Source organism: Elizabethkingia sp. YR214 (genome assembly GCF_003058195.1).
Taxonomy (GTDB): Bacteria; Bacteroidota; Bacteroidia; order Flavobacteriales; family Weeksellaceae; genus Elizabethkingia.
The window spans coordinates 57,672-115,342 of the sequence record NZ_QBUH01000003.1; the positions used below are offsets into that span (position 1 = coordinate 57,672).

The 57,671-nt window shown below is 36.0% G+C and carries 57 protein-coding genes and 1 tRNA gene (1 of these 58 only partly in view); 36 read left to right on the top strand and 22 right to left on the bottom strand.

From position 1 onward, the window contains the following. The 14 genes from leuS to C8J95_RS06365 all read left to right on the top strand — a co-directional run. Window positions 1–2,348, top strand: partial view of a leucine--tRNA ligase gene (gene leuS / locus C8J95_RS06300; protein ID WP_107807639.1) — the 3' portion only. 472 nt of this gene lie to the left of the window's left edge; 2,348 of the gene's 2,820 nt are visible here — the last part of the coding sequence; the start codon falls outside the window, past its left edge; its stop codon occupies window positions 2,346–2,348. A 320-nt stretch (window positions 2,349–2,668) separates the two neighbouring features. Next, complete coding sequence (locus tag C8J95_RS06305) at window positions 2,669–3,541, top strand: MotA/TolQ/ExbB proton channel family protein (protein ID WP_009085523.1); 873 nt, start codon at window positions 2,669–2,671, stop codon at window positions 3,539–3,541. Window positions 3,542–3,597: 56 nt separating this feature from the next. After that, the gene (locus C8J95_RS06310; protein ID WP_059325992.1) at window positions 3,598–4,194 is read left to right on the top strand and encodes a biopolymer transporter ExbD; all 597 of its coding nucleotides are present in this window, start codon (window positions 3,598–3,600) and stop codon (window positions 4,192–4,194) included. Between the two features lie 12 nt (window positions 4,195–4,206). Further along, window positions 4,207–4,749 carry a biopolymer transporter ExbD gene (locus tag C8J95_RS06315; protein ID WP_107807640.1) on the top strand — a complete coding sequence of 181 codons (543 nt, stop codon included), beginning with the start codon at window positions 4,207–4,209 and terminating at the stop codon, window positions 4,747–4,749. Between the two features lie 29 nt (window positions 4,750–4,778). Next, window positions 4,779–5,615: an energy transducer TonB gene (locus tag C8J95_RS06320; RefSeq protein WP_107807641.1), complete on the top strand. Its 837-nt coding sequence runs from the start codon at window positions 4,779–4,781 to the stop codon at window positions 5,613–5,615. Window positions 5,616–5,745: 130 nt separating this feature from the next. Then, complete coding sequence (locus C8J95_RS06325; RefSeq protein WP_255412735.1) at window positions 5,746–5,874, top strand: hypothetical protein; 129 nt, start codon at window positions 5,746–5,748, stop codon at window positions 5,872–5,874. Beyond that, window positions 5,864–6,724: a PstS family phosphate ABC transporter substrate-binding protein gene (locus C8J95_RS06330; protein WP_107807642.1), complete on the top strand. Its 861-nt coding sequence runs from the start codon at window positions 5,864–5,866 to the stop codon at window positions 6,722–6,724. Before C8J95_RS06325 ends, C8J95_RS06330 begins: the two co-directional genes overlap by 11 nt. Window positions 6,725–6,816: 92 nt before the next feature. Continuing rightward, the gene (locus C8J95_RS06335) at window positions 6,817–8,466 is read left to right on the top strand and encodes a hypothetical protein (RefSeq protein WP_107807643.1); all 1,650 of its coding nucleotides are present in this window, start codon (window positions 6,817–6,819) and stop codon (window positions 8,464–8,466) included. A gap of 73 nt (window positions 8,467–8,539) precedes the next feature. Then, entirely contained in the window at window positions 8,540–9,268 is a 729-nt protein-coding gene (gene bshB1 / locus C8J95_RS06340) for a bacillithiol biosynthesis deacetylase BshB1 (RefSeq protein ID WP_107807644.1), read from the top strand. A 39-nt stretch (window positions 9,269–9,307) separates the two neighbouring features. Beyond that, a tRNA-His gene (locus tag C8J95_RS06345) sits at window positions 9,308–9,381 on the top strand. A 138-nt stretch (window positions 9,382–9,519) separates the two neighbouring features. Further along, window positions 9,520–10,194 (top strand): response regulator transcription factor, encoded by a 675-nt coding sequence (locus C8J95_RS06350; protein WP_107807645.1) that lies wholly within the window; start codon window positions 9,520–9,522, stop codon window positions 10,192–10,194. 1 nt (window position 10,195) lies between these two features. Next, window positions 10,196–11,551 (top strand): HAMP domain-containing sensor histidine kinase, encoded by a 1,356-nt coding sequence (locus tag C8J95_RS06355; RefSeq protein ID WP_107807646.1) that lies wholly within the window; start codon window positions 10,196–10,198, stop codon window positions 11,549–11,551. Window positions 11,552–11,660: 109 nt separating this feature from the next. Next, entirely contained in the window at window positions 11,661–14,708 is a 3,048-nt protein-coding gene (locus C8J95_RS06360) for a SusC/RagA family TonB-linked outer membrane protein (RefSeq protein ID WP_107807647.1), read from the top strand. Window positions 14,709–14,718: 10 nt separating this feature from the next. Further along, a complete protein-coding gene (locus tag C8J95_RS06365) occupies window positions 14,719–16,083 on the top strand; it encodes a RagB/SusD family nutrient uptake outer membrane protein (RefSeq protein WP_255412736.1) in 1,365 nt (454 codons plus the stop codon). 84 nt (window positions 16,084–16,167) lie between these two features. On the opposite strand, the gene C8J95_RS06370 is transcribed toward C8J95_RS06365, so the two are convergent. Together C8J95_RS06370 and C8J95_RS06375 are read right to left on the bottom strand one after the other, a co-directional pair. Next, complete coding sequence (locus C8J95_RS06370) at window positions 16,168–16,509, bottom strand: DUF3276 family protein (RefSeq protein ID WP_009085547.1); 342 nt, start codon at window positions 16,507–16,509, stop codon at window positions 16,168–16,170. A gap of 108 nt (window positions 16,510–16,617) precedes the next feature. Continuing rightward, the gene (locus tag C8J95_RS06375) at window positions 16,618–18,306 is read right to left on the bottom strand and encodes an ABC transporter ATP-binding protein (protein ID WP_078403344.1); all 1,689 of its coding nucleotides are present in this window, start codon (window positions 18,304–18,306) and stop codon (window positions 16,618–16,620) included. A gap of 108 nt (window positions 18,307–18,414) precedes the next feature. On the opposite strand from C8J95_RS06375, the gene C8J95_RS06380 reads away from it, so the two are divergent. From C8J95_RS06380 to yajC, 3 genes are read left to right on the top strand one after another with little or no spacing between them, the layout of a single operon-like run. After that, window positions 18,415–19,320 carry a transcription antitermination factor NusB gene (locus C8J95_RS06380; protein WP_059343495.1) on the top strand — a complete coding sequence of 302 codons (906 nt, stop codon included), beginning with the start codon at window positions 18,415–18,417 and terminating at the stop codon, window positions 19,318–19,320. 20 nt (window positions 19,321–19,340) lie between these two features. Further along, window positions 19,341–19,838, top strand: a complete 498-nt coding sequence (locus tag C8J95_RS06385) for a DUF1573 domain-containing protein (RefSeq protein WP_107807648.1) — start codon at window positions 19,341–19,343, stop codon at window positions 19,836–19,838. A 28-nt stretch (window positions 19,839–19,866) separates the two neighbouring features. Next, window positions 19,867–20,277: a preprotein translocase subunit YajC gene (yajC, locus tag C8J95_RS06390; protein WP_059156720.1), complete on the top strand. Its 411-nt coding sequence runs from the start codon at window positions 19,867–19,869 to the stop codon at window positions 20,275–20,277. A gap of 61 nt (window positions 20,278–20,338) precedes the next feature. Here the strand turns inward: yajC and C8J95_RS06395 are convergent, their stop codons facing one another. The 7 genes from C8J95_RS06395 to C8J95_RS06425 form a co-directional block, all read right to left on the bottom strand. After that, window positions 20,339–21,274 carry a dihydroorotate oxidase gene (locus C8J95_RS06395; RefSeq protein ID WP_107807649.1) on the bottom strand — a complete coding sequence of 312 codons (936 nt, stop codon included), beginning with the start codon at window positions 21,272–21,274 and terminating at the stop codon, window positions 20,339–20,341. A gap of 66 nt (window positions 21,275–21,340) precedes the next feature. Then, complete coding sequence (locus C8J95_RS06400; RefSeq protein ID WP_107807650.1) at window positions 21,341–22,435, bottom strand: DUF6438 domain-containing protein; 1,095 nt, start codon at window positions 22,433–22,435, stop codon at window positions 21,341–21,343. Between the two features lie 35 nt (window positions 22,436–22,470). Continuing rightward, complete coding sequence (aspS, locus tag C8J95_RS06405) at window positions 22,471–24,225, bottom strand: aspartate--tRNA ligase (RefSeq protein WP_107807651.1); 1,755 nt, start codon at window positions 24,223–24,225, stop codon at window positions 22,471–22,473. A 129-nt stretch (window positions 24,226–24,354) separates the two neighbouring features. Next, window positions 24,355–24,540, bottom strand: a complete 186-nt coding sequence (locus C8J95_RS06410; RefSeq protein ID WP_107807652.1) for a hypothetical protein — start codon at window positions 24,538–24,540, stop codon at window positions 24,355–24,357. Further along, window positions 24,537–24,890, bottom strand: coding sequence for an ankyrin repeat domain-containing protein (locus tag C8J95_RS06415; protein ID WP_107807653.1), 354 nt, complete (start codon window positions 24,888–24,890; stop codon window positions 24,537–24,539). The genes C8J95_RS06410 and C8J95_RS06415 overlap by 4 nt, the downstream gene beginning before the upstream one ends. An 86-nt stretch (window positions 24,891–24,976) precedes the next feature. Further along, window positions 24,977–25,180 carry a helix-turn-helix transcriptional regulator gene (locus tag C8J95_RS06420; protein WP_107807654.1) on the bottom strand — a complete coding sequence of 68 codons (204 nt, stop codon included), beginning with the start codon at window positions 25,178–25,180 and terminating at the stop codon, window positions 24,977–24,979. 3 nt (window positions 25,181–25,183) lie between these two features. Beyond that, window positions 25,184–25,729, bottom strand: coding sequence for a DUF2975 domain-containing protein (locus C8J95_RS06425; protein WP_107807655.1), 546 nt, complete (start codon window positions 25,727–25,729; stop codon window positions 25,184–25,186). 274 nt (window positions 25,730–26,003) lie between these two features. Between C8J95_RS06425 and C8J95_RS06430 the strand changes: the two genes are divergently transcribed. The 5 genes from C8J95_RS06430 (at window position 26,004) to C8J95_RS06455 (ending at window position 30,734) form a co-directional block, all read left to right on the top strand. Beyond that, entirely contained in the window at window positions 26,004–26,753 is a 750-nt protein-coding gene (locus C8J95_RS06430; protein ID WP_107807656.1) for a LytTR family DNA-binding domain-containing protein, read from the top strand. An 11-nt stretch (window positions 26,754–26,764) separates the two neighbouring features. Continuing rightward, window positions 26,765–27,760 (top strand): sensor histidine kinase, encoded by a 996-nt coding sequence (locus C8J95_RS06435; protein ID WP_107807657.1) that lies wholly within the window; start codon window positions 26,765–26,767, stop codon window positions 27,758–27,760. Window positions 27,761–27,947: 187 nt separating this feature from the next. Further along, window positions 27,948–28,562: a porin family protein gene (locus C8J95_RS06445; RefSeq protein ID WP_107807659.1), complete on the top strand. Its 615-nt coding sequence runs from the start codon at window positions 27,948–27,950 to the stop codon at window positions 28,560–28,562. A 31-nt stretch (window positions 28,563–28,593) separates the two neighbouring features. Next, entirely contained in the window at window positions 28,594–29,703 is a 1,110-nt protein-coding gene (locus tag C8J95_RS06450; protein WP_107807660.1) for a S9 family peptidase, read from the top strand. Window positions 29,704–29,747: 44 nt separating this feature from the next. Then, entirely contained in the window at window positions 29,748–30,734 is a 987-nt protein-coding gene (locus C8J95_RS06455; protein ID WP_107807968.1) for a D-cysteine desulfhydrase family protein, read from the top strand. Between the two features lie 82 nt (window positions 30,735–30,816). Here the strand turns inward: C8J95_RS06455 and C8J95_RS06460 are convergent, their stop codons facing one another. The 3 genes from C8J95_RS06460 to C8J95_RS06470 all read right to left on the bottom strand — a co-directional run bounded on the left by C8J95_RS06460 (window position 30,817) and on the right by C8J95_RS06470 (window position 32,563). Beyond that, window positions 30,817–31,272, bottom strand: coding sequence for a GNAT family N-acetyltransferase (locus C8J95_RS06460; protein WP_107807661.1), 456 nt, complete (start codon window positions 31,270–31,272; stop codon window positions 30,817–30,819). A 125-nt stretch (window positions 31,273–31,397) separates the two neighbouring features. Further along, window positions 31,398–32,018 (bottom strand): DUF937 domain-containing protein, encoded by a 621-nt coding sequence (locus C8J95_RS06465; RefSeq protein WP_255412737.1) that lies wholly within the window; start codon window positions 32,016–32,018, stop codon window positions 31,398–31,400. A 32-nt stretch (window positions 32,019–32,050) separates the two neighbouring features. Next, window positions 32,051–32,563, bottom strand: coding sequence for a DUF2480 family protein (locus tag C8J95_RS06470; RefSeq protein ID WP_078403350.1), 513 nt, complete (start codon window positions 32,561–32,563; stop codon window positions 32,051–32,053). Between the two features lie 140 nt (window positions 32,564–32,703). Here C8J95_RS06470 and lpxB point away from each other — a divergent pair, with 140 nt between their 5' ends. The 10 genes from lpxB (at window position 32,704) to C8J95_RS06520 (ending at window position 43,960) form a co-directional block, all read left to right on the top strand. Continuing rightward, on the top strand, window positions 32,704–33,804 hold the full coding sequence (gene lpxB / locus C8J95_RS06475) for a lipid-A-disaccharide synthase (protein WP_107807663.1): 1,101 nt from the start codon (window positions 32,704–32,706) through the stop codon (window positions 33,802–33,804). A 97-nt stretch (window positions 33,805–33,901) separates the two neighbouring features. Continuing rightward, complete coding sequence (locus tag C8J95_RS06480; RefSeq protein WP_107807664.1) at window positions 33,902–35,677, top strand: ComEC/Rec2 family competence protein; 1,776 nt, start codon at window positions 33,902–33,904, stop codon at window positions 35,675–35,677. Window positions 35,678–35,786: 109 nt separating this feature from the next. Continuing rightward, window positions 35,787–36,449: a succinate dehydrogenase cytochrome b subunit gene (locus C8J95_RS06485; RefSeq protein WP_034867904.1), complete on the top strand. Its 663-nt coding sequence runs from the start codon at window positions 35,787–35,789 to the stop codon at window positions 36,447–36,449. A 15-nt stretch (window positions 36,450–36,464) separates the two neighbouring features. After that, window positions 36,465–38,474, top strand: coding sequence for a fumarate reductase/succinate dehydrogenase flavoprotein subunit (locus tag C8J95_RS06490; protein WP_045182284.1), 2,010 nt, complete (start codon window positions 36,465–36,467; stop codon window positions 38,472–38,474). 23 nt (window positions 38,475–38,497) lie between these two features. After that, window positions 38,498–39,271 (top strand): succinate dehydrogenase/fumarate reductase iron-sulfur subunit, encoded by a 774-nt coding sequence (locus tag C8J95_RS06495; protein WP_034867900.1) that lies wholly within the window; start codon window positions 38,498–38,500, stop codon window positions 39,269–39,271. A 133-nt stretch (window positions 39,272–39,404) separates the two neighbouring features. Next, window positions 39,405–39,587: a hypothetical protein gene (locus C8J95_RS06500; protein WP_107807665.1), complete on the top strand. Its 183-nt coding sequence runs from the start codon at window positions 39,405–39,407 to the stop codon at window positions 39,585–39,587. A 317-nt stretch (window positions 39,588–39,904) separates the two neighbouring features. Continuing rightward, entirely contained in the window at window positions 39,905–41,416 is a 1,512-nt protein-coding gene (locus C8J95_RS06505; protein WP_107807666.1) for a TlpA disulfide reductase family protein, read from the top strand. A gap of 6 nt (window positions 41,417–41,422) precedes the next feature. Further along, entirely contained in the window at window positions 41,423–42,835 is a 1,413-nt protein-coding gene (gene rlmD, locus C8J95_RS06510) for a 23S rRNA (uracil(1939)-C(5))-methyltransferase RlmD (RefSeq protein ID WP_107807667.1), read from the top strand. Further along, window positions 42,832–43,320, top strand: a complete 489-nt coding sequence (locus tag C8J95_RS06515) for a DUF6452 family protein (protein ID WP_107807668.1) — start codon at window positions 42,832–42,834, stop codon at window positions 43,318–43,320. Before rlmD ends, C8J95_RS06515 begins: the two co-directional genes overlap by 4 nt. Continuing rightward, window positions 43,286–43,960 (top strand): DUF6048 family protein, encoded by a 675-nt coding sequence (locus C8J95_RS06520; protein WP_107807669.1) that lies wholly within the window; start codon window positions 43,286–43,288, stop codon window positions 43,958–43,960. Before C8J95_RS06515 ends, C8J95_RS06520 begins: the two co-directional genes overlap by 35 nt. 199 nt (window positions 43,961–44,159) lie before the next feature. Here C8J95_RS06520 and coaE read toward each other — a convergent pair whose 3' ends face one another. The 4 genes from coaE to ruvB form a co-directional block, all read right to left on the bottom strand. Further along, window positions 44,160–44,762, bottom strand: a complete 603-nt coding sequence (gene coaE / locus C8J95_RS06525; protein ID WP_107807670.1) for a dephospho-CoA kinase — start codon at window positions 44,760–44,762, stop codon at window positions 44,160–44,162. 5 nt (window positions 44,763–44,767) lie between these two features. Continuing rightward, the gene (locus tag C8J95_RS06530; protein ID WP_107807671.1) at window positions 44,768–45,634 is read right to left on the bottom strand and encodes an MBL fold metallo-hydrolase; all 867 of its coding nucleotides are present in this window, start codon (window positions 45,632–45,634) and stop codon (window positions 44,768–44,770) included. 61 nt (window positions 45,635–45,695) lie between these two features. Beyond that, window positions 45,696–46,325: an FMN-binding negative transcriptional regulator gene (locus tag C8J95_RS06535; protein ID WP_107807672.1), complete on the bottom strand. Its 630-nt coding sequence runs from the start codon at window positions 46,323–46,325 to the stop codon at window positions 45,696–45,698. Between the two features lie 91 nt (window positions 46,326–46,416). Further along, window positions 46,417–47,439: a Holliday junction branch migration DNA helicase RuvB gene (gene ruvB / locus C8J95_RS06540; RefSeq protein WP_059343509.1), complete on the bottom strand. Its 1,023-nt coding sequence runs from the start codon at window positions 47,437–47,439 to the stop codon at window positions 46,417–46,419. 77 nt (window positions 47,440–47,516) lie between these two features. Between ruvB and hutI the strand changes: the two genes are divergently transcribed. Genes hutI through C8J95_RS06555 form a run of 3 tightly spaced genes read left to right on the top strand, consistent with a single transcriptional unit; the run spans window position 47,517 to window position 50,981 of the window. Beyond that, a complete protein-coding gene (gene hutI / locus C8J95_RS06545; protein ID WP_107807673.1) occupies window positions 47,517–48,740 on the top strand; it encodes an imidazolonepropionase in 1,224 nt (407 codons plus the stop codon). Window position 48,741: 1 nt separating this feature from the next. Next, on the top strand, window positions 48,742–49,659 hold the full coding sequence (gene hutG, locus C8J95_RS06550; protein ID WP_107807674.1) for a formimidoylglutamase: 918 nt from the start codon (window positions 48,742–48,744) through the stop codon (window positions 49,657–49,659). Between the two features lie 20 nt (window positions 49,660–49,679). Then, entirely contained in the window at window positions 49,680–50,981 is a 1,302-nt protein-coding gene (locus tag C8J95_RS06555; RefSeq protein ID WP_107807675.1) for an aldehyde dehydrogenase family protein, read from the top strand. Window positions 50,982–51,039: 58 nt separating this feature from the next. Here C8J95_RS06555 and C8J95_RS06560 read toward each other — a convergent pair whose 3' ends face one another. From C8J95_RS06560 to C8J95_RS06585, 6 genes are all read right to left on the bottom strand, one after another. Further along, entirely contained in the window at window positions 51,040–52,497 is a 1,458-nt protein-coding gene (locus tag C8J95_RS06560) for a sodium:alanine symporter family protein (protein WP_107807676.1), read from the bottom strand. A 98-nt stretch (window positions 52,498–52,595) separates the two neighbouring features. Continuing rightward, window positions 52,596–54,041 carry a pyruvate kinase gene (gene pyk / locus C8J95_RS06565; RefSeq protein ID WP_034867875.1) on the bottom strand — a complete coding sequence of 482 codons (1,446 nt, stop codon included), beginning with the start codon at window positions 54,039–54,041 and terminating at the stop codon, window positions 52,596–52,598. Beyond that, a complete protein-coding gene (locus C8J95_RS06570; RefSeq protein ID WP_009085607.1) occupies window positions 54,034–54,504 on the bottom strand; it encodes an IPExxxVDY family protein in 471 nt (156 codons plus the stop codon). The genes pyk and C8J95_RS06570 overlap by 8 nt, the downstream gene beginning before the upstream one ends. After that, window positions 54,476–55,246, bottom strand: a complete 771-nt coding sequence (locus tag C8J95_RS06575; protein WP_034867872.1) for a ribonuclease III family protein — start codon at window positions 55,244–55,246, stop codon at window positions 54,476–54,478. The genes C8J95_RS06570 and C8J95_RS06575 overlap by 29 nt, the downstream gene beginning before the upstream one ends. Next, window positions 55,246–56,493, bottom strand: a complete 1,248-nt coding sequence (fabF, locus tag C8J95_RS06580; RefSeq protein WP_107807677.1) for a beta-ketoacyl-ACP synthase II — start codon at window positions 56,491–56,493, stop codon at window positions 55,246–55,248. The genes C8J95_RS06575 and fabF overlap by 1 nt, the downstream gene beginning before the upstream one ends. Window positions 56,494–56,519: 26 nt before the next feature. Further along, window positions 56,520–56,759: an acyl carrier protein gene (locus C8J95_RS06585; RefSeq protein WP_002976354.1), complete on the bottom strand. Its 240-nt coding sequence runs from the start codon at window positions 56,757–56,759 to the stop codon at window positions 56,520–56,522. A 193-nt stretch (window positions 56,760–56,952) separates the two neighbouring features. Between C8J95_RS06585 and folE the strand changes: the two genes are divergently transcribed. After that, window positions 56,953–57,618: a GTP cyclohydrolase I FolE gene (gene folE / locus C8J95_RS06590; protein WP_059326025.1), complete on the top strand. Its 666-nt coding sequence runs from the start codon at window positions 56,953–56,955 to the stop codon at window positions 57,616–57,618. Window positions 57,619–57,671: the final 53 nt, after the last annotated feature.

Genomic DNA, 57,671 nt, shown 5'->3' on the forward strand with positions numbered 1-57,671 from the left:
ATACGTTAATAAAACACCTTTCTGAAAAAGGAACGGAAGGCTTAAATGCAGTTCAGACTGAGAAAATAGAATTTACAGCAGCTGAATGGAATACAAAATCTGAGAAAGAACAACAAGAGATTTTATTAAACTATCGTTTGGCTTTCCGTGCAGAGACTACCGTGAACTGGTGTCCGGGGCTAGGAACTGTATTGGCAAATGATGAGGTTATTAATGGTAAATCAGAGCGTGGAGGTTTTCCTGTGTATCAGAAAAAAATGATGCAGTGGAGTATGAGAATTACAGCTTACTCTGAGAGACTATTACAAGGATTAAAAACATTAGACTGGCCACAGCCGTTGAAAGACGCGCAGGAATACTGGATTGGTAAATCTCAGGGAGCAGAAGTTAACTTTGGTCTTGAAAATTCTGATGTACAGATAAAAGTGTTTACAACACGACCTGACACTATCTTTGGTTCTACTTTTATGGTGTTGGCGCCAGAAAGTCCATTGGTACAGGAGATTGTAACGGCTGAGCAGAAAGAAGAAGTTCAGAATTATATAGAGCAGACTTCTTTGAAATCAGAAAGAGACCGTATGGCAGACGTAAAGACTGTTTCAGGTGCTTTTACTGGAGCGTATACGGTTAATCCGTTTACCGGGAAAAAAATGCCGGTGTATATTTCCGATTATGTACTAATGGGTTATGGAACAGGAGCTGTAATGGCTGTTCCTGCACATGACGAGAGAGATCACCGTTTTGCAAAGAAATTCGGATTAGAAATTACCGAAGTGGTTGAAGGAGGTGAGGATGTTCAGGAAGAACCATTCATTGCTAAAGATGGTATTTGTATCAATTCAGATTTTCTGAATGGTCTGAAATATGAAGATGCAAAAGCAAAAATTATTACGGAAATTGTTGGCCGTGGTTTAGGAAATGCTACAACCAATTATCGTCAGAGAGATGCTATCTTCTCTCGCCAAAGATATTGGGGCGAACCAGTACCTGTATATTATAAGGATGATGTTCCTTATACTTTACCTGTTTCCGCATTGCCATTGGAATTACCAGAAGTAGAAAAATACCTTCCGACTGAAGATGGAGATCCACCATTAGGTAACGCTAAAGATTACGGATGGGACGAAGCTAATCAGAAAATTGTAGCGACTGACCTTATTGATAATAAAATGATCTTCCCGTTAGAGCTGAGCACAATGCCTGGTTGGGCTGGTAGTTCATGGTATTTCCTGCGTTATATGGATGCTCATAATGATTCCTACTTTGCAGATAAAGAAATGACAGATTACTGGGGACAGGTAGACTTATATATAGGTGGTAGCGAACATGCTACTGGCCATTTATTGTATTCCCGTTTCTGGAATAAGTTTTTAAAGGATCGTAATTATATAGAACAGGAAGAACCTTTCCAGAAGTTGATCAATCAGGGAATGATCCTGGGAATGAGCGCTTTTGTGTTTAGGATTGATGGAACAAATCAGTTTGTTTCAAAAAATCTGGCTAAAGATTATGCTACCCAGAAAATCCATGTTGATGTATCCTTATTAAAAGGAGCGACAGATGAACTGGATACTGAAGCTTTCAAAAACTGGAGACCAGAATTTAAAGATGCAACATTTATTTTAGAAGACGGAGATAAATACGTTACCGAGCGTGAAGTCGAAAAAATGTCCAAGTCCAAATTTAATGTTGTAAATCCTGATGATATTTGTGATGAATACGGTGCAGACTGTCTTCGTTTATATGAAATGTTCTTAGGCCCGTTAGAGCAATCCAAGCCATGGAATACACAAGGACTTAGTGGTGTTTACGGTTTCTTAAAGCGTTTATGGAATTTATACTTCAATGCAAATGATGAGTTTGAAGTTACAGATGAAGAGCCAACAAAAGAAGAATACAGAGTTCTGCATACTCTGATCCAGAAAGTTCTTTTTGATATCGAGAATTTCTCGTTCAACACGTCTGTAAGTTCCTTTATGATTGCGGTGAATGAGTTGACTAAATTAAAGACTAACAAAAGACAAATACTAGAGCCTTTGGCTGTTATTATTTCTCCTTATGCTCCACATATTACAGAAGAGATATGGTCTCTTTTAGGGAATAAAGAAAGTATAGAATATGCTCCTTTCCCGGTGTTTAATTCACAGTATTTAGAGTTGGATGAAATAGAATATCCGGTAAGCTTTAATGGTAAAATGCGTTTTAAGGCATCATTATCGGCAAATCTTACACCGAAAGAAGTGGAAGAAGCGGTGCTAAAACTTGACAAAACAATTGAAATCTTAAACGGGGCTATACCTAAGAAAATCATCGTTGTGCCTAAAAAAATTGTTAATTTCGTTATTTAGTTCATTAAATTTTGGTATATTTATCTTTTATACGATAAAATATGTTGTATAAAAAATAACACAAAAGTGAATAAAAATTAACATTGGCTAATTGATAAAAAATAAGGAGGTTTGTTTTTGATTTTTAAACGATTCTTTGTTATTTAACAAATTTAGTCTCGATTTTGGATCGATGGATTATCTGAGAAAAACAAAAATAGTTTCCGAAAAATGACAAAAATCATCAATATTAGAATTGCATCTTGCATTTTTCAATAAAATGACTTTAATTTACAACCTCAAAAATTTGAAGAAATAAACAATAAATAATTTAGATTAATATGGAAATGAATGTTTCAAACACAGAGCACGAAGTTGTTGCTAAAAAGAAGGGAGGTTTAAATCCTGCGATTGTAATCCCTATTTTATTTGTAATTGGTATTGCAATTTATTTATTTGTATTCGGTAACCCGAGTAACTTTAAGAAAAACCCTGCTTTAGATGGAGTAGCGTCTGTAGCCCTTGCGGATATTAAGTCCACAGAACTTCACCCGGCTGAAGGAAAGCCAATGGGTATCGTTTACATGGGTGGTCCAATCGTACCTATTCTTCTTACTTTCATGATTACAGTAGTTGTTTTCTCTTTCGAAAGATATTTCGTTCTTAAGAAAGCTTCTGGTAGCGGTAACTTAGATAACTTTGTTAACACAGTTAGAGGATACCTTAACAGAAACGAAATCAACGCTGCATTAGAAGAGTGCGACAGACAACAAGGTTCTGTAGGTAACGTTGTAAAAGAAGGTCTTACAACTTACAAAGCTCTTGAGCATGATAATACAATGAACAAAGAGCAAAAGTTAGTAGCTTTAGGAAAATCTCTAGAAGAAGCTACAACTCTTGAAATGCCAATGCTTGAAAAGAACATGATGATTCTTTCTACATTAGGTACAGTTGCAACGTTAGTAGCACTTTTAGGTACGGTAATCGGGATGATTAAAGCGTTCTCTGCTTTAGGTTCTGGTGGTGGTACTCCTGACTCTGCTGCATTATCAGTAGGTATCTCTGAAGCACTTATCAATACGGCTTTAGGTATTGGTACTTCTGCTGTTGCAATTATTCTTTATAATTTCTTTACTTCTAAGATCGATGGATTAACTTATAAGATTGACGAAATCGGAATGAGCATCCAACAATCTTTTGCTGAGCATAACTAATCAGGACAGAATATAATATTCTGTTTAACAATAAATAAATTATAAAGAATTAAGAAATGGCGAGAGTTAAACCAAAACGACATGGTGTAGTTACCGATATGACGGCAATGACGGATGTTGCTTTCCTACTTCTTACGTTCTTCATTCTGACAGCGCAGTTCAAGAAGCCAGATGCTGAGGCTATTACAACGCCTTCATCTATCTCTACAACTACGTTAGATGATACTAATTTAATGACGATTAGTATTACTCCGGATGGGAGGTATTTCTTTACACCTATTGATAATAATTCTGAGAAATCTCAGATATTAGATAAAATGGCAGGGCAGTACAGAGTTGGATTCTCTGCTGCTGAGAAAAATGCATTTCTTAAGTTGCCAATGGTAGGTGCCTCTATGGCTCAGATGAAAAGTTATCTTAACTTACCGGATGATCAGAGAGCGAATGTAAAAGGTGCTACAATCCCAATGGATAGTGTGAATAAAGAACTAGTAGATTGGGTAAAATATAGTTTGGAAGTAAATCCAGATGCAAGACTTGCAATTAAAGGTGATGCGAATGCGCAGTACCCTAAATTCAAGGCTCTGTTTGAAGGATTGAAAGATATTAAGTTTTATAAATTCGTTCTGATTACTTCTTCTGAAAATCAGTAAAAAATATTCAACATGGCAGAAGTACAAGTACAGGATAAAGGAGGCAAGGACGGCAAAGTCCGCTCCAAGAAAGTAAATGTAAGGGTCGATATGACCCCGATGGTAGACTTAGGTTTTCTTCTGATTACATTCTTCATGTTAGCAACTACTTTAAGTAAGCCTAACACGATGGATATGAAGTTGCCTGCGAAGCCAGAGAAAGATCAACCGATAGATATTCCTGAGATTGACCTAACAAACTCAATCACATTCTTATTAGGAAAAGATAATAAAGTATATTATCACCAGTTAGACCAAACAGGTTTAACAGATCCAGGTAAGCTTCAGGAAACTACTTTTGATAAGAATGGTATTGAAAAGGTGATTGATGATGCTAAAAGAAGAGCTCGTAAACCAGATATTTTTACTGTAATTATTAAGCCTACAGATGACTCTAACTACAAAAATTTTGTAGACTTGTTAGATGAAATGGCAATTACTAAGAGTGAAAGATACGGTATCGGTGAAGTGAAGCCTTGGGAGCAGAAAATCTATGATCAGAAAATAGGTAAGTAATTACCTTTTTTAACAAAAATAATTTAATTATGTCAGTAGATAATATTAATGCTTCTTACGATAAACCAATTGAATTGGATGAAATCGTATTTGAGCATAGAAATAAAGAGTACGGGGCGTATGATCTGAGAAAAAGTTACAGACCTATACTGACAAGATCTTTACTAGTAGGTTCAGCATTATTTCTTTTTGCTGTACTTGCACCCTTAGTTTATTTAAAGATAAAAGACGGGCAACAAAAAGAAGAGACAAAAGTGTCAGTGGACTTAACAGATATTAAAGATATCCCACCACCGGTAGAAGAAAAAGAACTTCCACCACCGCCACCACCGCCACCAGTTGAGCCTCCTAAGCAAGAGATTGTAAGGGATATGATTCCGGAGCCGAAACCAAATCCTAAAGTGGAAGAGCCACCTAAGAAAATTGAAGAGGTAAAGGAAACTACAATTGGTACAAGAGATCAGGAAGGTGAAAAAATTGCTAAATACACTCCACCACCACCACCAGCTAATACAGGTGCAGGTAAGAATGTTGAAGCTCCTAAGCCAGTAGGTAACGAAATCGTTGACCGAGTTGACCAGGAAGCAGCATTTGCAGGAGGTATTGAGAAATTTAGAAATTTATTTACAAGTAATTTCGATAACTCTTCTGTAGAAGGTGAAGGTACATTGAAAACTACAGTTACTTTCGTTGTAGAAAGAGATGGTTCTCTTTCTGACGTTAAAGCTTCAGGACCTAATTCTGACTTTAACAGAGAGGCTGAAAGAACAATTAGATCAATCAAAGGGAAATGGAGCCCAGGTAAGCTTAACGGTGATCCGGTAAGATCCAGATTCAGATTCCCGGTTACAATGAACTTCGAATAAGTTTATATCCAAATAAAAAAAGAGAAGCTATTGCAGCTTCTCTTTTTTTTGTATTTTTGTTTCCATGACGTTTAATTTGTTATCAATTGTTGCAGGGATTTGTTATATCACATTAGGTATTTTTGTGATTATGTATAAATTTTTCATTGTAGAATTAGGAGAAGCTGCTGCGTATCCGCTGGGAGGGCTGCTTATAATATATGGTGTTTTCAGACTGATAAGAGTGGTAAATAAATTCAGAAAGAGAAATGAAGAATAGCCTTTTTTTATTAGTATTATTAATCATATTAGGATCATGTAATAATGATAAAAAAAATGATTATGCTACTGGCAGTGTAGTTATGGCTACAGACCCTTCTTTCTATAATGTTGCCGATGCTCTTTCTTACCGTTATATGAAAGTATATCCGGATGCAAAGATCGAGCTGAAACAAATGAAAGAAAAGGAAGCTTTAAAAGCTTTAATTGATAATAAAGTTTCTACTATTGTAATGTCACGTGAACTAACGGAGACAGAAAAACAAAGTTTTCTTAGCAATATAAAATTGAAAGCTGTACCTGCATATTTTGCTGCAGATGCTTTGGTTTTTGTTGTTCCGAAGGAATCTTCAATAGACAAAATTTCGGTGGATGATGTTGCGAGAATGTTGACTGACGAAAAAAGGACTTTAATCTTTGACGGGGCAAATACAAGTAATACAGATTATATTGCTGAAAGGCTTAAAATTGATCCTGCTAAAATGCAATATTCCTCGTTAAAGTCCAATGAAGAAATCATTGAAAATCTGGCTAAATTCCCTGGTCATATTGGGGTAATTAGTCTTAACACAATTAGTAGACCTTATGACGAGAAAGCTAAAGAATTAAGATCAAAAATTAAGATACTTAATATTACAGATGCAAAAGGAGAATTTGCTCCTAGCAGAGAAAATCTGAGATATCAGAAATATCCGTTTACACGTATTTTATATTTCCTTACCAATGAGGGTAATTTTGGTGTTGGGAACGGGTTTATAAGATACTCTTGCAGTCAGGTAGGTCAGCTTATCGTTGACAAAAACGGATTACAGCCTTATCTACTGTACAAGAGAATGGTAGAGATAAAGTAAATATTAGTATTTTTTTAACATTAGTTCCGCAATATATGGAATAGTAATTGTGTTTATATTTAAGAAGAATAATTAATAAAAATAGAATAATTATGAAAGAGAGATTTGGATTATCAAAGAAAATAGTGTTAGGTGCAGCTGCTTTTTTTGCCATGAATATGGTAGGAGCACAGACAGTTGCAGAAGGAATTAATGATATTGACGGCTATAAATTTGGTAAAGCTAAAGAAGTCTACACAGCACTAGTAAACAAAGAACCTTCAGACGCTAACTATTTCTATTTAGGAAATGCTTATTTAGTTCAGTCTGAACCAGATTTTGAAAAAGCAGCAGAATACTTTAGTAAAGGTGTTGCTTTAGATGCAAAGAAATCATTCTACAGTAGAATTGGTCAGGCATCAGTTAAATTAGGAAAAGGAGATCAGGCAGGGGCTATAGCAGAGCTTAATCAAGTTGCTAAAGACTCCAGAGAAAAAGATCCTGAAGTATTATACAGAATTGGTGAAGCTTTAGCGCTTTATCCTAATCATAACGATCCTAAACTATCGATCGAATATCTTAATAAAGCAGTTAATCTTGCTGAGAAAAAAGGAGTTCCTGAGTATTACTACTATACTTTAGGAGATGCTAATCGTCTTAACAAAAACTGGGGTGAGGCAATGAATGCTTATGACAGAGCATTAGAAGTTGCTAAAAACAAAGCTGCAGTATATACAAGAATTGGTACTTTATGGACTTCTGCAAAACAGTGGGAGAGAGCTAAAGATAATATTGATAAGGCTATCCAGGCAGATGCAAACTATGCACCAGCATACAAAGCAAGAGGTGGATTCAACATCGTATACCAAAAATATGATCAGGCTGCATTGGATTACAAGAAATATTTAGATCTTGCAGATTCAGATCCTAACACAGTTTTAGATTATGCTAAATTAGCTTTCCTTGCGAAAGACTACACTAATGCAGGATCTGCTTTAGATTCTGTTTTTGATAAAATCAATGACCCAATTAAATATAGAATTAAGGCTTACTTACAGTACCAAGCTAAAGATTATGCAGGAGCAAAAACAAGTTTGGAAACTTTCCTAAGCAAAGCTGAAAAATCCAGAATTCTTCCAAGTGATTCAGGTTTAGAAGGTCTAATCTTAGCGGCTATTGGTAAAGAGAAAAAAGATGCGGCAATGCTACAACAAGCACAACAAAAAGTTGCTGTCGCTAAAGCTGCAAAAGATGAAACTTTCGATTGGGATGCTGAACTAGCTTCTGCTAGTGGTACAGCACCTAAGGTAGCTTCTGGTGAAGGTGGTCCTACAAATGCTGCAATTGATGCATTGAAAAAGCAAGTAGAAGCTGATCCTAAAAACACAGATCTACTTTATAAATTAGCAAATGAATATCAAGGTGCTCAAAACTGGGGCGGAGCAGCTTCTGCATGGTCTCAGATGGCAAATGTATTACAAACATGGGAGCCTGCTTACTACAGCTTAGGCTACGCATTACAGAAAAGTGGTGATGCAGCAGGAGCAATCGCTGCGTACCAGAAATATGTTGACGTATTAGCATCTAAACCGGCAGCAGATCAAGCTAAAGGAAAAGAGTTATTGGCTAACTCATACTACAATATGGCAAGCTTAACAGCAAGTGCTGACAAAGCAAAAGCATTAGAGTATGTAACTAAAGCTCTTGAAGCTAATCCTGCAGACGCAGATGCAGCAAAACTAAAAGAAAAGTTGAGCAAATAATTTCTATTAAAAGAAATGAAAATATCAAAAACTTCTGGTCTGTAGGATCAGAAGTTTTTTTTAATTTTAGATCATGGTAAAGAAAGTAGATATATTGGCTATAGGAGCTCACCCTGATGATGTTGAGCTAAGCTGTGGCGGAACTCTGGCCAAACTTATTTCTGAAGGAAAAAAAGTAGCTATTGTAGATCTGACACAAGGAGAGCTGGGAACAAGAGGGACTTCGGAAATCAGACATCAGGAGGCGACAGAAGCAGCAAGAATCTTAGGTATCGAATACCGAGAGAATCTGAAGCTGAAAGATGGCTTTTTGGTAAACTCAGAAGAATATCAACTCCGTATTGTGGAAGCTATTCGTAAATATCAACCGGAAATAGTGCTTTGTAATGCACTGGACGATCGACATCCGGATCATGCAAAAGGAGCTAAGCTTGTATCAGATGCATGTTTCCTATCTGGATTAAGGAGAATTGAAACATCTATAGAAGGGCAGGATCAGGCAGCATGGAGACCTAAACACGTTTTCCATTATATTCAATGGAAGGACCTTCAACCAGATTTTGTTGTAGATATCACCGGATTTTTGGATAAAAAAATCGAATGTTGCGCAGCATATTCGTCGCAATTTTATGATCCAAACTCTAAAGAACCAGTTACACCTATCGCTACAAAGGATTTTTATGAGAGTATCACATACAGAGCCCAAAATCTGGGTAGACAGAGCGGTGTAGAGTTTGCAGAAGGGTTTAACACTGCAAAATTAATTGCATTGAAAAATTTTGACGGAATTATTTGCCAGTAACGAATAATAGTGTATCTTTGCACACACAAAACCAAAACGGTGGTTGTAGCTCAGTTGGTTAGAGCGTCGGATTGTGGTTCCGAAGGTCGGGGGTTCGAGACCCCTCATCCACCCAAAATAAAAGCTGTCATTTATGACGGCTTTTTTTATGCCTAAAAGTATCCAGTTTCATTTATAAAATTGATTAGAATTTTCTAATAATTATCTATTCTCAGCACATTTCTGTTAAATTTGGAGAAAATTGCCACATTATGAATATTCTATTAATAGAAGACGAAGCAGGTGTTTCCAATTTTATTAAAAAAGGACTGGAAGAAAGTCAGCACCGTGTAACCCTGGCATACGAAGGAGCAATGGGGCTTCAGTTGGCTATGGAGCAGGATTTTGATTTGATTATTTTAGATGTAATCCTTCCACAGGTAAATGGCTTTGAAATATGTTCGGAAATAAAGCGTTTTAAGCCCGAGATCCCGGTTTTGATGCTGACAGCACTCTCTACAATACAGGACAAGCTTAAAGGCTTTGATAAAGGTGCAGATGACTATCTTACCAAACCATTTCATTTTGAAGAATTACTGGCAAGGATTAATGCGCTAAGCCGGAGAAATCAAAATAGTCTTCCAATCCTAACGTATACTGCGGATGATCTTGTAATGGATTGCTATAAGAAAGTTGTAAAAAGGGCAGGGCAGGAGATTACTCTGACGGTAAAAGAATATGCTTTGTTAGAATACCTTCTGGTAAATAAAAACAGAGTTATTAACCGTGCAAAAATAGCAGAAGCAGTGTGGGGGATTGGCTTTAACAGAGGGACTAATCTCATAGATGTCTATATTAACTATGTAAGGACAAAAATAGATAAAGGCTTTCCGAAGCAACTGATACATACTGTCGTAGGAATGGGATATATACTGAAAGACGAATAGTATGAAACTACAAAGACGCTTATCATTAATTTTTACAGGCTTATTTGCTGTACTGTTAATAGCGGTACTTACTTCTGTTTATTTTATTGTAGCACAAGACTGGCAGAATAATTTCCGAAAGCAGTTAGAAGATCGTGCTTATACAGTAGGGCATAATTATCTGGCCCAGGATAATTTTTCTAAAGTAGAATTTGATGAAGTACTTCGTAAGCTGCCCAGAACATTACCTAAAGAAAAAATAAGAATTTACGATACCAGTTTTAATCCGGTTTTCATAAAGGAAAATGCAACACCATGGGATGGGAAAATTCTGCAGCAAGTGGCTCAGAAGAAAACTCTTTTTTATAAAAATGATCATAAATATGTTGTTGGTATTTATTATGTAGATAACTCCGGAAATTATATTGTAATGGCTGAAGCAGAAAATACTTCCGGAGAAAAATCTTTGCAGGAGCTTCGAAATGTAATGATTATAAGCCTTGTGATAGCCTTGTGTATCTGTGTAGTACTTGGAGAATGGTTCTCCTATCTTTGTCTGAAACCTATTAAGAAGATTAACCACAGGATGAAAAAAATTCAGGCAAGCAGCCTGGATTATAGAATTCCTGTAGAAAAAGGAAGTAAAAACGAAATTACTGTTCTTAGTTCTACAATTAATGATCTTTTACAAAGGCTTCAAAATTCATTTGAAAGCCAGCAATCATTTGTTTCGAATGCTTCCCACGAATTAAAAACGCCTATTGCTTCTTTATTGGGAAATGCTGAAATAGCATTGCGAAAAGATCGAGAGACTGAAGAGTATAAAGAAATTCTGGAAGGAGTCCACCGTGATGCTACCCGTATGGATAGTATTGTGAGCGATTTGCTTATGTTGTCACAGCTGGAACATTCTTCATATCCCTTATATAAAATGGCTCTGGAAGAATTTATCTGGAAAGTTACAGATCAATATATGGAAGATACTTCCGGCACACGTTTGAATATTGAAATCGAAAACCCAGATAAATTCCAAACAACATTTATAAATATTAATTCAGGTCTGATGGAAATTGCCATTAGCAATCTTATTTCTAATGCATATAAATTTTCGCAGAAAGAAGTAGAAATGAGAATTCGTATTAATAAAGATAACGTTAAAATATCAGTTATCGATCAGGGAATAGGAATTGCACCACAGGATATAGAAAAAATTACCCGCCCGTTTTACCGAAGTCAGAATGCTTATGGCATTAAGGGTTTTGGTTTGGGGCTGTCATTATCATCTAAAATCATAGAACAAAACAAAAGCAAACTATCATTTCAGTCTGTACTGGGATATGGAACTACTTCTATAGTTGAAATACCTGTTCTTTTATGATAAATAAGTTATTAGAAATTTTTAATGACTTTCTAATTGGTCTTTAATATTGTTTTAAAACCTTCCTAATCCCCCATATTTACTTTTGCTCTGTAAAAAGTAATTAAATATGTTCGGAAACAGGAAAATGATTCTGGCCGCAGTTTTCTTTCTCGGGATAACAGCAACACTAAAGGCTCAGGAATCTGTACATGATATTATTGTGCGGGATAAAACCACTCAGCAGCCTTTGTCCAATGTAAGTATTAAAGATACAGCAACAGGAAAGGAGATAGTAACGGACGGAAATGGAAAAGTAGCAATTGAAGTTAAAACAGATCCGAAGACCTATGTTATTTCATTAGAAGGTTATATTGCTCAGGATATTGCTTTAAGTGCAGGAGAGCTACCAGACAGTGTCTATCTGTCACCCGAAACAAAACAACTGGAAGGCGTTGTACTAACTGGGTATACAAGACAGTCTAAGGCTAAGACAACAGGCGCTGTGTCTAGCATAAAGGCCGAAGTTATTGCAAAGACCCCGGTTGCTTCATTAGATCAGGCATTGCAGGGACAGGTTCCGGGATTGCATGTAGCTTCTCCTTCCGGACAACCGGGAGCAATTGGCAGAGTAACGATCCGGGGGATTGGTTCTGTGCAGGATGATAAAACGAATCCATTATATATACTGGACGGAATGCCTATCAGTCCGGAGGTTTTTGCAGTACTTAACCCCTTAGACTATGAAGATATAGTGGTACTAAAAGATGCGTCTGCAACTGCACAATATGGTTCCAGAGGAGCAAATGGTGTAATACAGATTACTTCTAAAAAAGGAAAAAATAATGATAAAGGACATTCTCAGTTTTTTTATCAGAATCAGTTCGGAATATCTTCTGTAAATAATCAGAAATGGGATATGATGAACAGTTCCCAGAGATTAGAATTTGAAGAAATTCTGCAGGATCCAAATTTTCCTGGCTGGGCGTATTCCAGAAAAAATCCATATAAAATTGTAAACGGACAGAAAATTGCGAAAACGGAATCCGATTATACAGAAGGCGATCAGAAGTTAGCAGATTTGCGGGCAACAAATACAAACTGGAGAAAGTTACTTTTAAGAAACGGAGTTACCAATTCCCATTACCTAAGTATGGGTGGTGGCGATCAAAAGACCAATCATTATTCATCGCTTTCCTATTTTAAACAAGAAGGTGTATTACCAAATTCCGGAGTTGAAAGATTTAATATTAATAGCGGAGTAAATCATAAGAGTGGACGTTTTACTTCTTCTTTTAATCTTAATTTAACCGGAGGGCAAACGCAACTTTCTGAATCCGATTTTGATGTAAGCGAAACCAATCCTGTGGCATCTCTTTATTTTGCAATGCCATATGAGAAACCATATGATAAGGATGGAAATCTTACACCAGGCGTAAATCGGTTTGGAGCAAATGCTTTAACCATGTATCAGGATATTAGCCGAAAAGAGAAGCAACTTCAGGGAGTATTATCATCTAACCTTTCATTTGAAATTACTAAAAATCTGAAGCTGACCAGCACATTGGGGGTAAACCATCAGCAGACAAGGTTTACCAGAATTATAAAACCGGATACATACTTCGGAAGTATGGTGGATCCTGGTGGGCAGGGACTCTATGAAAGGATTAATACACAGAAAACCTCCTACATGGCCAATTTTGGGTTCAATTATAAAAAGAGATGGGGGGCAAATGAAGTAGAGGCAATTGCTCTTGCCGAGTTCAATAAATACAGTACCAACTACGATGGCTTTACAGGCTATGGACTTATACCCGGATTGGAAAATACTCCGGGAGGAATTACACCCGGGACATCAGACAATAATTTTATTCCAAAAATAAGTGGTGGTGCTTCCGAAAATATATTAGTATCACAATTAGGAATGCTTAGATATTCTTATGCAAACAGATTTACTTTATCCGCTAGTATCAGACGTGATGGATCCTCCAGAGTTCCCTCAGAAAACAGGTATAAATATTTTTATGCTTTCGGGGCAACCTGGAATATGAAGAACGAAGAATTCCTGAAAAATTGGGATGCTTTAAGTACACTTAGGCTGAGATTAAGCCATGGACTAACAGGAAACGCGAGTGGTTTTGCCAGTGATTTTGGTTATCGCCAGCTATACAAACCTCAGCATTATAGTGGTTATACTGCTTTTATTCCGATATCTCCGGGTAATCCCAATTATAACTGGGAGATGAACAAAATATCGGATGTAGGATTAGAATTTGGATTATTTAAAAACAGAATTATCGGAGAAGTTGACCTGTACAACAGGGTGACGAGTGATCTGTTTATCAACAGGAATCTATCTATGACATCTGGTTTTGAATCTATTGCGGACAATATGGGGAAAATCAGAAATAGGGGGGTAGAGTTTCGTTTATCCGGAGACGTCTTCAGAAATGATAATTTTAGCTGGAACCTGGGACTTAATCTGGCATACAATCAGAACAGAATCCTGAGTCTGGGTTCCGAAGATGAGATTGTTACAGAAAATTACTCTATACACAGTGTAGGCTCAGCTCTGGGGCATTTTTATATGGTAAGATGGGCAGGGGTAGATCCTGCTACCGGAGCACCATTGTATTATGATAAAAGTGGTGCTGTAACCAAAGAGTATAATCCGGAAAATGCTGTAATGGTTAAAGGATCCTATGATCCACCAATTAAGGGAGGAATAACAACATCATTTACTTATAAAAACCTTCAGGTTAATGCCTTATTTACTTTTGTGAAAGGAATGTACAGACTTAATACAGCCGAGTTGTACAAAACCTCGGCTGATCCTAACTACAGAATTTATAATCAGTCCGCTGATATGCTGAATATGTGGCAGAAGCCCGGGGATATAAGCCAAAATCCGGGAGCTCAGTATGCAAGATATATGACAGATCGGGAATTACAATCTGCGGATTATATAAAACTTCGAAATGTTAGTATCAATTATAAACTGAAAGATTTAGGCAGTCTGAACAAAGTCTTTAAAGAGGTAAACATTTTTGCTCAGGGACAAAACTTGTTGACCTGGACAAAATGGAAAGGGCAGGATCCTGAAGATGATAACAACTGGTATCAGTATGAATATCCTTTGCCAAGGACAATTACATTAGGCTTTAATGTTTTATTTTAAATGATAAGAAATGCGTAAAAATATATTAAAAGTAATGCTGTATGCCTGTCTGGGTATAAGTATGGTAAGTTGTAATAATGTGCTGGATGTAGATCCACAGGATGCTTTGGATACAGAGAGAGTTTATTCCTCTGTGAGTAATTTCGAAAAGGGGGTATTGGGTAGTTACAGCCTTTATTCTCCTGAATATAGTGTTCTTATAGGATCTGTGATGGCTGATGAATGTCGTCTGAATTCTCAAAATAATGGTGTAAATGGTTTCGGAAACTTACTGAACCGCTGGGAGTACACTTCCGAAGACGATATTTTGCTAAAAGCATGGAAAAACTACTATGCAGATATTTACAGTATTAATCTGCTTCTGGAAAATGCAGCTAAAGTACCGGCCCGGAATGAACAGGAGAGAGGTAAGCAAAAATCTTTAGTTGCAGAATTATACGGATTGCGAGCAATGGTACATTTTGAGTTACACCGAAATTTTGGTGCATCTGATGCCGACGGTAATGAGGCTTTAACTATTCCTTATATTACAGATACCGATGTTAATAAGAAACCTGGTAAAATCAGTTTGTCGAAATTTTATGAATATTTATGGCTGGATTTGGAAAGAGCAAAAGATGTAGATGAAACTGTAGATTTCCGGATGAATAAAAATGCAGTTACAGCTTTGGAAGCAAGAGTCGCATTGTACCAGAAAAATTATATTGTTGCTCTGGCGAAATCAACTCAAATTATCAATCAGTTTCAGTTATCAGATATAAGCCAGTATGAAAACCTTTGGAAGGATAAATCTCCTTCGGAAGTAGTCTTTCGTCTGAAGAGAAGTAATGACAATAAACTGAGACCAAATACGCTATGGCAGGATTATGCTGCTGGACGTAGGTTCTTTCAGCCTTCTTATAAATTAATGGACAGTTATACAGATTCTGATATCCGCTTAAGTAATTTCAGTAAAGATGAAAATGCAGAAGAAGATCTTATTAATAAATATCCCGGGAATGATTTTAGTGATAAGGTAAATGATATTAAAGTTTTCCGTGTATCGGAAATGTATTTAATCCGTGCTGAAGCCAATTATTTCCTGAACAGAAAAGATGCTTCTCTACAAGATATTAATGAACTGAGAAAGCATAGAATTAGCAATGGTGGACAACTGAGTGCTATTGATCTGGATACCATCCTGAATGAAAGATATCTGGAGTTGGCCTATGAAGGACATCGCTATTATGACCTGAAAAGATTAAAGCTCCCGGTTCAAAGGTTGGAAAAAGATCTGGCTGCCGAGGGAGATCAGAGTGAATTAAGCAGTAGTAACAGAGCTTATATTTTACTCATCCCGTTGAAGGAGACTATTGTCAATCCCAATCTGAAATAAGAAGCTCAGTCTTCATATTTTTCAATTATACTTTTAAACAAGAAGAGACAGCCCACGGGCTGTCTCTTTGTTTTGAAATTCTTTCTATAATTCTTCGTCAGTATCTATTGTGAAAGAATTAGTAGTTGTTTTGTAGTCTTTGTTATGTCTTTCAGAGATAACCTCTTCTCCTTTTTCATCCAGGATGAAGTTTGTTGATTCATTAAATAATTCTGAAAAACTTTTGAAATCTTCTTTGTAAAGGTAAATTTTGTGTTTCTCGAAGCTTGCTTCTCCATTTTCTGAGAAATTCTTTTTACTCTCTGTGATTGTCAGGTAATAATCTCCTGCTTTTGTTTCTCTCACATCGAAGAAATAAGTCCTTCTACCTGCCTTTAACACTTTTGTGAAAATCTCATTCTCCTGGCGTTCCTTGTAATCGCTCATTGTTCTAACATTTTAAGATTCGTGCGTTAACAAATATAGAAGAATATTCTGAATATCAAAGAATTTTTATTAATTATTGTTAATTACCTTGTTATCAGTAATGAAAATTTATTGAACACGTACGAAATCAGTAATTACGCCATCATTTAGATGAAGAATTGCATGCGCATTTTTGGCGCTGGATTCACGGTGAGTGATGATTATAGATGTTGTTTGTTTAATTTCCTTTTCAATATTTCGTAAGATGTTTTCCTCTGTTTCGGTATCTAATGCAGAAAGGCTGTCGTCAAAAATCAGAATTTTAGGTTTTTTAATCAATGCTCTGGCGATGCTTATCCTTTGTTTTTGTCCGCCAGACAGCATTACACCTCTCTCCCCAACCATCGTATTATACTGATCTTTAAAGCCAACGATGTTTTTGTGTACATCAGCTACCTTAGCAAATTCCTCGACTAAAGCTTTTGTTGGATTATCTATTGCAAATCCGATGTTATTCTCAATAGTATCAGAAAACAGATAACTTTCCTGAGGGATGAAACCAATATTCTCACGATAAACACCAAGATTGTGTTCTTTTAGATTTTTGCCATCTATCAGAATTTCTCCACTGTCCGGATCTAGTAAGCGGCATAGGAGTAATGCAATAGTAGATTTACCACTTCCGGTTTTACCCATAATGGCTAAAGATTCTCCGGCTTTAACTTTAAAACTTACATTCTTTAAAGCCTGAATGCCAGTGTTAGGATAAGTATAGCTTACATTACGGAATTCGATATCACCAGTAATGTTATAAAGGTCGTGGTTGCTGTTTCTGATTTCAGACTTCATATCCAGGAACTCATTGACACGTTGCATGGAAGCCTCCGCACGCTGATTAACAGACGTTACCCAGCCTACCATACTGAAAGGCCAAATCAGAATGTTGATGTACATGAAGAAATCGGCAATAGTCCCGACAGATGTTTTTCCACTGATGTATTGTTCCCCCCCAATATAAAGGATGGCTACATTCAGAAGTCCGATAACAAAAAGAATAATTGTGAAAAAGTAGGCTTCAGTCTTTGCTAGATCCAAAGCTTTTACCATATAATCTCCAACTTTATTGTTGTAATTCTTTTCAATATACTTTTCCTTGTTAAAGAATTTTACGACACGGATTCCCGAGAAACTATCCTGAACAAAAGTTGAAATTGCAGACTGACTTTTCTGCATTACTTTGGACTTTTTGTTGATGATAGAACTTACCTTATATATAACAAAAGACAAAATAGGAAGTGGGATTAGTGTCCATATCGTCATACGTACATCAGTAAGCAGCATATAAGTGGTTGTAATAATCAGTAATACTGATAAGTTTACCACATACATTACACCTGGACCAAGATACATACGTATAGCTACAACATCTTCACTCAATCGGTTCATTAAATCTCCGATGGTTGTATTTTTGAAAATAGTCAGAGAGAGATTCTGATAATGAGTGTAAATTTTATTCTTCAGCTCATATTCGATTCTGCGGGAAGCTACAATAATAGTCTGCCTCATCATGAACGTAAAGAAGCCCGATAATACAGAACTGCCGACAATAATAGCTGCATTAATAAGTAAAGCCTTGAACAAAGAATCTTTAGATATATGCTTATTGGTCAGTACTTCTTGAATGACATTGACGGATTTTCCGATAAATTGTACTTTATAAATAGCAAAAAAATTGCTGAGTATAATGAAAAGTAATCCCCAAGCCAGTAATACACGATGTTTGTAGAAATAGGGATTGAGTGTTTTTAGTGCTTTCAACTTCTGAATTTTGTTTATTTAAAAACGTTCCGTTACGAATGACAAAATTAAGGTTTTTTATGCAAAGAGAAATGCGTAAATTTGTGCCTTAAATTTAAGTTCTTTGAAATGGTAGGAAGAAGACAGCTCCGCGAAAAAGTAGTGCAAACGCTTTATGCATATCAGCAAAACCCTAAAAGTGTCGATGTAGTTCTGAAAAATATGATGAAAGAAATAAGCAAAATCTATGACTTATATGTCTATGAGCTTAACTTTTTGGTCGCAATTCATCAATTAGCTGAAGAGCAAATTGAAATCGGAAAAAGAAAATACATTAAATCTGAAGAGGAAGCTAATCCCAATCTGAAGTTTGTTGAAAATAAAATATTGCTTCAAATCATTGAAAACGATGAAAGAGGAGAGTATACTGCAAGCAACAAACAATTGATGTGGGACACGAATGATGACCTTGTTGTAAAAACCTACCAGAGAATAAAAGCCGGAAAACGATATAAAGATTATATGGAATCGGCTGATAGTAGCTTTGAAGATGATCAGAAATTCATAGGAAAACTTTTTCTTCGTTATGTTGCGGAAAATGAAGATCTTCATGATTTCTTAGAAGGAAAAGAGATGGCATGGGCAGATGACATTCATATTGCAAATTCATTAATCCAGAAAACAATTGGGTTTATGAAGCCAGAGCAGGAGACTCATACTCTTATCAAGATTATTAAAAATTATGATGATGAGAGCTTTGCTAAAACATTATTAGCTCAGACTGCACTTAACTGGGATCATACAGAGAAGAAACTAGAGGAAAGACTTCAGAACTGGGATCTGGAAAGAGTTTCTTTAATGGATAAAGTAATCCTTATTACAGCGCTTAGCGAAATGGATGAATTTAAATTGACTCCTTCTTCAATTATTATAAACGAATACATAGAGATTGCAAAAGTATACTCTTCTGACAAATCTAATGTATTCATTAATGGTATCCTGGATAAGTATGCCAAAGACAATTCAAGAATATAGAATAAAATAATACCTTTCACATGAAAAGACTTACCTACCTATTGATGATTTCTTTTTCTGCCATGGCTGTGGTAGCATGTAAAAAAGAAGAAAAAAAACTGGTTGTTTCAGAAGATCAGTCTGCTTTGAGTACATCGGGATTACAACCCCTCGCTGCTGAGCAAACACAGGCGGATATAGTTGCAGAAGCTAAGAAGCTTCCGTTAACGACTCTGGCAATTTCAGAAAATAATTTCAACTTTGGGGATGTTAAAAAAGGTGATCATGTAGAGCATACTTATACTGTGACTAATACAGGAGATAAACCTTTGGTAATTTCTACAGTAAAACCTGGATGTGGATGTACTGCTCCGGAGTATACTAAAGATCCTATTCTTCCGGGACAAAAAGGAAAAGTAACGCTTAAATTTGATTCCAGTTCTTTCGACGGATTACAAAACAAATATGCTGAGGTATATACCAATACAGAAAAGTCTCCGGTAGTACTTACTTTTTCAGCTAATGTTATAAACAAATAATTTTTTATTAATCTATTAAACCCATAATATGCTAACAATTTTTTTACAGGCGCAACAGCAAGGTGGAGGTTCTATGATGTTCATCATGATGGCTGTAATGCTGGTTGGATTCTATTTCCTAATGCTGCGTCCGCAAATGAAAAAACAAAAACAGGAAAAGAACTTTCAGGAATCTATAAAACCGGGAACCAGAGTTGTTACAACTTCAGGAATGCACGGTAAGATTGTAAATGTAATGGAGGACGGGGTGATCATTGAAACAATGTCTGGTAAATTAAAGTTTGAAAGAGCTGCAATTTCCAGAGAATTTACTGAAGCTCGTTTTGGAGATAAAAAAGCACCTGCTGCTAAAGAAACTCCAAAAGAAAATAAAGTAAAAGAAGTAGCGAAGGAGGAAAAAGAAAATGTTACAGTTACTGACGAAACAGAAACTAAATAATTTTTTCTTTACAGATATAAAAAACGCCGCAGACTTTGTCTGCGGCGTTTTTAGTTTATTATTATAAGCTTTTCAGCTTACCTCTGAAGTCTTCTATGCTGGTATAACCTTTCTCCTGCATGATTGCTTTCAGTTCTTCCAGTATTCTGTCGAAAGCGCCAGTACCTTCTTTCATCAGTTGGGTTCCAACTTGTACCATCTGTGCACCACAAAGTAAATGTTCAAAAGCATCTTTTCCGTTTTCTACTCCTCCGCACCCGATTACAGCGATATCACTGTTTAGTTTTGTATAGAAAGCTCTTACGTTAGCCAGTGCTGTTGGTTTTACATAAGCACCGCCAATTCCTCCGAATCCGTCTTTTGGCTTAATTACAACTTCTTCGTGATCTACATCTATATAAAGTCCGTTTCCGATAGAGTTGATACAGTTAACATACTGAAGTGGGAATTTATTTAGGATTTCTGCCATTTGATCGAAGTGTGCAATATCGAAATATGGCGGAAGTTTTACACCGATTGGTTTCTGGAAAAATTCGAAAGTTTTGGTTAGAACCTCCTCTGTTCTTTCGAAATCATAACCTACCTGTGGTTTCCCAGGTACATTAGGACAAGAAAGGTTTAATTCAGTAATTCCTTTAAAATCGGAATCATTTATTTTCTGTAGCATTTCCAGGTTATCTTCCATAGACATTCCTGCAATCGAGATGAAATTGATTTTTCCCGGATTTTCATTCTGAAAGTTAAGAGAGAAATCCAGATAAAAATCAAAACCTTTATTAGGCAATCCCATGGAGTTAATGCTTCCTAAAGGCACATCTACATATCTAGGGCTTGGATTCCCTTCTCTAAAATCTGGTGTAGCACTTTTAGTTACAAAAGCACCTGCAGAAGATCTTAGTAACTGATCCAGTTCCATTTCGTCATAACACATTACGCCGGAAGCGTTCATGAATGGATTTTCAAATTCGTAATTGGCAATTCGGGAGGTAAGATTCATTTTTTACTTTTATTAGACATTGCAAAGTTAAGGATTATAAGATCAATTCTCTAATTCTGAGAAAAGCTATTTATTTTTAAAAACTTCGTTTCTGTCAAAGAAATTGTATCCTAAATCAAATGTTGTGAAATTTTTATTTTTATCCTGAATTTTAAAAAACCTACCATCAGTTTCAACACTTCTCTTTAGTTTATCATATTCCTCATCATTGTAATTTTCTGATTTTATTAGGAATGAGGTATTGTAATATTTAGGAGTAAAACTTGATTGGGTAGGCTGTGAGCCAAATATTAAAGTCTGAAGGTAAAACGATTCAGAGTCCAGAAGTGATATTTTATTAAAACGAGATGAAATGATTGGGTACTGATAATCTACAGGATTTAATTTTTTTGTTTGATATAAATAGCTTATTTTATTAATAATACGTCTTAATGCTTTTGGTGAAGATCTTCCATAGTCATAAATAGTTTTATAAATTCGGCCATTTTTAATAAAACTAATACTGGCACTTTGTAAATCTGTTACGTTATAATCTCCATAATCATTTTTTAATGTTTCAAATTTAGCTTCATTAAGTTCGTGAACTATTTCTCTGAAAGTAGCAGGATCAAGATTACTGATAAATAAACCATCTTGGGTATTATATGCTTCTCCATAGAATATAAGTTTCCCCTTGTCATCTATAGATGTTGAATTAATAGGACAGTCTCCGAAGCATGCTCCTAATGAAACTGTAATCTGATTTAAAGATGTTTTATCTGCTTTTCTAATTGGTTTCTTCTTAAAATAATAGATAGAAGAATCTTTATCTTGAAATGCAAGAGTGTCTTTGGTAAGTTTGTAAATAAAACGGGAATAATAGCGTTTGGTATCTGGAGCGAGTATATATAAGCTATCCTTTTTTACATAATATTTGGAATCGTCTCCTAAGTATAAATTTTGTTTCTCATTTCTCCTAAAAAAGCCATCACTAATAACGAACACAGAGTCCTTCTTAAAGGCTATATCTGATCTGTAATAGCTTGTGCTTACTGAAGAATCCTCATTGTATTCAGGATTCGGAGGACTAAATTCCCATTCTCCGATAAGTAAATTTGTATCTACGGTATTTTTATTACAGGAAATAAAAGACAGAAATAATATTGCTAAAATTAACCTCATAAAAAAAGCGAGGATGAAAAAACCTCGCTTCTAATTTATGATTTTAAATCTAATTTTAATGCTAACTCATCGAGCTGCTCATTGGCGATTGATGCCGGAGCGTCGATCATTACATCTCGACCACTGTTATTCTTAGGGAAGGCGATGTAATCTCTGATTACTTCATTTCCGTCTAATACAGCTACAAGCCTGTCAAATCCGAAAGCCAGGCCACCGTGTGGAGGTGCTCCGTATTTGAAGGCATTCATTAAGAAGCCAAACTGAGCTTCTGCTTCTTCCGGTGTGAACCCAAGAAGACTGAACATCTGAGCCTGAAGATCTTTATCAAAGATTCTGATAGATCCGCCGCCGATTTCGTTACCGTTGATAACTAAGTCATAAGCATTTGCTCTTGCTTTTCCTGCTTCATTTTCCAGTAAATGGATATCTTCCGGCTTAGGAGAAGTAAAAGGGTGGTGCATTGCGTGGTATCTCTGTGTATCTTCATCCCATTCTAAAAGCGGGAAGTCAATAACCCAAAGCGGGGCGAATTCATTTCCTTTTCTTAGTCCAAGGCGGTTACCCAATTCCATTCTTAGTGCAGATAACTGTGCTCTTACTTTATTCTCGTTTCCGGAAAGTACAAGCATTAAGTCTCCGGGCTTAGCACCAAATTCTTCTGCAATTTTCTTTAAATCCTCTTCGTTATAGAACTTGTTAACAGAAGAAGTTACAACGCCATCGGCCTGATATTTTATCCATACCATACCTGTAGCGCCTATTTGTGGACGTTTTACCCAGTCGGTTAATTCATCAATTTGTTTTCTCGTGTACTCTGCACAACCTTCTACATTGATACCAACAACCAGTTCTGCTTCGTCAAAGATTTTAAAATCTTTACCTTTTACAAGATCATTTAGTTCATGGAACTCCATTCCGAAACGAATATCCGGCTTGTCATTACCATATTTTTTCATAGCCTCTGCAAAAGTTATTCTCGGGAACTTTCCAAATTCCTGACCTGCAATGTCTTTCAATAAATTCTGAGTAAGACCCTCGAATATATTCATAACGTCTTCCTGCTCTACGAAAGCCATTTCACAGTCTATCTGGGTAAATTCCGGCTGTCTGTCGGCTCTTAGATCCTCGTCACGGAAGCATTTTACAATCTGGAAATATTTATCCATTCCGCCAACCATCAGTAGTTGTTTAAAGGTTTGCGGAGATTGAGGCAATGCATAAAACTGTCCCGGATTCATTCTGCTTGGTACAACAAAATCTCTTGCACCTTCAGGTGTAGATTTAATAAGAACCGGTGTTTCTACTTCAATAAATCCTTGGTCAGAAAGATAGTTTCTTACCTTCTGAGCCATTTTGTGACGGAAGATTAATTTATCCTTCACCGGATTTCTTCTGATATCCAGGTAACGGTATTTCATTCTCAGTTCTTCACCACCATCCGTTTCATCTTCGATAGTAAAAGGAGGAAGTTCGGAATTGTTCAGAATAGTTAATTTTTCAACCAGAATTTCAATTTCTCCGGTTGGTATTTTAGGGTTTTTACTAGCTCTTTCGATTACTTTTCCGGTAACCTGAATTACAAATTCACGCCCCAGTTTTTTTGCGTCTTCTAATAAGGCTGCAGAAGAACGATCCTGATCGAAAACAAGCTGAGTTATTCCGTAACGATCTCGTAAATCTATCCAAATCATAAAACCTTTATCACGGATAGTCTGTACCCATCCTGAAAGTGTTACTTCTTCGTTTAGATTCTTCAGAGATAATTCTCCGTTGGTGTGCGTTCGGAACATTTTATTGTATTTAAAATTTGATTTTTTGGTTTCACTCAGGTAATTAGCCTGGCGGAATTTTTCAGGTGCAAAGATACGGAATTTAAAGAAAAAAGCCTTTTAGAATTTTACTTCCAAAAGGCTTTTTTATTATTGCTTAATCCATTGAAGCACTGCGATGATTTTCTTGTCGTATGAAAGGTCTTTGAAATTATCACCATCTACTATTTCTGTGTCCGGTTGACATACTTTCTGTACATAAGCATTCCAGATCAGCAATTGGAAAGCCTCCAAAGCCGATTGTTTTTTATTTTTAAAATGGTGATTTGATATCATTTCAGTAATGCTGCAATTTCCGGAAATTTGTAATTAATAGCATAATCGTAGGCTTTGTACCCTTTTTTATTAGTTATACTTTTATTAGCTCCTTTTTCCATTAATTTTTTTGCAAAATCTGTAGCCCCATATTTAGCTGCAAACATTAATGGGGATTTATCATCACAAATAAGGTTTAAGTCTGCTTTTTCTTCAATAAGTTTATTGAATAGCTCTTTGCTCTGCATTTTGATAGCTAATGAGAGGAGTGAATAAGAACTTTCTTTAAGAGAATAGCATTTGTTGATGTTTTCTTTGTTAACTATCTGTGAGAAGTTGCCAGTATTGTCGTACTGTAACATGTGCTTCATGTCATTGGAGAGTTCCTGCGCAGATGAAAGGGAACCGAAAGTAATAGTTACTATTAAAAGAATTTTTTCATAATTGATAAGGTATTTTATGGTTTATATTCTAATATATCTCCTGGCTGGCAGTCTAAGGCTTTGCATAAAGCTTCCAGAGTAGAGAGCTTTATAGCTTTGGCTTTCCCTGTTTTCAGTATTGAAAGATTGGCTTGTGTAATGCCTATTTTTTCTGCAAGCTCCTGAGACTGCATTTTGCGTTTTGCCAACATTACATCTACATTGATTATTATAGGCATAGTTTAGATTGTTAGGTCGTTTTCTTCTTGTATTGATTTTCCTTTCACAAAAATTTCTTTTATAAGAAGAAGAACAGTTCCTGTTAATGTTAAAAAAAACGGAGATGTAAAGTCGTATTTTTTTGGAGTGACAGTTATATCAAAAACTAATTGTAAAACTCCAAAAACCAATGTTCCATAACCTAGAATTTTTAGATATTTTACAGCATTTCCGACAAAAATATTGTCTTTAGAAAGTTGATTTACAATTTGTATAGCCATATATAGAATGAAACAAATAGAAAGTAATCCTAAAAAGGCTATTCCTATTCCTTCAAAAGAATCTTCTGTAGATAATGTCATTTTTAGGAGTGGATAATGAAATTTTACTGATTCAATATCTGAATTTTCTAAATAGCTTTTTGAGATAAACTGATTTGTTTTATCTGTTATAGAATATGTACCTATCAGAATAAAAATCCATATACTCATAAGAATAAAGCCAGCCGAATAAATAAGAAATGGGATTCGAAGCCAGTATAGTATTGAGTTTTTGCCAATAATTTTCATAGTTAATACTTTAATTATATCGCAAATGTATAAATTTTTATCTTAATACGATAAAAATATTATTTAAAATAATAAAAATTATATTGCTTAATTTACTTTGAACTACTATATAACCAACGAGAATTTTTATACATAACTCCTGGTATTTTATAATTTAAGGCTAGATAATTCATAGTAATCATAAGGTAGTTCATACCACCAATTCTAAATTCAGTCTTAAAATTCACTTGATGGTAACGAACAATCCGTATTTTTACCATAGATGATTTAAGACATGAAATACCTGATCGTAGAAGATGAACGATTTGCCTATTTAGAAATAAAGCGAATGATGGTACGGCTTTGCCCTGAATATGTATTGGCAGGAAGGATAGAATCTGTAAAAGAGACTGTTTCTTTTCTCAAAAATAATTCGGTAGATCTGATCCTCTCGGATATCCATCTGGCCGATGGAGACTGCTTTGAAATATTTGAACAAGTTCATGTTTCAGCACCAATTATCTTTACCACTGCTTATGATGAGCATGCTATTCGGGCTTTCAAATTAAATAGTATTGATTATTTATTGAAACCTATCGAAGAGGAACATTTAGCAGCTGCTCTGAAAAAGTTACAACAGCAGAATACAGGAAAAGGAGTTGCTTTTGATTATAAAAAAATAGAAGATGTATTACTGGGAAATCACAAGAAAAATCGTTTCCTTGTTCAAATTGGTGATACATATGAGCATATACACATCAACGAAATTGCTTTCTTTTATAGTGAAGAAAAAGTAGTTTTTCTACATACGCTTTCCAACAGAAGGTATGTTGTTGGTTATACCTTGGCAGAAATAGAAACACTTTTAGATCAAAAATTATTTTTTCGGGTTTCCCGGAATTGTGTTGCCAATATTACTTCTATAAAGAAAATTTCCAAATACTTCAACAGTCGTTTGAAGCTTATATTTGAGCCGAATTGTCCGCACGAAATCTTAGTCAGCCGTGAAAGGGTTTCAGATTTTCTGAAATGGGTAGACGGATAGAATTGAAAACAATGAAAACAACGGATAAAAAACATATCATTGCTTTTGTACTTATAGTTGCAATACTATTGGTTTTCTTTTTCTATGTGTTTAAAACATTGACAGGGAAAGAAGGCGATTTTTTGCAGTTTTTTTTAATCAATCTGCTGCCATGTGTGCTTATTGCATCTGGTGATTTTTTCATTGTTAATGCTATTTACAAATACCTGAAAATACGCAATATTTATTTTCATATTACATTGGACTTACTTATATCCTCATTGTTTTCTGTAGTGGTAATAATTTTGGGTAATATGATCATTAAAGGTCTTCCAGATTTTGATAGTAATCCGCAGATTATTAAATCTTCTATTTTTATTATTCTATGGAATAGTATTGTCGTATTATTAATTGAAATATTCTTCTATAACCAACGGCAGATTAGTTCTGAAAACAAAATTGCAGTTATGGAAAAAGAGAGGATTCAATATCAATATGAAACTTTAAAAGCACAGGTTAATCCTCATTTTTTATTCAACAGTCTGAATATTTTATCATCTCTGGCCTATGAAGATGCAGAGAAAACTAATCTTTTTGCAAAAAAAATGTCAGGTGTCTACCGTTATTTATTGTTAACAAATGAGCATCCTATAGTTACCCTGAAAGAAGAACTGGCTTTTCTGGACTCATATATATATCTGGAAAAAATTCGGTTTGAAAACAATTTACTTATAGAAATCAGAAAGAATACAGAACTTAACAGAAAAGTAATCCCCGTAAGCTTACAATTACTGGTGGAAAATGCTGTAAAACATAATATTGCTACTTCCGGACAAAAACTAATGGTTCATATTGAAATATCTGCAGAAGGAATTATAGTATCTAATTTACTTCAGCTCAGGAAAACAGCTGACCGTGGTGGTGTAGGGTTAACAAACCTGCAAAATCAATATGCGCTATACAACAAAACTATTGATATTATAAAAACAGAAACAGAGTTTATAGTCAAAATGCCGTTTTTGGATTAAATTCAAGCTTGGAGTTATCTGTTTTTTACCCATTGCCAGTGATTGAACAATGGTTTCTTTTTTATGGAGGATTTGATCCTCTGGAAAATGAATTTCATCCTGTCGATACTCAACTTTGTCTGAAAATGCTTCTGCAATGTATCTCTGATCAACAATTTTGCATAATAATTATTTCAAATTTTCCACAATGAAGAAGCGTGTGATTTTATCAGTTGTTGCTACAATAGCATTTCTTATGGTTTCAAATGCGGTAAATGCCCAGAAAAAACTGTCTCTGGGATTTAAAGGTGAAATCAATTCTACATTCTACAAGAATGGTTCGGAGGGCATATATTCAAAAAGTTCTCCGGAATTAGGAGGTTCTGTCGGAGGGTTTTTAAAATATCATTTTGGGAAGTGGTTTGGTCTGCAAACTGATTTGATGGTTCATTACCGAAATTCTGAGATGGAGAATAGATTCACTGCTGAAAAATCAAAATTAGAATCCTATGACCTGGAATTGCCTGTTTATGGTGTTTTTCAATTTAATCTGGGAACAGGAAAAGTATTTTTTGGGGTAGGGCCTTACATCGGTTACGGGATAAATGCTAAAATAGATCATATGGATATGTATAATAAAGATGCAGAAGGGAAAGCGCCAATGAAATGTCTCAATTATGGAGCTGCTGCCATGCTTGGATATAGTTTTGGACGCTTTCAGATCAATACTTCATATATATCTCAATATGGAATAGGGGTAATGGAAAATACCTTAGATATGAAACGTCAGTCTTTTGGGCTGGGAATCGGATATACTTTATAAATTTTATCATGAACATAAAAATATTTAAAAAATGAAAAAAATACTTCCAGTATGGATTGTTATTCTAATGTCCTCATCTTTTATTTTTGCACAGAATATAAAGCCAAACAGGCCACAGGAGCCACAGGAGCCATATCCATATTATTCAGAAGATATTACTTTTGAAAACAAACAAGCCGGAATAAATTTAGCCGGAACTTTGACACTTCCGAAAAAGGAAGGTATTTTTCCGGCAGTTATTTTAATTAGCGGAAGCGGACCACAAGACAGGAACGAGGAATTAGCAGGACATAAACCGTTTCTTGTTTTGTCAGATTACCTTACAAGGAACGGAATTGCTGTTTTGCGTTATGATGATCGGGGAACAGCTTTGTCTGGGGGTGATTTTAAAAGCGCCACATCTGTAGATTTGGCAACCGATGTGGAAAGTGCCCTTGCTTATCTAAAAACAAGAAAAGAGATTGATCAGAAAAAGATAGGTTTAATAGGGCATAGTGAAGGTGGTCTGATTGCTCCGTTAGTCGCTGTAAAATCGAAAGGTGTAGCATTTATTGTAATGCTCGGAGGCCCAAGAATTCCCGGAGATAAGATACTTTTAATACAACAGAGACTGATAGCAAAAGCATCTGGAAAAAGTGAGAAAGAAATAAGGGGAACAGAGAGAATTAATAGAGAAATATTTGATGTTGTAAAAGGATCGTCTGATATAGAGCAGTTGAAAATAGATTTGAGAAGTGATTTGAAGAAATTTTTAAGTGCAAATCCGAATTTAAGAATGAATGAGGGTATGACCGACGATGAATTCATCAACTCACAGGTTGATGCTTATACAACTCCCTGGATGCAATATTTTATCAAATATAATCCTAAGCCCATACTAGAAAAAGTAAAAATTCCGGTTTTAGCTCTTAACGGGGAGAAAGATCTTCAAATTACACCAAAAGAGAATTTAAAAGCTATAAAGAAGGCACTGAGAAAAGCCAAAAACAAAAATATAACAATCAAAGAAATACAGGATTTGAATCATTTGTTTCAGGAATCTGATACAGGTGCACTTCAGGAATATCAACGTATTGAGCAGACGTATTCACCAATTGCTTTGGCAGAAGTTTTGGATTGGTTAAATTTACAGATAAAGTAAAGTATAAAAGTGGCACATCTACACAAACGCCAAAAAATAAAAATATGAATGAAAAAAAAATAGATTTAGGCTTTTTTCCCACCCCATTACAAAAGCTGGAAAATCTGTCGAATATATATCCTGATTACAACATTTTCATAAAAAGAGATGACAATACCGGATTGGCTTCAGGAGGAAATAAAACCAGAAAATTAGAATTTTTAATAAAAAAGGCATTAGATGAAGGTTGTGATACTGTGATTACCGCAGGGGCTCAACAATCAAACCATTGCAGACAGACTGCTGCAGCTTGTGCTAAAATGGGACTGAAATGCCATTTGCTTCTGGGAGGTGATGAGCCTGAAATTTATGATGGTAATCTTTTATTATCTTCATTGCTTGGAGCAACAATATGCTTTACAGGCAAAAACAGGAAGGGAGAAGATAAAGAACTCTTAAAAGATAAATTGGAACGTGAAGGGAATAAATGTTTTATAATTCCTTATGGTGGTTCAAATTCTACAGGAGCATTGGGATTTGTACATGCTGTAAAGGAATTAAAACAGCAGCTTTCTGAAAAACAAATATCAATAGATTATATATTTTTTGCTTCCAGTTCGGGCGGCATGCAGGCCGGCTTAACTGTTGGAAAAGAATTGTATGATCTGAATGCAGAACTCATCCCAATTAGTATAGATAAAGACGAAACCAATGGAGTTCCTTTAGAGGATGTAGTTTCTGATATTGTAAAAGATTTAACGGGAGAATTGGGTATCAATAAAAAAGATGAATTTTCAGAGATTAAACTTAACAGAGATTATGATAAGGCAGGATATGGTGTTTTAACGGCTAATGAAGTTGATGCCATTGATAAACTGGCCAGGAATGAAGGAATTCTTTTAGACCCGGTTTATACAGGAAGAGCATTCTATGGCATGTTAGATTTCCTTAGAAAGAAAAAAATCCCGGAAAATTCCAATATTTTATTCTGGCATACCGGAGGTTTACCTGCTGTTTTCAAATTTGCAAAAGAGTTGAGAGGTATGCCTTAATAAATTGCAATTAGTTTTTATAAAGTAAAAGACTGCTCCGGCAGTCTTTTTTATTGAAAAGCAATTTTGTTACTTATCGGAATCATAACTGCAGTCTGTAAACTTCTTCCCCGTCTTTTTGTATCCCTGTAAATTCAAAACCTACGGAAGTATAGAGTGAAGTTGCCCGCGGATTATCCGGATCCAGACCGATGTAGATATTTTTTATATTGCCATCACTTTTTACCTGTTCAATAAAGGTAAGAAATGCTTTTTTTCCATATCCCTTACCTTGTTGCTGATAATCGATCATATATCTGAGTACCCAAAAATTATCATTATCCTTAAAATATGGACCGGATAAAATAAAACCAATCAGGTTTTCATTGCTGTATATTGCTTGTGGTTGTAATAACGGGTAATATTTTGACTCAGCAATTGATACTGCATTGCAACAAATAAATTCTTCATCAAAAGTAGGGACTCCATTTTCATTGGTGGTAAGGAGGCATACGTCATAGAAGTTGTCTGCTGTTACTTCTTTTAATATTATTTCCATGTTTGGCTTATTTACTTGTTATAATCTTTGTTTGACTCGATAATATGGTTTTTGTTGCTCTGGTGAGTAGTTGTGATAAAAAAACCGAGACTCTGTCCCGGTTTTTTATATGTGGTTAAGAATAATTACTTGCCGAATAAACCTCCAAGTAGTCCTCCAAGGCCACCGCTTTGCCCTTGTTGTTGGTTACCTCCACCTAAAACACTTCCTAAAAGATCAGTGATTGAGTTTCCGGAAGAAGCCTGTGCTTCGTTAGTTGCATTTCCCATAATACCTCCTAATAAATCACCAAGACCACCAGCTCCAGTATTGTTAGCTTGTTTTTGCTGTCCGATATATCCCATAATAATTGGTGCAAGCATTGCCAATGCCGGACCTATTTTATCCATAGAGATACCTGTACTTTGAGAAAGCTGGTTCTCAACATTTTGTTTGTCACTTCCAAAAACGTGATTCAGGATGGAGCCACCTTCATCTTGTCTGTTTAGAGCCTGACTAGGATCATTTAAAATGCTGCCATCATGATCTTTATCTAATGCATTATTTAAAGCCTCAGCGTCAGCTGTATTTTTAGATTTATTTCTAAGATAAGATATTACTAAAGGAGCGGCTACTGCCAATAGTGCAATAATCTGACTTTTGCTGATTCCCATCTTGTTTTCAGCTTGTTCAGCAACCTGGTTGCCGGTGTTACCTGTAATAAGGTCTAATAAACTCATAGTGTTTTTATTTTGTTGTTTACTCAACGAATTTAAAAAAAATAATATGAGTTCGGCATTTATTTTTTGAAAATCGGAACATTACTACAAGCCTCCCCAAACATCAGGGATTTTACAATAGGGCGAAGCTTTTCTACCAATTCTACATAGGCGTTTTCCGGGATGCTAAAATCGGAACATCCTTTTACCAGAACTCTTTTGTCCTGCATTTCGGAAAAGTCATGTTGCTGAATTGCATCATGGAAAAGAAGTAGTTCCAGTTCTTTTTGCGAGCCATAAACTACTTTTTTAGCAGAGGACATTAGCTTGTCTCCAAGAAGGAAATAGGCCCATAGTGGAACAATAGCATCTACAGAACAGTAGATGTATACATAACAATCTTTATATGGCTCAGTATCCAGATCTGAAATCATTTGGCGAAAATCCTTTTCCCTTAAAATAAGCTCCTGAAAAAGGAAGTTTTTTATATCGATGCCGATTCTTTTTCCTTTGGGTTGCAGGCTTGCCAGGTCAAAATTAACCAGACTAGTGTTCTCAGCTACTTTATTGCGAATTTCAAATTCTTCTGACATTTTTTATTTTTATCTTTACACAAAATTAAGTCAAATTAATTTAGAAGAAAATAATACCAGATTTAGATACTGTCAATTAAGTATGAGGAATGCTTACATAATGGATATCTGAATGAATAACATCTAATAGCTGATTACCTTTGAAATATTACCTTATTGCCGGAGAGGCTTCCGGAGATTTACACGGTTCAAATCTTATGAAGTCCATTAAAAAGAAAGACGCTGACGCAGAATTTAGGTTCTGGGGCGGAAACTTAATGGAAGCGCAAGGCGGAACATTAGTAAAGCATTACCGGGATTTGGCATTTATGGGATTTGCTGAAGTTATTCAGAATCTTGGAACAATTCTGGGGAATATCAAATTGTGTAAAAAAGATATTCAGGATTACAAACCCGATGTTTTGGTACTGATAGATTATCCGGGATTTAATTTACGTATTGCCAAGTTTGCTAAATCGCTCGGAATAAGGGTTGTTTATTATATCTCACCACAGTTGTGGGCATGGAAGGAAGGGCGTGTTGAAATCATTAAAAAGTATGTGGACGACATGCTGGTAATCCTGCCTTTCGAAAAAGATTTTTATAAAAAACATCAGGTAGATGCTCATTTTGTTGGGCACCCATTACTAGATGCTATACATAATCTACCTGATCTGGATATACAAAAATTCAGGACTGAAAATGACCTTACAGACAAAGAAATAATTGCTTTATTGCCTGGTAGCCGAAAGCAGGAAGTGGAGAAGATGCTGGAAATTATGCTTTCTGTACGACCATTCTTTCCGGACTATCAGTTTGTAATTGCAGGAGCACCTTCATTGGAAAAAGAATTCTATGAGCAGTATGTAGATGATCAGGTACATTTTGTTTCTAATAAAACTTATGATCTTCTAAGGTCTTCCAAAGCTGCTCTGGTAACTTCAGGGACTGCAACATTGGAAACAGCATTGCTAAATGTTCCGGAGGTTGTGTGCTATCGTGGTAGTCAGATTTCTTATGAAATAGCTAAGCGACTTGTTAAGCATATAAAATATATTTGCCTGGTTAACCTTATTATGGATAAAGAAGTTGTAAAAGAATTGATTCAGAAAGAGCTGACCACAGATAATCTAAAAAATGAACTTTCTTTAATTCTCTCCGGAGCGAACAGAGAACGGATTCTGGATGAATATTATATCCTTCGTGAGAGGCTTGGTGGTGCCGGGGCTTCAGATGAAGCCGCAAATATTATTGTTAAATAGTTTTATTTTTCCTATACAATTCACTTTTCTATTTATTTTTTTAATTAAATTTAAAGTTCAAATGTATTGAAACCAAGTTTAATTAAAATGATTGTCAATGAAAAAACAGCCAGTTTTCTGTCTTTTCATTTCTTTCTCAATTGGAATTTTCGCTGGAGATGAATTTTTTGCAGACAAAAGCGTTGCAGTATTTGTTATGCTTGTTGTTGTAGTTTGCGCACTGATTTCTTTTTGTTTTAAAAAGGGAAAAGCTATAGCATTTATGCTGTTCTTTATTTTTCTGGGACAGCTTTCACATTCTTTTAATACTCCGGATAAAAACCTTTCTGACTTTAAGGGAAAGCAGGTAATTAATTTTCAGATTGTAAAGAAGCTTAATAGTTCGGAAGAAAACAGACGCTATATTATATATGTATCTGCAATCAGTGGAAAAGAAAAACTGGTGCAACCTTTTTATGCTGTTTATAGTCTGACAAAGGATAAAAATGGATTAGATTTTACACATGCTTATTCAGGAATTTACTATATCAATAAGATTAAACCTCCGCAGAACGATTACCAGTTCAGTTATCAGAAATACATGTTGCGGAATAATGTGGCTTATCAGATTTATTCAAAAGAAGAGCCTGTAGCCAGAGTAAAAAATACATTGTTAGCTGATAGAGTGAAGCAGATACGACTTGATGTTTTGCAACGTATTGATGACTCAGCACTTTCCATTGAATCCAGAGATTTTCTGAAAGGAATCATCTTGGCAGACAGAACCGATATGGATGCGGGTGTATCAGTGGATTTTATTAAAACGGGTCTTGTCCATTTTTTAGCAATTTCCGGAACTCACATGGTGATTATTTTCTGGTTATTAATGCTTATTCTGAAAAGATGCATTCCGTTAAAATTCAAAAACATTGCTGTCATAATAAGTCTGATATTAATATGGATTTTTGCAGTATTCATTGATTACGGAAGTTCAGTTGTACGATCCTGCCTTATGCTTACATTTTATTATGTTATGGTGCTTTTACAACGAAAACCAGATTTATTACATTCCATGGCGTTGTCGGGATTGATAATTTTGATTGCAGATACTCAACAGTTGTTTGATGTAGGTTTTCAATTGAGTTTTCTGGCGGTATTTGGAATTTATTGGTTAAATCAACCTATATTAAAATGTCTGCCAAAAGCCCGAAATAATGTTCATGATTTTTTTCTTCAGGTAATCAGTGTTACACTTTCAGCACAGTTAATAACCTTGCCACTTATTTTGTATTATTTTCATCAGTTCTCTTTAGTTTCTATTGTTGCGAATCTGGTTGTAGTTCCGCTTTCTGAAATCATTATTGTCTTTTCCCTGTTAATGGTTTTTGTATTGAATTTTTTTGGAGATGTTTTTGTGATTAATTTTCTTTATGACCAGCTGATAATTCATTTATTAAAACTCATCCATTTTTTTGCTCAGGCAGATTTTTTATTTTTTGATGATATACCAATGTCTTTACCTGAAGCTATATTACTTTTTGTTCTATTGTATTTGCTGAGGTTTTTGATAAAAGAAAAAAGGAATAGGAGAGTGCTTCAGTTTTGTTTTGTAGTTTGTTTTTTCTTTTTGTTGAGATTTGGGCTAAATATTCATGCTTTTCATAAAGAAGAATTTTTAAGTCATCAATATTTTAATCAGAAGATTTTTTCTGTCAGAAAAAATGCCAAAGTTGTCTTCTTTTTTGCTGATAATCTGGATAAAAATAAGATTGAAAATTACTTAGTTAAGCCTTATGTCGTTTCCCGGAGAATTAAGAATTATGAAATTATTTATTTTAACACTAAGGAATTTGATCAGTTGAAATATAGAAATGAGATAAAATCTGTTAAATAATGTTAATTATTTAGATTCAATATAAACTAAGGTTTAATGATGAATCTCATTTACTACACGCACAAGAATTGTTAATTTTGTGAAATTAGAAAAATAATATAATTAGACTATGGCAGGATTGACATCTTCATCAATCGGGAGAAAATTCCTTATGGCTTTATCAGCGATGTTTTTGCTGATATTCCTTATTATGCACCTTTCTGTAAACCTTATTTCGGTTTTTAGTCAGGATGCCTTTAATGAGGCGTCTCATTTTATGGGATATAACCCGCTTGTACAGTTTTTAATGCAACCTATTTTAGGGTTTGCAGTAGTGTTTCACTTTGTAATGGGCTTTATTCTTGAGGCGAAGAATAACAAAGCACGTCCGGTAAAATACGGTTACAGCAACAATGGAGCTAATGCTACATGGGTATCCAGAAATATGATTATTTCAGGAGCAGTAATTTTAGCTTTCTTGGCATTACACCTTTACGATTTTTGGATTCATGAAATGGATTTCAAATATGTAAAGCATTTGTCACCAGAGCCTACGCGTTACTGGGAAGAGCTTCATCACAAATTTGCAGATCTGTGGAGAGTAGCGCTTTATGTAGTTTCATTTGTATTACTAGGTCTTCACTTATCTCATGGATTCCAGTCTTCTTTCCAATCGGTTGGGGCTAATCATCCAAAGTATTTACCAGCAATTAAAACTATCGGAAATGTTTACGCAGTAATCATTCCTTTAGGATTTATTTTTATTGCTATCTTTCATTATGTAACTCAATAACCAATAAATATTATTATGGGTTTAGATTCTAAAATTCCAGCGGGGCCATTGGCTGACAAATGGAAAAATCATAAAGATCACATGGAACTTGTTGCGCCAAACAACAGGGACAAAATTGATATTATTGTTGTAGGAACAGGTCTTGCGGGCGGTTCTGCAGCAGCAACTTTGGCAGAACAAGGCTATAATGTAAAAGCTTTTTGTTATCAGGATTCTCCAAGAAGAGCTCACTCTATTGCAGCTCAGGGAGGTATTAACGCAGCAAAAAATTATCAGAACGATGGTGACTCTGTCTATCGTTTGTTTTATGATACTATTAAAGGTGGTGACTACCGTGCAAGAGAGGCTAACGTATACCGTTTGGCTGAAGTTTCTGGTAACATCATAGACCAGTGTGTATCTCAAGGGGTGCCATTTGGTAGAGAATATGGAGGTATGTTGGATAACCGTTCTTTTGGTGGGGTTCAGGTAAAAAGAACTTTCTATGCAAAAGGACAAACAGGTCAACAGCTTCTTTTAGGTGCTTACGCAGCAATGAGCCGTCAGATTGGTAAAGGTCGTATTAAAATGTACAACCGTCACGAGATGATGGAGCTTGTTATTGTAGACGGAAAAGCAAGAGGTATTATCGCAAGAAACTTGGTGACAGGGGAAATCGAAAGACACTCTGCTCACGCTGTAGTTGTTGCTTCTGGTGGTTATGGTAACGTTTATTTCCTTTCTACCAATGCAATGGGATCTAACGTTTCTGCTGCTTGGAAAATTCACAAAAAAGGTGCTTATTTTGCAAACCCTTGCTACGTTCAGATTCACCCTACATGTATTCCGGTACACGGAACACAACAGTCTAAACTGACGTTGATGTCTGAATCTTTAAGAAACTCAGGAAGAATCTGGGTGCCTAAAAAGATTGAAGATTCTATTGCTATCCGTGAAGGAAAGAAGAAAGCAAAAGATATTGCTGAAGAAGATAGAGATTATTATTTGGAGAGAAGATATCCTGCATTCGGTAACTTAGTACCACGTGATGTTGCTTCACGTGCAGCTAAAGAAAGATGTGACGCTGGTTTCGGTATCGAAAATAATGATACTAAAGAAGGTGTATACTTAGATTTCTCTACAGAGATTATGAAGAAAGGTAAGGAATCTGCTACTGAGCAGAATATTCACAATCCTTCTTCTGCACAAATTTATTCTTTAGGTAAAGCTTGGGTTGAAGAGAAATATGGTAACCTTTTCCAGATGTATGAAAAAATTACTGCGGATAATCCATATGAAACTCCAATGAAGATATATCCTGCTGTACACTATACAATGGGTGGTGTATGGGTAGATTATAACCTGATGTCTACTATCCCGGGATGTTTCGTTGTAGGTGAAGCTAACTTCTCCGATCACGGTGCAAACAGGTTAGGGGCATCAGCACTTATGCAAGGTCTTGCAGATGGTTATTTTGTATTGCCATATACAATTGCTAATTATCTTTCTGCAGATATCAGAACTGGTGCTATACCAACTAATACGCCTGAATTTGATCAGGCAGAAACAGAAATTAAAAATAAAGTTGAATTCTTCCTTACCAATAAAGGAACTCATTCTGTAGATCATTTCCATAAGCAATTAGGAAACATTATGTGGAATAAAGTTGGTATGGGACGTACAGCTCAGGGACTTCAGGAGGCGATTAAAGAAATCGAGGAAGTAAGAAAAGATTTCTGGCAGAATGTAAGAGTTCCGGGAGATGCCGATAACCTGAATCCGGAATTGGAAAAAGCTTTCAGAGTTGCAGACTTCCTGGAACTTGGTCAGCTAATGGCAATTGATGCATTAAACAGAAATGAATCTTGTGGAGGTCACTTCCGTGAAGAGTATTCTACACCAGATGGTGAAGCTCAGCGTGATGACGTGAACTATAAATATGTTGCTGCTTGGGAATACAAAGGAGCAGATATCAACCACGAGGTAATGCACAAAGAAGATCTTGTTTACGACAATATCGAAGTTAAAACAAGAAGTTATAAATAATCTCCAACCTTAAAATAAAAGTTATGAGTGAAAAAAAAGGTCTCAATCTTACACTGAAAATTTGGAGACAAAAAAATAATAAGACAAAAGGTCAGTTCGAAACCTATAAGATTTCAGATGTATCTACAGACAGTTCATTCCTTGAAATGTTAGATATTCTGAATGAAAATTTAATTAACGAAGGAAAAGATCCTATCGCTTTCGATCACGACTGTCGTGAAGGTATTTGTGGTATGTGTTCTCTATACATCAATGGTAGAGCACATGGTCCTGATACAGGTATTACTACTTGTCAGCTGCATATGCGTCACTTCAAGGATGGTGAAACAATTCATATCGAGCCATGGAGAAGTGCTGCTTTTCCAGTAATCAAAGACTTGGTAGTAGACCGTTCTGCATTTGACAGAGTAATGGCTGCCGGTGGTTTTATTTCTGTAAATACTTCAGGTAGAACAACTGATGCTAACAATATCCCTGTGCCAAAAGAAGATGCTGATAAAGCAATGGATGCTGCGGCATGTATCGGATGTGGAGCTTGTGTAGCAACTTGTAAAAATGGTTCTGCAATGTTATTTGTAGGAGCTAAAGTTTCTCAGTTTGCATTATTACCACAAGGTAGAGTTGAGGCAAAACGTAGAGTCCTTCACATGGTAAAACAAATGGACGAAGAAGGATTCGGTAACTGTTCTAATACAGGAGCTTGTGAGGTTGAGTGTCCAAAAGGTATCTCTTTGGAGAATATTGCAAGAATGAACAGAGAATATCTGAGTGCGAATTTTACAACAGCTAATCACTAAGATTACAATCTCTTTATAAATAAAAAAAGCCGCTTATTAGCGGCTTTTTTTATTTATAAATATAATATGTAAGGCAATAATTGGTATTGTTGAAATATATAAAAAGTGAAAATTTAGAAGCCAAATTGAATTTTTGACAATAAAAATATCCTCTAAAGAACTGAGCAGTATTGTTGTATATGGATTTCTAGGTAATATCATTGGAGGTCTTGACAAAGAGTTGAGTAAAATCGAACAGGAACTGGAAAAAGTTCGCGGCTGTATTATTGATGGTATAGACAAAGTCATAGCCGGCGTTATGCCTTGCAAGCCTTAATTTTGTTTTTCACCATTTTTATTCAGTTCCAAGACTTGAGCTACTAAATTAAAAAAGCCTTTAGCAGCTAGTGGAAATGAGCAACTATCATCATCATCTATAAATATAACCACTAGATTCAGCGGTTCGAAAGTAAAATAATGTCATTTTAAATCCGAAATTGATTGTTTTAGACAATGGTACTGTATAGAAAAATTTAATTTTGGTCTTAAAGCACTCTGTGAAAACAGAAGTAAGCGTTAAATAATATTAAAAGATGACAAAATCAGGGATATATATGGAAAAAAGGTTATTTTTGCTTCTATTAAAATTTTGAGATGAAAAAACTATTATTAATAGTATTATGCACTTTATTTATAGTGTCTTGTTCAAACAAAAAGACTGTTGTTATCTCTGGTAAAGTTATCGGAGGTTCACCATTGGAAAGAATAGAAATTGTTGACATGTCAGGTGTCGCAACATTGCCTATTGCTAATTTTGGTGTAGATGCACAAGGTAATTTCTCTGATACGATCCAGATTCCTAAAAATGGTGTATATACACTTTCTTATGGAGGTAACTATGGTACCGTTTATTTAAAAGGAGGGGAAAATGTAAGACTTTCTGGTAACAGTGCAGCTGGCTTTCCAAAAGTATTTACTGTTGAGGGAGATTCAAAAAACAATGTGTTTTTACAAAAGACACAAACTTATTTAGATAATTATTTTTCTAAAATCCAGCAAGATATCATCACTCAGGATGAAACAAAATTCATAGATCAGCTGAAGAAATTCAGATCAGACTTAAACAAAGAGATAGATAACCTGGCAAAATCTACAGGTGCTGACAGTGATTTAGTAAAATGGAAAAAAGATGAATTAGATGTTAATCTTCTTTCTTTCTCTGGGAAATATATAGAGCTTCACGGACAGGTTACAGGGAAGCCTGATTATAAAGCGTCTCAGAAGCTAAAAGATTACCAAAAAGAATTAAAAGGAGATGAAGATGCTAAAATCAAAATGTATCCTTCATACAGAGGTTATATGCTAAGTACTCTTGGTCAGGATTTCCAGGCTTATGCTATGAAAAACCAAAAACCAGATGGTACTACAACTGAAATGTTCATTAACTATATCAAGGATAAAAAAGATTATTCTCAATTGGTTAAAGACTACCTGATTTCTTTTGTTGCAGGAATGGATATGCACCCACAACAAGCTAGCTCAGAAAAGTTAATGAAGTTATTAAATGATAACATTAAAGACTCTGAAGTTAAAGCAGGATTGGAAAAAGTAGAAAAAGCTGTTTATGGTCTTAAAGTTGGTACAGCTGCACCGTCAGGAGACTTTATTGATGTGAGTGGTAAAAAAGTACCTTCTTCATCATTCAACGGAAAGCCTACATTGATTATGTTCTATGCTTCTTGGAATCCATATATTGCAGAATCTGTAGTACCAATGCTTAAAGAAGTTACCAATGCTTATAAGAGTAAAGTAAATTTTGTATTCATTGATGTGGATGACAATGCAGCTCAATTTAAGAAAACAGCTGTAGCAATGCTAAGCGGAACTGAAGGACAGAAACTATATGCAAAAGGAGGTCTTAAATCTGAAATGGCACAAAAATATGCACTATACGGATTTAAATTGCCAAGCTTTGTAATCTTAGATAAAGATGGTAAAATAGCAAGCAAGAGTTTCATGAGTATGATGGAACCTGACTTCAAAACTGCTTTAGATAAGGTGTCCGGAATTAACGGACCAGTTATTGCTCCACCACAAATGCAAGTGCAGCCTGCACCAGCACCTGTGGATTCAGCAAAAGTAAAGACAGAAGCGAAAGCTAAATAATATAAGATGCAGAAAAAAAAGAAGAATGTAATTCTTGAAAATATCAAACTCCTTTCAGCCGGTGCGAAAGGAGTTTCTGTTGGTAAAACAGAGGATGGTAAAACCATTTTGGTGAGTGGGGCTGTACCTGGAGATTTGGTAAATGCCCGTATGAAAAAGTCGAAAAAGAACTATATTGAAGCTGAAGCAATAGAGATTCTGGAGGAATCTCCTGACAGAGTAGATGCCAGATGTATGCATTTCAGCGTATGTGGAGGATGTAAATGGCAGAATCTTAGTTACGCAAAACAATTAGAGTTTAAAGAGGATGAAGTACTGAACAATATCCGCAGAATTGGTGGTATTGAAGGTTTTGAAGCGATGCCTATTCTGGGGTCTGCAGAACAGTATTTTTATAGAAATAAAATGGAATTTTCTTTCTCCAACGCACGTTGGCTTACACTGGAAGAAGTAAATTCTACTGAAGAAATAGCTGACAGAAATGCGCTAGGATTCCATATTCCGGGACAGTGGAGCAAGATTCTGGATCTGAAGGAGTGTTTCTTGCAAGAAGATCCATCCAACAGTATTCGTCTTGCTGTAAAGGAATATGCTGAGGAAAATAATCTTGAATTCTTTGATGTAAGAAATCAGGAAGGTTTTCTTCGTACGCTAATGATGCGTCAGAACTCTAAAGGGGAATGGATGGTTTTATTCCAGCTTTTTGAAGAGAACGAAACTGAGCGTGTAAAGCTCCTTGATTTCTTATTACAGAAGTTTCCGCAAATCCATACACTACTTTATGCTATTAATCCAAAAGGAAATGATAGTATCTATGATCTGGATATTCAGACTTACTATGGAGAAGGATTTTTGTATGAAGAAATGGATGGGCTTAGATTTAAAATAGGACCAAAATCATTTTTCCAGACCAACTATAAGCAAGCTTTGGAATTATACCGTAAGACTCTTGAATTTGCAGACCTGAAAGGAGATGAAGTTGTATATGATCTTTATACAGGAACAGGTACCATTGCACAATATGTTGCCCGTAATGCAAAACAAGTAATAGGTATAGAAGCAGTACAGGAGGCGATAGATGCAGCTAAAGAGCATGCGGAACTGAACGGTCTTACTAATTGTACTTTCTACTGTGGAGATATGAAAGATATCTTCAATCAGGAGTTTTTAGAATCTCACCCTAAAGCAGATGTTTTAATTACTGACCCGCCAAGAGACGGGATGCACGCTAAGGTTGTAGAACAAATACTTAATCTGTCACCAGAGAAAATTGTATATGTAAGCTGTAATTCTGCAACGCAGGCCAGAGATTTGGCTATGTTAAAAGAACATTATAACTTAGTGAGGGTTTTGCCAGTGGACATGTTCCCGCAGACTCATCACGTAGAGAATATAGCACTGCTTATTAAAAAATCATGAAGTATATAAAGTTTATATTTTGCTTTGTTCCTTTGTTACTGGCTGTAGTAGCCTGTAATCAGGAAGATGATATATGTACCGAGGGAGGTTCTCCTAAGATGAAAGTAAAGTTTAAAAGAGCAGCAGATGGAAAGCTTGCCAGGATGGACAGTCTTACAGTCCGTATCTTATGGGGTACAGATACCCTGATAGTAGCACCAAACGTTAAAGCGGTGGATTCAGTAATGATACCGCTGAAAGTTACTGGAGACGGCTTTACAGATATTCTGGTTCAGACCAATCCAAAATCAAAAACTGATATCTCTAAAATCAAAGTAAAGTATACTGAATCTTCAGAATATGTTTCACCAGGATGCGGAATAAGAAAATTGTATGATAATCTTACAGTATCACCTGTTGAAGGACTGAATCCGGTGAAAAGTGTTGAAGTTAACTCTAATCAAATTCATAATGAAGTTAAGACTGTTCTATACTTTAATTTTTAGTCTTTTTATTTTCTTAAGCTTTGCGCAGGAGAAGAAAAAGATAAGCAGTGATACCCTTGCTGCTAAGAAATGGAAATATAAGCCGAATGTAATGATTGGAGTAGATGTGCTTCATTTAGGGCTAATGGCTTTCACTGATCAGAAATTATTCCAGGCTTTTGCTACATCACGTATACAACCAAGGCTTCATCTGGTAGCTGATGTAGGTTATGAAAAGAATAAGTATGACAAAAACGGATACGATGTATCTGCAAAAGGATTATTCGTTAAAGCCGGAACAGTATACATGCTAAGTCCTGACCCTGATAATAAGCAAAACGGATTTTATGCCGGCGGAAAGGTGGCAGCATCTTTCTATCAGCAGGAAATGAGATCTATTCCGACCAGAGGTTTTCAGGGACACGATTCTTATGCGTCGTTTCCGACATCTTCTCAATCTGCTTATTGGTTGGAAGGAGCTATTGGAGGAAGGGTAGAACTTTTCCATTCTAACTTCTATATCGATGCGCAGGTACAGCCAAAATATATGATTTATACAACGAAACAAGAGAATATAACTCCAATGGTAATTCCGGGATTCGGAACCGATGCCAATAAGTTCAAACTTGGCTTTATGTGGAGTGTAGCTTACCTGTTTTAACATAAAAAGCCTCCTTTTCAGGAGGCTTCCAATCACTTATTACTTAAACATTTTAATCTACTCATCAAATCGTGAGCTAAAACAAAATGCTCCCAAAAATAATAAAAAAAATCATATTATTTTTTAATATTCAATATTATTTTACTAAAGTTTTTTATATGTGTGAAAATTAGAAAACCCTTACAGAAAGGGTTTAGTTCTAAATTTTACGCAGATCGCTAATAAGAGAAGTCATAATTTTTTCAGTGCTCAAACGAAGGTGTTGCATATCCGAATTATTTTCAATGACATAATCTGCAAGCCGTATTTTCTTTCTTTCCGGCATTTGATTATCTATTACTTTTTCTACTTCACGATAGGTTTTTGAATCCCTGTCCATCACCCTTTTTATTCTTATACTTTCATCAGCAGTTACAAGCAGGCTTTTATCACATTGCAAGTTTAATTTCAGCTCAAAAAGTAGTGCTGTTTCTTTAAAGATAATTTTACGGGATTGCCTCTTTACCCAGTCATGAAAATCTTTATTAACGGCAGGATGAATAATCGCGTTCAGCTGTTTTAACAATTCATCATTGCTAAAAACTATAGACCCAACATATTTTCGGTCATAGAGGCCATTTTCATCATAAGCTTGTGCCCCTAATAGTTGAATAATAGAAGCTTTTAGGTCATCACTTTCATTCACCAGATCTTTTGCTCTTGTATCCGAGTTATAAACAGGATATCCCATTTCTTCTATGAAACGCGCTACAGTTGTTTTTCCGGAACCGATACCGCCTGTAAGGCCAATGATTTTATGCATATTTATTAATATCCGAATATATCATTGAACTTATGAATTTCATCTAAACGAGGCCCTTTTTCTGTCATTTTCAATGTAGCTAGCTCGTTATGGGCATCGTGTTCGAAGAATAGAATATATTCATTATCTACAGCCTGTTTCAGGAATTTTTCTTTTTCAGATACTGTTAAAAGAGGACGTGTATCATAACCCATTACATATACTAACGGAATATGACCTACAGTAGGAATAAGGTCTGCTGCAAAAACAATTGTTTTTTCCTGATATTTGATCACCGGTAACATTTGTTTTTCAGTATGACCGTCCACAAAAATAATATCCATTTTAAGGTCAGGCGCAAATCCGTAGTTCCCCGTTGTAGGTAAAGGCACAAAATTAAGCTGGCCGCTTTCCTGGATAGGAAGAATGTTTTCCTTTAAGAAGCTTGCCTTCTCTCTTGGGTTGGGTTCTGTAGCCCATTGCCAATGGCTTTCATTACTCCAATATCTTGCATTTTTAAATGCAGTACGGTAGCCGCTTCTGTCATCATTCCATTCTATAGAGCCTCCACAGTGATCGAAGTGCAAATGGGTAAGAAAAACATCGGTAATATCATCTTTAACAAAACCATATTTTGCCAAAGATTTGTCTAAAGTAGCATCTCCCCACAGGTCGTAATGCCCAAAGAATTTGTCGTCCTGCTTATTACCAAGACCATTATCAATAAGAATAAGGTTTTTTCCGTCTTCAATCAGCAGACAACGCATACCAAGATCGATAAGATTTTTGCTGTCCGCAGGGTTTGTTTTTTGCCAGATAGATTTCGGAACAACACCAAACATAGCACCGCCGTCCAATTTGAAATTTCCGGTTTCTATAGGATATAGTTTCATAAAGAATCTTTTGGGTTAAGATAGTAATTTTTCCGGAAATGACCGGTACTTATTGATCTTTTTATACTTCCTGATCTTTGCCAGCCGCTACTTTTAGCATTTTATCTGCGATAATCTGAGCATTGTTATCACCGGAATCCTGTAAGTTTTCGATAATCATATCAAGGTTCTTTTTATTACGATTCTGAGAGAGTTTGCTTTTAATGAAGACTTCGTCCGGAATAATATTCATTCCAAAGGCTCCTTTCATTTCTTTCCTTACAAAGTCATCGCCCATATTCTGGACATACATTGGGCATTTCTGGTATTTTTCATATTTAGTAGTCAGTTTCTTCAGATGTTTGTAGAGCTCTTCATCGGTCATTATTCTTATTGTACCGCGAACCTGCACTGCTTCATAATTCCATGTTGAAACATTTATATGGTCATACCAGGAGGATGAAATATAGGTATGCGCCCCAAGAAAATCACATAATACCTGATCTCCGTCTTTTAGAGCTTTGGCTTGAAAATTAGCTTTAGAAATATGGGTTTCCAGTATGAAATCTTCATTGGTACCATTCATCAAAAACATGGAATGGGTGGCAAAAAGTTTTTCTTTGGAAGAAATCAAAAGACCAAAGGAATGATTGCTAATAATCTCCTTTAGTAATCCAAAATCCTCACTTTTATATGGTTTGGGAATATGCATGTGTATAAGTTTTTAATATGAAACAATAGATTTTAGCACAGCCTCTAGAAAACTATGCTATACTATAAAGATAAGTTATTAAACTGATAAATTAAAAAAGCTCGTCCGGCCTTTTAGGCTTAGCCATATTCAAATGCTTGTAAGCTTTTTCTGTTACTTCACGCCCTCTCGGAGTTCGGATAATAAAGCCCTCCTGAATAAGAAAAGGCTCATATACTTCTTCCAGTGTTTCTGGATTTTCTCCAATAGAAGTAGCTAAAGCACTGATGCCAACAGGGCGTGCCTTAAAGTTTTCGATCATGGTTCTCAATATCTTGTTATCCATTTCATCAAGGCCATATTCATCAACTTTTAATGCATTCAGAGCAAATTTGGTAATTTCAATTTCAATATCTCCGTTACCTTTTATTTCTGCAAAATCACGTACTCTTCTCAGCAAAGCATTAGCAATTCTGGGTGTACCACGACTTCTTCTGGCAATTTCTATAGAAGCATCTTCATAGATTTTTATACCCATAACCCGTGCACTTCTTTGTATAATAGTAGAAAGTAATTCGATATTATAATATTCCAGTCTGGACTGGATGCCAAATCTGGCAAGTAATGGTTTTGTTAGCATACCGGAACGTGTAGTTGCACCTACCAGTGTAAAAGGGTTTAGCCCTATCTGTACCGAACGTGCATTGGGACCAGTTTCCAGCATAATGTCTATCTTAAAATCTTCCATTGCAGAATACAAATATTCTTCGACTACAGGAGATAGTCTATGGATTTCATCGATAAACAATACATCATTCTCCTCCAGGTTCGTTAATAATCCTGCAAGATTTGCGGGTTTATCCAATACCGGACCAGAAGTCAGTTTACAGTTAACGCCAAGCTCATTGGCAATAATGTGTGCTAAAGTAGTCTTTCCTAATCCCGGCGGGCCATGTAATAAGACATGATCCAGAGAACTGTTCCTGGATTTGGCTGCCGCAACAAAGATTTCCAGATTTTCCAATGTCTGACGTTGCCCTGCAAAATCTCTGAAACTTTGCGGACGAATATGGTCTTCCTGAAAAAGCTCATCGTCGGAAAAATTCTCTTTATCGGGGTGAAGGAAGTTAGGCATAACTAAATTTGTGTAGAGTCAAATTTATAAAAAAATAAAGCGCAATCAAATTTCTATTTTTATCGTAAATTAGTGAGATGAAAATAATCGGACCTTTTAAGCAAGTAGTAACACTTGCCAACTTACCTCTACGAGGTAGTTTAAAAGATGAACAGCTGGAAATTATAGAGAACGCCGGGATATTAATTGAGTCATGTAAAATCGTTAAAGTTGACAATTTTGAAACTTTAAGAAGAGAATTTCCAAATGTTACTTTGGAAGAAACGGAAGGAGAGCAAATTGCTATGCCTGCATTTACAGACTGTCATACACATATCTGCTTTGCAGGAAATCGCGCTAATGATTTCTCTATGCGTAATGCCGGAAAAACATATCTGGAGATTGCAGAATCCGGAGGCGGGATTTGGAGCTCAGTAAAGCATACCCGCGAAGCAACAGAAGAAGAATTGCATAAAACACTTTGCACTAGAATAGATGACCTTGTCCGCCAAGGAATCACAACGATAGAAATTAAAAGTGGTTATGGGTTAAAGCTGGATTGTGAGCTTAAAATGCTGAGAGCAATTAACCATGCTAAAGAAAAAACACCAGCGAAGCTGATACCAACGTGCCTTGCAGCACATATGAAGCCTAAGGATTTTAACGGAGATTCAGAAGAATACCTTAATTATGTATTAGAGTACGTCTTGCCTGTTGTTCAGGAAGAGCATCTGGCAGAAAGAGTAGATATATTTATTGAGAAATCTGCTTTTCAACCGGAAGAGAGTAAGGCATTCTTACAAAAGGCAAAAGCAATGGGCTTTGAAATCACAGTTCATGCTGATCAATTTACGCCAGGAAGCTCGCGTGTTGCAGTAGAATGTGGCGCTAAATCTGCTGATCATTTAGAAGCAACTTCTGATGAAGATATAGATTATTTAGCAAAATCAAATACAGTTGCAGTGGCTCTTCCGGGAGCAAGTATTGGCTTAGGAGATTCTTTTGCTCCGGCTCGTAAAATATTAGATGCCGGCGGAATATTAGCTATCGCTACTGACTGGAATCCTGGCTCAGCACCAATGGGTAAACTGGTAACACAGGCTTCGATTCTGGCAACATTCCAGAAGTTATCCACAGCAGAAGTTTTAGCGGGGATAACATTCAGATCGGCTTTTGCTTTAGGTTTTGAAGACCGTGGTGTATTATCCGAAGGAAAAAGAGCAGACATGGTTTGCTTTAAAACAGATAACTATCAGAATGTATTATACAGACAAGGTGCATTAGAGCCATGTGCTGTTTACATCAAAGGAGAAAAATACTAATATGGAAAGAATCTGGTCCGGCCGTTTTGATGGTGAAGACTTATTAAGCAGAAGGCTTTTTCAGGCAGTTGAAGATAAAACAGATTATAAAGAAATTGTAGATAACAGCTTTTTTTTGCATGGCTTTGCAGTAGATGAAGGCGTAAAAAGAAATAAAGGCAGGGTAGGAGCAGCAGCAGCACCCAATGTTATCCGAAAGAATATGAGTAATTTCCCAGTGGTATCACCAAGCTTCAGTCTTTTTGATTTCGGGGATATATACTGTCCGGATGAAAATCTGGAAAAAGCACAACAATGTTTAGCAGATGCTGTAGCCAGTGGATTGTTAAATAATGGTAAAAGTATTGTATTAGGTGGTGGACATGAAGTTACTTATGCGCATTACTCAGGTATAAAAAAAGCTTTTCCGGGTAAGAAAATTGGTATTATTAATTTTGATGCTCATTTTGATAACAGAGAACCGGAAAATAATTTGGTTTCATCCGGAACAGGATTCTGGCAGATTGCTAATGAAGGAGAAATCCACTCTCTGCATATTGGAATTCAAAGGAATAGTAATACCCTGAAATTATTTGATGCTGCACACCAATATGGGATGGAGTATATTCTTGCAGACGAGCTCTTCTTTGAAAATCTTCCACAGTTATATCCAAGGATAGATGAATTCCTGGACGGAATAGATGTGCTGTATGTTACAATATGTATGGATGTTTTCAATGCGTCTATTGCACCTGGCGTAAGTGCTTCAGCTTATAACGGAATTTTTACGGATCAGGCATTTATGCTGTTATACAGACATATTTTGCGGAATAATAAATTAAAAGCTTTAGATGTTGCTGAAGTAAATCCTGTCTATGATATTCAGGACAGAACAGCGCGACTGGCGGCATCTTTAGTAAATGAATGGTTAATGATATAGAAAATTTATAAAAACAGAAAATGCTTACAACAGAACAAATTGAGAATAAGTTGCTGGAAGCTGATAAAGCTTTTGGAGAATGGAGAAAGGTAACTTTTGAGGAAAAGCAGGAATTGTTGGCGAAAGCAGCACAGCTGCTGTTAGATAAATCCGAAGAATACGGAAAGATCATCACACGTGAGATGAATAAGCCTATTTCTCAGTCTATTGCTGAGATTGAGAAATGTGCTTTGATGATGAATTATTATGCGAAAGCAGAGAATATATTAAAGCCGGAAGAAGTAAAGACTAAATTCAATGTATGTGAAGTTCATCATACGCCAATGGGAGTTATACTAGGTGTAATGCCATGGAATTATCCTTTCTGGCAGGTGCTACGTTTTGCTGTTCCTGCATTACTGGCAGGGAATACAGTCGTGGTAAAACATGCTTCGATCTGTTTTGAAAGCGGAAATACTATAGAAAAAATATTAACAGCTGCAGGATTTCCTAAAGGAGTATTCCTGAATCTGGAAGCTGGACATAAAGAAATTAAGGGAATTATAGAGAACCCTGTGGTACAAGGGGTAAGTCTTACCGGAAGTGAACCTGCCGGAGCATCTGTTGCGTCTATTGCAGGTACAAATATTAAAAAATCAGTTTTAGAACTGGGCGGAAGTGATGCTTTTATTATTCTTGAAGATGCTGATTTTGATAAAGCAGCAAGAGTAGGAGCGGAGTCAAGGCTTCAGAATTGTGGACAAACTTGTGTAGCTGCAAAGAGATTTATTATCCATCAGAATGCTGAAAATGAATTTCTTCCTAAATTTATTGAAGAATTCAAAAAGTATGTTCCGGGAGATCCAAAAGATAAAGAAACTAAACTTTCTGCAATGGCTCGTAAAGATTTAGCCGATGATTTGGAAGCTCAATATAAAAAGGCACTGGATAATGGAGCTGAACCAATAGTTCCATTAGAGAGAATCTCAGATATTGTTTTTAAACCAGGCTTGATGAGAGTGAATGATGGTAATCCTATTCTTGAAGAAGAGCTTTTTGGCCCGCTAGGAATGGTATTAATCGGAAAGAGTGATGACGACTGTTTACAACTGGCAAATAGTACCAGATTTGGATTAGGGAACTCAATCTGGACAAGGAATAAAGAGAAAGCTTTCTTTTTTGCTGACAATCTGGAATCCGGAGCTGTAGGTGTTAATGAAATGACCAAATCTATGCCCGATATGCCTTTGGGAGGTGCTAAGCGTTCAGGATATGGCACAGAGCTATCCCTTTTTGCACTAAAAGAATTTACAATTCCTAAAAGTATTATAGGAACACTTTAATAAAAAAACCGACAGTCAACTGTCGGTTTTTTTTATAATCAGTAATCTGATCCAAAGATTAATTCTCCCAAAAGTCAGCATTTTTAATTCCTGCTTCTTTGGAATTAAAATACATATTCCCAGATTTCTTTTTAAGCTTGTAGTCTTTCCATACCTTTAGGGTAACATTCCCCAGAAGGAGAATTGCAATAATATTTACCCATGCCATTAATCCTACTCCAAGATCTCCCAATGCCCACGCAATTTTGGCTTCTTTAACGGTTCCGAAGTATGCAGCAAACAAGAAAGCAACTCTTAAAATCCAGATGTATGTTTTTTTATTTCCGGACTTAATCAGATAAGAAATATTAGTTTCCGCATAATAGTAATAAGCCATAATCGTAGTAAAGGCAAAGAAAAATAAAGCAAAAGCAACAAACTGCTTACCAATGCCAGGGAAGACATGAGAGACTGCAGCCTGTGTAAAGCCTGTATAATCAATTCCCGGAACGTTTTGTACCAGATATGTATCGTTCGGTCCTAATACGTTATACTGTCCTGTAAACAGAATAATAAATGCCGTTGCAGAGCATACAAATAGTGTGTCTATATAAACAGAAAATGCCTGAACAAGACCTTGCTGGGCAGGATGTTTTACTTCTGCTGCAGCTGCTGCGTGTGGTGCAGTTCCCTGACCTGCTTCATTCGAGTAAATTCCTCTTTTTACTCCCCAGGCTATAGCCATTCCGAAGATGCCACTAAAGGTCGCATTCATATTGAATGCAGAACTGAAAATCAGTTTTAAAACAGAAGGAACTTCTTTAATGTTGAGAACAATAATAATGACTGCCATTAGAATATAAATTCCTGCCATAAACGGAACTACAAATTCGGCTGTTTTTCCAAGTCTTTTTACACCTCCAAATATGATTAATGCCAATAGGATAATAATCAGAATTCCAACATAGTTTACTGGCAGCTCTCCAACCAGAGGGAAATTATAATGTTCTGTTCCTATAGAAAAAGAATTGTTTATGGCGGAAGCAATACTATTGCTCTGCACACCCGGAAGCAACAGACCTGTACTGATAATAGTAAGAACTGCGAATAACACTGCATACCATTTTACTCCAAGACCTTTTTCTATATAATAAGCGGCTCCACCACGGTATTCACCATTAGATTCCTGTTTGTACAGCTGCCCTAGCGTAGCTTCTACGAAAGCAGATGCAGAGCCCAGAAATGCAATCAGCCACATCCAGAATACAGCGCCCGGGCCACCCATAGCTATAGCTGTGGCAACTCCAACGATATTTCCGGTACCTACACGCCCTGAAATGGCCAATGAAAAAGCCTGAAATGATGAAATTCCTTTATTGGACTCGTTTTTACTGAAGAGAAGTTTTACCATATCTTTCAGATAAGTGACCTGAAGAAATCCTGTTCGGATAGAAAAGTAAAGACCAGTAATTAAGCAGAGATAGATGAGAGCATCGGACCATACAAGGTCGCTAAAAGAATGAATAATTTTGTCCATTTATTAATTTGTCCTAATATACAATTATTTGGTGACGGGCTAAAAACGAAAAAATCCCTGTCAACAGACAGGGATTGTATATAAAAGAATAAATCTTCTTAGATTGTTGTTAAACGAAGTGTATTTGTTTTTCCACCTTCGTGAACCGGCATCGCATTAAGGTTAACTACAAAATCTCCTTGTTCTACAAGTCCATAATTCCATGTAAGCATATTAACCTGAATAACAGTTTCATCCGTAGATTTTTTCATGTCATAGAAGAATGCTCTTACACCCCAAAGAAGGTTTAGCATTGTAAGTACACGCTTGTTAGAGCTGAATACTACGATGTGAGAATTCGGTCTGTGAGATGAAATCTGGAATGCTGTATAACCAGAATAAGTAAGTGTTACAATCGCTTTAGCGTCTGTTTTTTCAGCAATTCTTACAGCTGAATAACAAACAGAATCAGTAATGAAACGGTCGTCTACACAGTTAATTTTTTCTATAGGCTCGTTTCTTGTACTGTACATCTGAGTATTCTCGATATTGCTTACAATCTTAGCCATTGTTTTTACAACATCTACCGGATATTTACCCACAGATGTCTCACCAGATAACATTACCGCATCCGCTCCGTCTAATACAGAGTTTGCAACATCATTTACCTCGGCTCTTGTAGGAGTCATGCTGTTTATCATTGTTTCCATCATCTGGGTTGCAACGATTACAGGCTTAGAATATTTTCTTGCTTTTTCAGCTAGTTTCTTCTGAATTAACGGAACTTCTTCCATAGGAACCTCTACACCAAGGTCTCCACGTGCCACCATTATACCATCGCATTCTGCAAGAATTTCATCGATATTTTTCACACCTTCAGGCTTTTCAATCTTAGCAATAATCGGTGTACGGAATAATTTTCCGTTCGGGTGGTTAGAAATAAGCTCTTTCAGGTCTATGATATCCTGTGCGTGACGTACAAATGAAAGTGCGATCCAGTCGAATTCATTATCTAAGATAAAGTTAGCGTCCTGAATATCTTTTTCAGTCAATGCAGGAAGAGATATTTGAGTATTAGGAAGGTTTACCCCTTTCTTTGAGCTTAGAGGACCTCCTTGTATTGTTTTTGCTTTAACAGTGTCTTTACCATTAGTGTCTATAACTTCTAGAACAAGCTTTCCGTCGTCGATAAGGATTCTTTCTCCTACTTTTACATCCAACGGGAATCTTTCATAAGTCATGTACACTTTTGTAGAGTCACCTTCTACTTTTTCATTTGTGAAGGTAAGTACATCTCCAGGATTCAGGTAAGAACCCTCTTTTACAACACCTACACGAAGTTTTGGTCCTTGAAGGTCTCCTAAAATAGAAGTAGAGAAACCATACTCTGCATTAATCTCGCGAATAAGATTAATGTTTTGTTTTACCAGATCGTAATCAGCGTGTGAAAAGTTAATTCTGATAACATCTGCTCCGGCTTGTACCATGCGCAGGATTGTCTCTTTATTGGAGGATGCAGGCCCAAGGGTTGCAATAATTTTAGTTTTCTTTAGATATTCACTCATTTTCTTGAATATATTGGTATATTAATTCTTCAGGTTGAATTTGATATTCCTGAATTGGAAAGATCACATTTTCAGGAAACAAAATTAAGGAAAAATCGGGAAACGAATCCTGAGTTTTTATTAAGAAATCGACATCTTGGTGTTCTTCCAGCAGATAATGTATCTCCTGCAAACCTTCGAAGAGGTTAGACGGCGTGTTTTCTTCCTTTTTGAAGGATTTATTAGCTATTATCTGATAACAGTTTTTTTCACCTTTATCATAACCCTGCATGGACAAGAATTCATATTCTGTTAATCCGTTTTGGGTGATAAAGTCTTCTGTTCTGTGAAATTGGAATTCGTTACAACGATTAATATCAAAAAAAAATTGATGGTATGAAACAGGTTTCGTCAAGCGGATAAGCCCGACGGTTATAGCTTCGTCATCATCAAAATCAAGGCGTATTTTTTTTACTTTCGCCATTAATGTTTTCTTTTTTTTGCAATGCGTAGTAAGCCCGCTGTGCAGCTTTTTCCTCAGCTTTTTTCTTGGAAGCTTCGGATGCATTGGAAATTTGTCTGTCCTCCATCCATACGCTGCTACGGAAATGAACAGTCTTATTGACATAGTTTTCTTCAGTAGTTTCGAAACGGAGGTGAATTTTTTGCTTTTGACCCCACTCCAGTAATAATCCTTTGTAGCTGATAATCTTATTTTCCAGATTAAGGATGTCCTGTTTAGTCAGAAGCTGGCCCAGAATTATTTCTCTGCATTTATCATAGTCTATATCCTGATAAATAGCGCCAACTAATGCTTCGAAAAGATTACCATGGATATTTTCACTTAAAGTGGTGTTCTCTTCTTTGTTTTGTAAAAATCTGGTAAGTTCCAGACGCTCTCCCAGCGCATTCAAATTTTTACGGTTTACCACTTTAGATTTCATCTGTGTAAGGAAACCTTCATTGGCATTAGGATATTCATGAAAAATGTGACAGGAAACAATACTTCCTAATACAGCATCTCCCAGATATTCTAATCTTTCGTAGTTGAAGGCTTCTTTTGTGGTATTTGGAGATTTTAAAGTGAAAGCTTCTTTGAATAATCTAAGGTCATTCACCTTGTAGCCCACCAATCTGTTAATGGCGGCTTTAAAATTTTTATCTTTATCGGATAAAGTTTTGGTTCGTTTTTTTAAAAGATTGGAAAAATAGCTTTTAATCTCCATTAAATCTTTTTGAATAAAACGCAGGCATTATGCCCTCCAAATCCAAAAGTGTTGCTCATTGCAATATTCACTTCCTTCTTCACTGCTGTGTTGAAAGTAAAGTTAAGTCTGCTGTCCAGTTTCTCATCATCTGTGAAATGATTGATCGTTGGAGGAACAATTCCGTGGATAATAGTGCCTAAAGCTGCTATAGATTCTATAACTCCGGCTGCACCTAATAAATGCCCCGTCATAGACTTAGTAGAATTGATCTGAATATCAAATGCGTGTTCACCTAATAATTTAGCAATTGCCTGAGATTCCGCAATGTCCCCTAATGGAGTAGAAGTACCATGCATGTTGATGTGGTCTACTTCATCAGTAGTAACTCCGGCATCATCCAGACATCTTTTCATTACTAAATAAGCACCTAATCCTTCCGGATGTGGAGCTGTCATGTGGTGAGCATCTGCACTAAGACCTCCACCTAGTAGTTCGGCATAAATTGTAGCGCCTCTTTTTACAGCGTGTTCGTATTCTTCAAGAATGATGCATCCTGCTCCTTCACCCAGTACAAAACCATCTCTGTCTTTGTCGAATGGACGGGAAGCTGTTTTAGGATCGTCATTTCTTGTTGAAAGCGCATGCATAGCATTGAAGCCTCCTACACCACTAGCTGTTACAGCTGCTTCAGATCCTCCACAAACAATAACATCCGCTTTGCCTAACTGAATAAGCATTTTAGCATCAATAATTGCATTGGCAGAAGAAGCACAAGCTGAAACTGTGGTATAGTTAGGACCATGGAATCCAAATTCTATAGAAATATTCCCAGGCGTAATGTCGGCAATCATTTTAGGAATAAAGAAAGGGTTGAATCTTGGGATACTATTTGATGCAGCATATCCTAAAACTTCAGTTTCAAAAGTTTCAAGTCCACCAATTCCGGATCCCCAGATAACACCTACACGGTCTTTGTCTACATTGTCCTCAATAATACGGCTGTGAGCAATCGCCTCACGTGCAACAACCTGCCCTAATTGCGAGTTACGGTCCATTTTTTTTGCCTCCTTCTTATCGAAGTGGTTTAATGGATCGAAGTTTTTAACCTCGCAGGCAAATTGAGTTTTAAAATTAGTGGAATCAAAAAGAGTAATCGGCGCTGCTCCACTTGTACCTTTTACAAGGCTCTCCCAGTACTCATTTGCATTATTTCCTATCGGTGTAAGGGCTCCGAAGCCAGTTACTACTACTCTCTTTAATTCCATAAATTTTCTTTAATGTTCTTCAACAATTATTTGTTGACTACTTCTTCAATATAAGCGATTGCGTGTCCTACTGTTGTAATCTTTTCAGCTTGGTCATCAGGAATCTGAATGTTGAATTCTTTTTCGAACTCCATGATCAACTCAACAGTATCCAGAGAATCTGCTCCTAAATCGTTAGTGAAGCTAGCTTCTGGTGTTACTTCAGTTTCTTCCACGTCTAGCTTATCAGCGATGATAGCTTTAACTCTTGATGCGATGTCTGACATAGTAAATGTATTTTAAAAATTGTTAATCCAACTGCAAATATATAAAAAATCGAATCATTTGCTATTTTTTTACTCAATTTTGATGATTTACGTGGTTTGAAAAATTAAGGTTCTAAAAACGAATTATTTAAAATTTAATCTGGATTCTTTCATCCTGATTTTATTCATTATTTTTGCTTGAAAATATTACAGAATGAATGATTTTTTTGATAATGACGATGATATTTACGACGGAAATCAACATACACCACTAAGAAAAGATGCTTTTAGGCTGTCTGCAGATGAAAAAGTTCAGAAGATTGAAGGTCTTTTTAGTGAGATAATGGAAACGCTTGGACTGGATATGACCGACGATAGTCTGAAAGATTCACCTAAGCGCGTAGCGAAGATGTATGTCAATGAAATCTTTGGTGGATTACTTCCTGAAAATAAACCCGGAATATCTACTTTTAAGAATCAATATAAATATAGACAGATGTTAGTAGAAAAGGATATTACTGTTTATTCTTTCTGCGAACATCATTTTCTTCCTATTATAGGAAGAGCTCACGTAGCTTATATATCTAATGGTAAAGTAATCGGACTTTCCAAGATCAACAGGATTGTAGATTATTATGCAAAGCGTCCGCAGGTACAAGAGCGCCTTACAATGCAGATTGTAGAAGCGATGAAGGAAGCTTTGGGAACTAAAGATGTAGCCTGCATTATAGATGCAAGACATCTTTGCGTAAATTGCAGAGGTATAAAAGATACAGCAAGTTCAACAATTACCGCAGAACTAAGCGGTATTTTCAGAACAAACCCTATTACAAGACAGGAATTCCTTCATTATGTAGGAAGCCATGCAAAACTGGATTAAAGTAATATAAAATGATAAAATTTAAAAAAGTTTCGAACCGAATTTTTCTTGCT

What these genes read in the sequence shown, in the direction of transcription:
- C8J95_RS06480 (WP_107807664.1), top strand. Translation starts at nt 33,902, where the DNA reads ATGAAAAAACAGCCAGTTTTCTGTCTTTTCATTTCTTTCTCAATTGGA.
- C8J95_RS06410 (WP_107807652.1), bottom strand. Translation starts at nt 24,540, where the DNA reads ATGATATCAAATCACCATTTTAAAAATAAAAAACAATCGGCTTTGGAG.
- folE (WP_059326025.1), top strand. Translation starts at nt 56,953, where the DNA reads ATGAATGATTTTTTTGATAATGACGATGATATTTACGACGGAAATCAA.
- C8J95_RS06400 (WP_107807650.1), bottom strand. Translation starts at nt 22,435, where the DNA reads ATGAGGTTAATTTTAGCAATATTATTTCTGTCTTTTATTTCCTGTAAT.
- C8J95_RS06455 (WP_107807968.1), top strand. Translation starts at nt 29,748, where the DNA reads ATGAATGAAAAAAAAATAGATTTAGGCTTTTTTCCCACCCCATTACAA.
- C8J95_RS06315 (WP_107807640.1), top strand. Translation starts at nt 4,207, where the DNA reads ATGGCAGAAGTACAAGTACAGGATAAAGGAGGCAAGGACGGCAAAGTC.
- C8J95_RS06325 (WP_255412735.1), top strand. Translation starts at nt 5,746, where the DNA reads ATGTATAAATTTTTCATTGTAGAATTAGGAGAAGCTGCTGCGTATCCG.
- C8J95_RS06490 (WP_045182284.1), top strand. Translation starts at nt 36,465, where the DNA reads ATGGGTTTAGATTCTAAAATTCCAGCGGGGCCATTGGCTGACAAATGG.
- hutG (WP_107807674.1), top strand. Translation starts at nt 48,742, where the DNA reads ATGGAAAGAATCTGGTCCGGCCGTTTTGATGGTGAAGACTTATTAAGC.
- C8J95_RS06415 (WP_107807653.1), bottom strand. Translation starts at nt 24,890, where the DNA reads ATGAAGCACATGTTACAGTACGACAATACTGGCAACTTCTCACAGATA.
- C8J95_RS06430 (WP_107807656.1), top strand. Translation starts at nt 26,004, where the DNA reads ATGAAATACCTGATCGTAGAAGATGAACGATTTGCCTATTTAGAAATA.
- C8J95_RS06485 (WP_034867904.1), top strand. Translation starts at nt 35,787, where the DNA reads ATGGCAGGATTGACATCTTCATCAATCGGGAGAAAATTCCTTATGGCT.
- C8J95_RS06365 (WP_255412736.1), top strand. Translation starts at nt 14,719, where the DNA reads ATGCGTAAAAATATATTAAAAGTAATGCTGTATGCCTGTCTGGGTATA.
- C8J95_RS06380 (WP_059343495.1), top strand. Translation starts at nt 18,415, where the DNA reads ATGGTAGGAAGAAGACAGCTCCGCGAAAAAGTAGTGCAAACGCTTTAT.
- C8J95_RS06575 (WP_034867872.1), bottom strand. Translation starts at nt 55,246, where the DNA reads ATGGAGATTAAAAGCTATTTTTCCAATCTTTTAAAAAAACGAACCAAA.
- yajC (WP_059156720.1), top strand. Translation starts at nt 19,867, where the DNA reads ATGCTAACAATTTTTTTACAGGCGCAACAGCAAGGTGGAGGTTCTATG.
- C8J95_RS06585 (WP_002976354.1), bottom strand. Translation starts at nt 56,759, where the DNA reads ATGTCAGACATCGCATCAAGAGTTAAAGCTATCATCGCTGATAAGCTA.
- aspS (WP_107807651.1), bottom strand. Translation starts at nt 24,225, where the DNA reads ATGTTCCGAACGCACACCAACGGAGAATTATCTCTGAAGAATCTAAAC.
- C8J95_RS06460 (WP_107807661.1), bottom strand. Translation starts at nt 31,272, where the DNA reads ATGGAAATAATATTAAAAGAAGTAACAGCAGACAACTTCTATGACGTA.
- C8J95_RS06435 (WP_107807657.1), top strand. Translation starts at nt 26,765, where the DNA reads ATGAAAACAACGGATAAAAAACATATCATTGCTTTTGTACTTATAGTT.
- fabF (WP_107807677.1), bottom strand. Translation starts at nt 56,493, where the DNA reads ATGGAATTAAAGAGAGTAGTAGTAACTGGCTTCGGAGCCCTTACACCG.
- coaE (WP_107807670.1), bottom strand. Translation starts at nt 44,762, where the DNA reads ATGCATAAAATCATTGGCCTTACAGGCGGTATCGGTTCCGGAAAAACA.
- pyk (WP_034867875.1), bottom strand. Translation starts at nt 54,041, where the DNA reads ATGAGTGAATATCTAAAGAAAACTAAAATTATTGCAACCCTTGGGCCT.
- C8J95_RS06515 (WP_107807668.1), top strand. Translation starts at nt 42,832, where the DNA reads ATGAAGTATATAAAGTTTATATTTTGCTTTGTTCCTTTGTTACTGGCT.
- C8J95_RS06555 (WP_107807675.1), top strand. Translation starts at nt 49,680, where the DNA reads ATGCTTACAACAGAACAAATTGAGAATAAGTTGCTGGAAGCTGATAAA.
- C8J95_RS06530 (WP_107807671.1), bottom strand. Translation starts at nt 45,634, where the DNA reads ATGAAACTATATCCTATAGAAACCGGAAATTTCAAATTGGACGGCGGT.
- C8J95_RS06370 (WP_009085547.1), bottom strand. Translation starts at nt 16,509, where the DNA reads ATGAGCGATTACAAGGAACGCCAGGAGAATGAGATTTTCACAAAAGTG.
- C8J95_RS06310 (WP_059325992.1), top strand. Translation starts at nt 3,598, where the DNA reads ATGGCGAGAGTTAAACCAAAACGACATGGTGTAGTTACCGATATGACG.
- C8J95_RS06330 (WP_107807642.1), top strand. Translation starts at nt 5,864, where the DNA reads ATGAAGAATAGCCTTTTTTTATTAGTATTATTAATCATATTAGGATCA.
- hutI (WP_107807673.1), top strand. Translation starts at nt 47,517, where the DNA reads ATGAAAATAATCGGACCTTTTAAGCAAGTAGTAACACTTGCCAACTTA.
- C8J95_RS06395 (WP_107807649.1), bottom strand. Translation starts at nt 21,274, where the DNA reads ATGAATCTTACCTCCCGAATTGCCAATTACGAATTTGAAAATCCATTC.
- C8J95_RS06360 (WP_107807647.1), top strand. Translation starts at nt 11,661, where the DNA reads ATGTTCGGAAACAGGAAAATGATTCTGGCCGCAGTTTTCTTTCTCGGG.
- C8J95_RS06320 (WP_107807641.1), top strand. Translation starts at nt 4,779, where the DNA reads ATGTCAGTAGATAATATTAATGCTTCTTACGATAAACCAATTGAATTG.
- C8J95_RS06520 (WP_107807669.1), top strand. Translation starts at nt 43,286, where the DNA reads ATGAAGTTAAGACTGTTCTATACTTTAATTTTTAGTCTTTTTATTTTC.
- C8J95_RS06560 (WP_107807676.1), bottom strand. Translation starts at nt 52,497, where the DNA reads ATGGACAAAATTATTCATTCTTTTAGCGACCTTGTATGGTCCGATGCT.
- C8J95_RS06445 (WP_107807659.1), top strand. Translation starts at nt 27,948, where the DNA reads ATGAAGAAGCGTGTGATTTTATCAGTTGTTGCTACAATAGCATTTCTT.
- C8J95_RS06535 (WP_107807672.1), bottom strand. Translation starts at nt 46,325, where the DNA reads ATGCATATTCCCAAACCATATAAAAGTGAGGATTTTGGATTACTAAAG.
- ruvB (WP_059343509.1), bottom strand. Translation starts at nt 47,439, where the DNA reads ATGCCTAACTTCCTTCACCCCGATAAAGAGAATTTTTCCGACGATGAG.
- C8J95_RS06495 (WP_034867900.1), top strand. Translation starts at nt 38,498, where the DNA reads ATGAGTGAAAAAAAAGGTCTCAATCTTACACTGAAAATTTGGAGACAA.
- rlmD (WP_107807667.1), top strand. Translation starts at nt 41,423, where the DNA reads ATGCAGAAAAAAAAGAAGAATGTAATTCTTGAAAATATCAAACTCCTT.
- C8J95_RS06355 (WP_107807646.1), top strand. Translation starts at nt 10,196, where the DNA reads ATGAAACTACAAAGACGCTTATCATTAATTTTTACAGGCTTATTTGCT.
- C8J95_RS06450 (WP_107807660.1), top strand. Translation starts at nt 28,594, where the DNA reads ATGAAAAAAATACTTCCAGTATGGATTGTTATTCTAATGTCCTCATCT.
- C8J95_RS06305 (WP_009085523.1), top strand. Translation starts at nt 2,669, where the DNA reads ATGGAAATGAATGTTTCAAACACAGAGCACGAAGTTGTTGCTAAAAAG.
- C8J95_RS06570 (WP_009085607.1), bottom strand. Translation starts at nt 54,504, where the DNA reads ATGGCGAAAGTAAAAAAAATACGCCTTGATTTTGATGATGACGAAGCT.
- bshB1 (WP_107807644.1), top strand. Translation starts at nt 8,540, where the DNA reads ATGGTAAAGAAAGTAGATATATTGGCTATAGGAGCTCACCCTGATGAT.
- C8J95_RS06505 (WP_107807666.1), top strand. Translation starts at nt 39,905, where the DNA reads ATGAAAAAACTATTATTAATAGTATTATGCACTTTATTTATAGTGTCT.
- C8J95_RS06420 (WP_107807654.1), bottom strand. Translation starts at nt 25,180, where the DNA reads ATGCCTATAATAATCAATGTAGATGTAATGTTGGCAAAACGCAAAATG.
- C8J95_RS06350 (WP_107807645.1), top strand. Translation starts at nt 9,520, where the DNA reads ATGAATATTCTATTAATAGAAGACGAAGCAGGTGTTTCCAATTTTATT.
- C8J95_RS06335 (WP_107807643.1), top strand. Translation starts at nt 6,817, where the DNA reads ATGAAAGAGAGATTTGGATTATCAAAGAAAATAGTGTTAGGTGCAGCT.
- C8J95_RS06470 (WP_078403350.1), bottom strand. Translation starts at nt 32,563, where the DNA reads ATGTCAGAAGAATTTGAAATTCGCAATAAAGTAGCTGAGAACACTAGT.
- C8J95_RS06385 (WP_107807648.1), top strand. Translation starts at nt 19,341, where the DNA reads ATGAAAAGACTTACCTACCTATTGATGATTTCTTTTTCTGCCATGGCT.
- C8J95_RS06425 (WP_107807655.1), bottom strand. Translation starts at nt 25,729, where the DNA reads ATGAAAATTATTGGCAAAAACTCAATACTATACTGGCTTCGAATCCCA.